General features: G+C 38.9%; 47 protein-coding genes, 1 pseudogene and 1 riboswitch (1 of these 49 running past the window's edge). Of the genes and pseudogenes, 37 read left to right on the top strand and 11 right to left on the bottom strand.

All coding sequences use genetic code 11. From position 1 onward, the window contains the following. Nucleotides 1–78: the final stretch of a hypothetical protein gene (locus ACQKFG_RS25725; RefSeq protein ID WP_192207560.1), read on the top strand. The gene continues 630 nt to the left of window position 1, outside the view; only the last 78 of its 708 coding nucleotides appear in the window; its start codon lies beyond the left edge, outside the window; its stop codon occupies nucleotides 76–78. 2,376 nt (nucleotides 79–2,454) lie between these two features. Here the strand turns inward: ACQKFG_RS25725 and ACQKFG_RS25720 are convergent. Further along, nucleotides 2,455–2,655 (bottom strand): FtsW/RodA/SpoVE family cell cycle protein, encoded by a 201-nt coding sequence (locus ACQKFG_RS25720; RefSeq protein WP_427563913.1) that lies wholly within the window; start codon nucleotides 2,653–2,655, stop codon nucleotides 2,455–2,457. A gap of 89 nt (nucleotides 2,656–2,744) precedes the next feature. Beyond that, a complete protein-coding gene (locus ACQKFG_RS25715) occupies nucleotides 2,745–3,197 on the bottom strand; it encodes an FtsW/RodA/SpoVE family cell cycle protein (protein ID WP_427563928.1) in 453 nt (150 codons plus the stop codon). 454 nt (nucleotides 3,198–3,651) lie between these two features. On the opposite strand from ACQKFG_RS25715, the gene ACQKFG_RS25710 reads away from it, so the two are divergent. Both ACQKFG_RS25710 and ACQKFG_RS25705 read left to right on the top strand, forming a co-directional pair. Beyond that, nucleotides 3,652–3,891: a hypothetical protein gene (locus ACQKFG_RS25710; protein WP_427563911.1), complete on the top strand. Its 240-nt coding sequence runs from the start codon at nucleotides 3,652–3,654 to the stop codon at nucleotides 3,889–3,891. Nucleotides 3,892–3,969: 78 nt separating this feature from the next. Beyond that, nucleotides 3,970–6,258 carry a transglycosylase domain-containing protein gene (locus tag ACQKFG_RS25705; protein ID WP_427563909.1) on the top strand — a complete coding sequence of 763 codons (2,289 nt, stop codon included), beginning with the start codon at nucleotides 3,970–3,972 and terminating at the stop codon, nucleotides 6,256–6,258. A gap of 134 nt (nucleotides 6,259–6,392) precedes the next feature. On the opposite strand, the pseudogene ACQKFG_RS25700 reads toward ACQKFG_RS25705, so the two are convergent. Beyond that, nucleotides 6,393–7,018: pseudogene (locus ACQKFG_RS25700) on the bottom strand (DNA cytosine methyltransferase); the annotation flags it as partial. A 153-nt stretch (nucleotides 7,019–7,171) separates the two neighbouring features. On the opposite strand from ACQKFG_RS25700, the gene ACQKFG_RS25695 reads away from it, so the two are divergent. From ACQKFG_RS25695 to ACQKFG_RS25645, 11 genes are all read left to right on the top strand, one after another. After that, nucleotides 7,172–7,744 carry a TetR/AcrR family transcriptional regulator gene (locus ACQKFG_RS25695; protein ID WP_427563907.1) on the top strand — a complete coding sequence of 191 codons (573 nt, stop codon included), beginning with the start codon at nucleotides 7,172–7,174 and terminating at the stop codon, nucleotides 7,742–7,744. Between the two features lie 132 nt (nucleotides 7,745–7,876). Next, nucleotides 7,877–8,998: an ABC transporter permease gene (locus ACQKFG_RS25690; protein ID WP_349730289.1), complete on the top strand. Its 1,122-nt coding sequence runs from the start codon at nucleotides 7,877–7,879 to the stop codon at nucleotides 8,996–8,998. After that, nucleotides 8,998–9,720, top strand: coding sequence for an ABC transporter ATP-binding protein (locus ACQKFG_RS25685; RefSeq protein WP_427563905.1), 723 nt, complete (start codon nucleotides 8,998–9,000; stop codon nucleotides 9,718–9,720). Before ACQKFG_RS25690 ends, ACQKFG_RS25685 begins: the two co-directional genes overlap by 1 nt. Before the next feature lie 589 nt (nucleotides 9,721–10,309). Continuing rightward, entirely contained in the window at nucleotides 10,310–10,495 is a 186-nt protein-coding gene (locus ACQKFG_RS25680; protein WP_034306238.1) for a hypothetical protein, read from the top strand. After that, nucleotides 10,492–10,992 carry a hypothetical protein gene (locus tag ACQKFG_RS25675; protein WP_427563903.1) on the top strand — a complete coding sequence of 167 codons (501 nt, stop codon included), beginning with the start codon at nucleotides 10,492–10,494 and terminating at the stop codon, nucleotides 10,990–10,992. The genes ACQKFG_RS25680 and ACQKFG_RS25675 overlap by 4 nt, the downstream gene beginning before the upstream one ends. A 952-nt stretch (nucleotides 10,993–11,944) precedes the next feature. Next, nucleotides 11,945–13,678 (top strand): amidohydrolase, encoded by a 1,734-nt coding sequence (locus tag ACQKFG_RS25670; protein ID WP_427563901.1) that lies wholly within the window; start codon nucleotides 11,945–11,947, stop codon nucleotides 13,676–13,678. Nucleotides 13,679–13,896: 218 nt separating this feature from the next. Next, nucleotides 13,897–14,154 (top strand): hypothetical protein, encoded by a 258-nt coding sequence (locus ACQKFG_RS25665; protein WP_427563899.1) that lies wholly within the window; start codon nucleotides 13,897–13,899, stop codon nucleotides 14,152–14,154. A gap of 509 nt (nucleotides 14,155–14,663) precedes the next feature. After that, entirely contained in the window at nucleotides 14,664–15,224 is a 561-nt protein-coding gene (locus ACQKFG_RS25660) for a recombinase family protein (protein ID WP_427563897.1), read from the top strand. Between the two features lie 183 nt (nucleotides 15,225–15,407). Further along, entirely contained in the window at nucleotides 15,408–15,983 is a 576-nt protein-coding gene (locus ACQKFG_RS25655) for a recombinase family protein (RefSeq protein WP_427563895.1), read from the top strand. A gap of 63 nt (nucleotides 15,984–16,046) precedes the next feature. After that, nucleotides 16,047–17,009: a helix-turn-helix transcriptional regulator gene (locus tag ACQKFG_RS25650; RefSeq protein ID WP_427322338.1), complete on the top strand. Its 963-nt coding sequence runs from the start codon at nucleotides 16,047–16,049 to the stop codon at nucleotides 17,007–17,009. A gap of 74 nt (nucleotides 17,010–17,083) precedes the next feature. Continuing rightward, the gene (locus ACQKFG_RS25645) at nucleotides 17,084–17,716 is read left to right on the top strand and encodes a type 1 glutamine amidotransferase family protein (protein ID WP_427563892.1); all 633 of its coding nucleotides are present in this window, start codon (nucleotides 17,084–17,086) and stop codon (nucleotides 17,714–17,716) included. A 553-nt stretch (nucleotides 17,717–18,269) separates the two neighbouring features. On the opposite strand, the gene ACQKFG_RS25640 is transcribed toward ACQKFG_RS25645, so the two are convergent. The 4 genes from ACQKFG_RS25640 to proC form a co-directional block, all read right to left on the bottom strand. After that, nucleotides 18,270–20,675, bottom strand: a complete 2,406-nt coding sequence (locus ACQKFG_RS25640) for a M14 family metallopeptidase (protein WP_427563890.1) — start codon at nucleotides 20,673–20,675, stop codon at nucleotides 18,270–18,272. Between the two features lie 942 nt (nucleotides 20,676–21,617). Beyond that, nucleotides 21,618–21,728, bottom strand: a complete 111-nt coding sequence (locus ACQKFG_RS25635) for an IS3 family transposase (protein ID WP_427563888.1) — start codon at nucleotides 21,726–21,728, stop codon at nucleotides 21,618–21,620. Between the two features lie 194 nt (nucleotides 21,729–21,922). Beyond that, nucleotides 21,923–22,033: riboswitch (SAM riboswitch) on the bottom strand. 476 nt (nucleotides 22,034–22,509) lie between these two features. Beyond that, on the bottom strand, nucleotides 22,510–23,568 hold the full coding sequence (locus ACQKFG_RS25630; protein ID WP_427563886.1) for a YkvI family membrane protein: 1,059 nt from the start codon (nucleotides 23,566–23,568) through the stop codon (nucleotides 22,510–22,512). 134 nt (nucleotides 23,569–23,702) lie between these two features. Then, the gene (gene proC, locus ACQKFG_RS25625) at nucleotides 23,703–24,581 is read right to left on the bottom strand and encodes a pyrroline-5-carboxylate reductase (RefSeq protein WP_427563885.1); all 879 of its coding nucleotides are present in this window, start codon (nucleotides 24,579–24,581) and stop codon (nucleotides 23,703–23,705) included. Nucleotides 24,582–25,663: 1,082 nt separating this feature from the next. Here proC and ACQKFG_RS25620 point away from each other — a divergent pair. The 6 genes from ACQKFG_RS25620 to gnd all read left to right on the top strand — a co-directional run bounded on the left by ACQKFG_RS25620 (nucleotide 25,664) and on the right by gnd (nucleotide 32,039). Then, on the top strand, nucleotides 25,664–26,161 hold the full coding sequence (locus tag ACQKFG_RS25620) for an LURP-one-related/scramblase family protein (RefSeq protein ID WP_427563883.1): 498 nt from the start codon (nucleotides 25,664–25,666) through the stop codon (nucleotides 26,159–26,161). A gap of 279 nt (nucleotides 26,162–26,440) precedes the next feature. After that, nucleotides 26,441–26,671 carry a hypothetical protein gene (locus ACQKFG_RS25615; RefSeq protein ID WP_192207580.1) on the top strand — a complete coding sequence of 77 codons (231 nt, stop codon included), beginning with the start codon at nucleotides 26,441–26,443 and terminating at the stop codon, nucleotides 26,669–26,671. 253 nt (nucleotides 26,672–26,924) lie between these two features. Next, on the top strand, nucleotides 26,925–27,656 hold the full coding sequence (locus tag ACQKFG_RS25610) for a GntR family transcriptional regulator (RefSeq protein ID WP_427563881.1): 732 nt from the start codon (nucleotides 26,925–26,927) through the stop codon (nucleotides 27,654–27,656). After that, nucleotides 27,649–29,193 carry a gluconokinase gene (gene gntK / locus ACQKFG_RS25605; protein ID WP_427563879.1) on the top strand — a complete coding sequence of 515 codons (1,545 nt, stop codon included), beginning with the start codon at nucleotides 27,649–27,651 and terminating at the stop codon, nucleotides 29,191–29,193. Before ACQKFG_RS25610 ends, gntK begins: the two co-directional genes overlap by 8 nt. A gap of 18 nt (nucleotides 29,194–29,211) precedes the next feature. After that, nucleotides 29,212–30,558, top strand: a complete 1,347-nt coding sequence (locus ACQKFG_RS25600) for a GntP family permease (protein ID WP_192207583.1) — start codon at nucleotides 29,212–29,214, stop codon at nucleotides 30,556–30,558. A gap of 77 nt (nucleotides 30,559–30,635) precedes the next feature. Further along, entirely contained in the window at nucleotides 30,636–32,039 is a 1,404-nt protein-coding gene (gene gnd / locus ACQKFG_RS25595; RefSeq protein WP_349730277.1) for a decarboxylating NADP(+)-dependent phosphogluconate dehydrogenase, read from the top strand. Nucleotides 32,040–32,268: 229 nt separating this feature from the next. On the opposite strand, the gene ACQKFG_RS25590 is transcribed toward gnd, so the two are convergent. After that, nucleotides 32,269–32,616 (bottom strand): hypothetical protein, encoded by a 348-nt coding sequence (locus ACQKFG_RS25590; RefSeq protein ID WP_349730276.1) that lies wholly within the window; start codon nucleotides 32,614–32,616, stop codon nucleotides 32,269–32,271. A 321-nt stretch (nucleotides 32,617–32,937) separates the two neighbouring features. Here ACQKFG_RS25590 and ACQKFG_RS25585 point away from each other — a divergent pair, with 321 nt between their 5' ends. Together ACQKFG_RS25585 and pbp4b are read left to right on the top strand one after the other, a co-directional pair. Continuing rightward, nucleotides 32,938–33,132: a hypothetical protein gene (locus tag ACQKFG_RS25585; RefSeq protein ID WP_342614945.1), complete on the top strand. Its 195-nt coding sequence runs from the start codon at nucleotides 32,938–32,940 to the stop codon at nucleotides 33,130–33,132. A 1,324-nt stretch (nucleotides 33,133–34,456) separates the two neighbouring features. Then, nucleotides 34,457–35,830 carry a penicillin binding protein PBP4B gene (gene pbp4b, locus ACQKFG_RS25580; protein ID WP_427563926.1) on the top strand — a complete coding sequence of 458 codons (1,374 nt, stop codon included), beginning with the start codon at nucleotides 34,457–34,459 and terminating at the stop codon, nucleotides 35,828–35,830. Nucleotides 35,831–35,925: 95 nt separating this feature from the next. Here pbp4b and ACQKFG_RS25575 read toward each other — a convergent pair whose 3' ends face one another. Beyond that, nucleotides 35,926–36,123: a hypothetical protein gene (locus tag ACQKFG_RS25575; RefSeq protein ID WP_427563876.1), complete on the bottom strand. Its 198-nt coding sequence runs from the start codon at nucleotides 36,121–36,123 to the stop codon at nucleotides 35,926–35,928. A 17-nt stretch (nucleotides 36,124–36,140) separates the two neighbouring features. Here ACQKFG_RS25575 and ACQKFG_RS25570 point away from each other — a divergent pair, with 17 nt between their 5' ends. From ACQKFG_RS25570 to ACQKFG_RS25555, 4 genes are all read left to right on the top strand, one after another. After that, nucleotides 36,141–36,464, top strand: a complete 324-nt coding sequence (locus tag ACQKFG_RS25570) for a hypothetical protein (RefSeq protein ID WP_427563874.1) — start codon at nucleotides 36,141–36,143, stop codon at nucleotides 36,462–36,464. A 39-nt stretch (nucleotides 36,465–36,503) separates the two neighbouring features. Beyond that, complete coding sequence (gene hutP, locus ACQKFG_RS25565; RefSeq protein WP_192207588.1) at nucleotides 36,504–36,953, top strand: hut operon transcriptional regulator HutP; 450 nt, start codon at nucleotides 36,504–36,506, stop codon at nucleotides 36,951–36,953. 115 nt (nucleotides 36,954–37,068) lie between these two features. After that, the gene (hutH, locus tag ACQKFG_RS25560; RefSeq protein WP_192207589.1) at nucleotides 37,069–38,586 is read left to right on the top strand and encodes a histidine ammonia-lyase; all 1,518 of its coding nucleotides are present in this window, start codon (nucleotides 37,069–37,071) and stop codon (nucleotides 38,584–38,586) included. Nucleotides 38,587–38,910: 324 nt separating this feature from the next. Beyond that, nucleotides 38,911–40,308 carry an amino acid permease gene (locus ACQKFG_RS25555; protein WP_192208125.1) on the top strand — a complete coding sequence of 466 codons (1,398 nt, stop codon included), beginning with the start codon at nucleotides 38,911–38,913 and terminating at the stop codon, nucleotides 40,306–40,308. 597 nt (nucleotides 40,309–40,905) lie between these two features. On the opposite strand, the gene ACQKFG_RS25550 is transcribed toward ACQKFG_RS25555, so the two are convergent. Both ACQKFG_RS25550 and accD read right to left on the bottom strand, forming a co-directional pair. Then, nucleotides 40,906–41,859, bottom strand: a complete 954-nt coding sequence (locus ACQKFG_RS25550) for an acetyl-CoA carboxylase carboxyltransferase subunit alpha (RefSeq protein WP_342614946.1) — start codon at nucleotides 41,857–41,859, stop codon at nucleotides 40,906–40,908. Then, nucleotides 41,856–42,653 carry an acetyl-CoA carboxylase, carboxyltransferase subunit beta gene (gene accD / locus ACQKFG_RS25545; protein ID WP_342615780.1) on the bottom strand — a complete coding sequence of 266 codons (798 nt, stop codon included), beginning with the start codon at nucleotides 42,651–42,653 and terminating at the stop codon, nucleotides 41,856–41,858. Before accD ends, ACQKFG_RS25550 begins: the two co-directional genes overlap by 4 nt. A 1,920-nt stretch (nucleotides 42,654–44,573) precedes the next feature. Between accD and ACQKFG_RS25540 the strand changes: the two genes are divergently transcribed. The 11 genes from ACQKFG_RS25540 to ACQKFG_RS25490 form a co-directional block, all read left to right on the top strand. Beyond that, nucleotides 44,574–45,779: a quaternary amine ABC transporter ATP-binding protein gene (locus ACQKFG_RS25540; RefSeq protein WP_192207592.1), complete on the top strand. Its 1,206-nt coding sequence runs from the start codon at nucleotides 44,574–44,576 to the stop codon at nucleotides 45,777–45,779. Nucleotides 45,780–45,783: 4 nt separating this feature from the next. Then, nucleotides 45,784–47,511, top strand: coding sequence for a glycine betaine ABC transporter substrate-binding protein (locus tag ACQKFG_RS25535; protein ID WP_427563870.1), 1,728 nt, complete (start codon nucleotides 45,784–45,786; stop codon nucleotides 47,509–47,511). Between the two features lie 714 nt (nucleotides 47,512–48,225). Continuing rightward, entirely contained in the window at nucleotides 48,226–48,486 is a 261-nt protein-coding gene (locus ACQKFG_RS25530) for a hypothetical protein (RefSeq protein ID WP_427563868.1), read from the top strand. A 14-nt stretch (nucleotides 48,487–48,500) separates the two neighbouring features. Further along, entirely contained in the window at nucleotides 48,501–48,842 is a 342-nt protein-coding gene (locus ACQKFG_RS25525) for a thioredoxin family protein (protein WP_144553213.1), read from the top strand. Nucleotides 48,843–49,248: 406 nt separating this feature from the next. Then, entirely contained in the window at nucleotides 49,249–50,448 is a 1,200-nt protein-coding gene (locus ACQKFG_RS25520) for an FAD/NAD(P)-binding oxidoreductase (RefSeq protein WP_427563923.1), read from the top strand. A gap of 50 nt (nucleotides 50,449–50,498) precedes the next feature. After that, entirely contained in the window at nucleotides 50,499–51,911 is a 1,413-nt protein-coding gene (locus tag ACQKFG_RS25515) for an MBL fold metallo-hydrolase (protein ID WP_427563866.1), read from the top strand. A gap of 238 nt (nucleotides 51,912–52,149) precedes the next feature. Next, nucleotides 52,150–53,325 carry a MalY/PatB family protein gene (locus ACQKFG_RS25510; RefSeq protein WP_192207597.1) on the top strand — a complete coding sequence of 392 codons (1,176 nt, stop codon included), beginning with the start codon at nucleotides 52,150–52,152 and terminating at the stop codon, nucleotides 53,323–53,325. A 55-nt stretch (nucleotides 53,326–53,380) separates the two neighbouring features. After that, nucleotides 53,381–54,826 (top strand): sigma-54 interaction domain-containing protein, encoded by a 1,446-nt coding sequence (locus tag ACQKFG_RS25505; RefSeq protein ID WP_349730272.1) that lies wholly within the window; start codon nucleotides 53,381–53,383, stop codon nucleotides 54,824–54,826. Between the two features lie 181 nt (nucleotides 54,827–55,007). After that, complete coding sequence (locus ACQKFG_RS25500) at nucleotides 55,008–56,486, top strand: amino acid permease (RefSeq protein WP_192207599.1); 1,479 nt, start codon at nucleotides 55,008–55,010, stop codon at nucleotides 56,484–56,486. Nucleotides 56,487–56,577: 91 nt separating this feature from the next. Then, nucleotides 56,578–56,955 (top strand): RidA family protein, encoded by a 378-nt coding sequence (locus ACQKFG_RS25495; protein WP_427563863.1) that lies wholly within the window; start codon nucleotides 56,578–56,580, stop codon nucleotides 56,953–56,955. A 316-nt stretch (nucleotides 56,956–57,271) separates the two neighbouring features. Beyond that, the coding region (locus tag ACQKFG_RS25490) for a pyridoxal-phosphate dependent enzyme (RefSeq protein ID WP_427563861.1) at nucleotides 57,272–57,671 on the top strand (400 nt) is incomplete at its 3' end.

Raw genomic sequence — 57,671 nt, 5'->3', positions numbered from 1 at the left:
TTTAATAAACGTTTAGAAGAAGCTATACAAAAACGTTCAGAAAAATGGTGGGGGCTTTTCTCCATATTCAGAAAATAAGGTGACTGTCATGTTTTTTTGCCTAACTGATTAATGATTTGTGGAAGCAAATTATTGATGTAGAAACATTTGATAAATCTTTTTTATATATATAAGGATGGATAAAAGCATAGTGACATATATGATTCGCGTAGCTGAAACACAGAATTAAGAAAGAGCATTTCAACTTTACAGGATTTGGTGCCTACTATGTAAGAGCTCGGCGATACCAATGTTTCGCAAGTTCTACCAAAGGCAAACAGAGGCTCAATTGAAATTCATTGGAGATTTGTTTAAGCGATATGCATCTAAAACAAAATACACAATTTGAGGCAAGCAAAAAAGGCATGTTTGATAAAATGGGAGTTGAGGCGGTTGAAAACTTGCATCCAAAAAAAAGAGTCATCCTTAATAGAGTTGCTCCAGACAGTGTTGATCGGTTCTTTTTTTTTGTGTTTCGTATCGCTGGGCGATATAACTTGCAAATAAATTCAAAACCTTTTGGTTTAATAGAAAAGCTACGTTCGATATGCAAAAACATAATATACATCCGAATAAACGAGTATTCTCTTCTAAGGTAGTGGAAGAAGAAATGGGGATGCAACACCCACTGTCAAAAGTATGGTCAAAACTTAGAACGAAACGGATATGGGTTTTTAAGATGGTGATTGCCTATCTTTATTCAATCCGACATCGAAGCGGTCATAGCGTTACGCGATACGGTCAAGCCCCTAGAAGATACGGCTAGGACCTTGTGTACCTACAAAAAGATAGATTAGAAGAAACTAATGAAACAGAGATAACGATACCCGATACATATGATAATTTAACCCATAATCCCAAACAATTAAAAGAGATTTTAATTGTTTTAACCAATGAACTCGTAGCTACGCGTGAAATGAACATCCACTGACAAACGATATGTCACAGCTTAAAACAACGGTTTCCAGCTCCAGAAAGATCCATGTCCTTAATAGTGTCCCTCAAGAAAGGGGCTGATCGGTTCTTTTGTGTGTTTCGTATCGCTGGGCGATATAACATACAAATAAATCCACAGAACCTTCATCTTTAATAGAAAGGGAGGTCCAATATACGATAGGATATACATCCGAATGAATGAGCAGCCTCTTCCAATGAAGTGGCAGAAATATAGAGGCAAAATCCACTGTTCGAAGGTATGTTTAAAACTTAGAGCGAAATGGATAGGAGCTGTTAAGATGGCGATTGGCATACCTTCGTTCAATCCGACATCGAAAAGCTTATAGCGTTACGCGATACGGGCAACCCTCTAAACGATAGAGCTAAAGACTCTTGTATCAAGAAATAGAAAGATTAGAAGGAACCAATGAAACAGCGATAGCGATACCCGATACATATGACAATATATTTAACCCATGTTCTCATTCAATTAAAAGGGATCTTAATGTTTTTAACCAATGAACTCGCAGCTACGCGTGAAATGAACCTCTAACTGACAAACGATATGTCACAGCATAAATCTGAACAACAAAAAAACATTAGGCAACCAAATCAAAAGAAGAAATTCCTTTGTTCCAACTATTCGGAATCACCATTTTCAAGTTTAAACAATTTCCCGAGAAATATCTACAAATTCTGAGTAGATATCGACAAAATTAGGCTTTTAAAAGAGACAGCGATACCCGATATATATGACAATATATTTAACCCATGTTCTCATTCAATTAAAAGAGATCTTATTGTTATTAACCAATGACCTCGTTAGCTACGCGTGAAATGAACCTCTAACTGGCAACCGATATGTCACAGCTTAAAACTGAACAACAAAAAACCCATTACGAAACATTACTGCAATAAGAAAAAGGTTTCATTACCTTTTTTTAATCTCCTTTAAGATCCTCAGTTGTTAATTTTCGTTAATAACTATTTAAACCTTAGGCAACCAAATCAAAAGAAGAAATTCCTTTGTTCCAACTATTCGGGATCACCATTTTCAAATTTCAACAATTTCCCGAGAAATATCTACAAATTCTGAGTAGATATCGACAAAATTAGAAGCTTCTAAAGGGAGAATTGTTTTTGTTGATAAGAAAGTAGAATTACTTTAGAACTCAAACTCTACCGGGTGTTTTTTAATTAAAAGAAATAAACTCTTCTAAGGAAAGAGTTTTTATAATTATGCTAAAGGTGATAAAACACATGTGTAGTCTTCCTTCGCTGGAATAATAACTGAACTTTTATTATTATTACTGATATGGGGCAAAGGGTCCTCACATATTTAAATCAGATGCAAAAAAGTTTATAACCGCATTTTCACCACGAATATATGGAACTATATATTATTATTTTTTCTTTTTCGATACTAAACGTACCGAAAGTTTGCAATCAAAATGGTTTAATGTGATTTTTCTTCTGTTTTCAAATATTTTGAGTTCCTTTATAATCAGAAACTCCACCTGATCCTATGGCAAGCAAGGCTTTGATTAAGTTAAAACCCTCTCCTGATTTATAAGACTCTGGATCAATCCAAGCATAAATCCTTCCTAATTGAAATATTTTTATCCCCATTAAACGGAGAATTTCAGGGTGAAGAAAAACTAAGTACAAAATTCCACTCACAATTCATCCTCCAATAATAAAAATACCACCAATTATTCTCTATGATATTCCTGAAACAAATAATATCCCTATAAAAATACACATTAATACTAAGATGTACCTAAATCTGGTTGTTTCATAATTAAAAGTATTGGAAGAAGTGTTGCAGCCCCCATCTTAATTAATAGAAAAAAATCCGTTTTCAAAGTTTTGTCTTCATATTTATTATGATGTTTTTGTATTAAGTAACTTAAACAAATTATTAAAGATATTTTAGTAAACTCAGCTGGCTGAAGAGACCCAATCCCAGGAATTTGAAACCAACTTTTGGCTCCATTTATTTCTTGTGCTATTGACTCAGGCGACAAAATTAATGCAATTAATAGAAATAAACTAAGCGAGTAAAAAAACCAATTCAAGCGAAATATTTGTTTAGAATCCAAATACATAACTCCTAAAATCATACCGAAACCTATAAAATACCAAGTTACTTGTCTAAATAAAAAATCCCCTTCGTATTGACCAAATTCTTGAGCAGTGTGAATAGCTATACAACTAGTTATAAATAGGAAAGCTTAAACGGGAACAAAAGTCGAAGATCCAGCTACCATAATTGGTGGCTTTTTTATTGGCTAAGGTGCAGATTTGGTCTTTATATAGAGGGGGGAATCGAGGATTAAATATTTTGCCCCCTTAATACTAAGGTTCAATTCGAATTAATATAAATGGACTGAAAAAAATGAAATTTACACGCTTTGATCTTTTTAGGCTGTATCTATGGTATTCATGAAATATATATAGATGGTACACAAAGGTATTTTTCAAAAATAGTAGGAATGCTATCCAGCATTTATCAACATGGGTATTTGCTTCATGTATAACGTCTTTGAAAGACAAAGCTGGTCGATAATTGCATTCTTATTTAGTTCATAAATTTTAAGACTATTCGCTTCAAATAAGTAGACGTGTTTCCCTACTTAAGACAATCAGAAGTTGTTCTCGAAAGGGGGATCTAATTTGAAGAACTTTATTGTTTGTTATACCTTGGATAATGATATTAAACGAGAAAAAATAATAAAAGGGCCAGATGTAAAGAAGGAAGATGTTCTAAAAGATGTATTAGATAAGATAGTACGAAGTAATTACTTTATTGCAAAAACCGACCAAGGAGAGTATAGGATAAATTCTTCCTTAATACGTTATATACAGGTTTTGAATGAAATGCATTGTTTTAAATACCATACTGATCATCAATGACTAGTGAGTAAATAAAAGGTTATTTGCATAGTTTTCTTCAATTTTGTTGAGTAACTTGAAATATGGGAGAGAAGATTAATGTCAGAAACGTATCGTTCTCGTCAGGAACGAAAACAAGTGGAAAAAACAAAACAAGATCGAAAAAAAGGTAAAAACTCCCCTAAAAGAAGGTCCTTCTTGAAAAAAGTTTTACTTTGGTGTTCATTATTAGGTGTTGTTTCAATTGGAATAGGGGCAGTTACGGTTGCAGCAATGATTAAGGATGCACCCAAAATAGATGCTTCAAAACTAGTCGATCCGCTTTCTACCAAATTATACGATAAAAACGGGAATTTCATTTACGAATATGGTAAAGAAAAGCGGACAAAAATTAAGTATTCTCAAGTTCCAAAAATGTTGGAACATGCTTTCATTGCCACGGAGGATGCACATTTTTATGAACACAATGGCATTGATATAAAAGGAACTTCTAGAGCAATCTTCAAGAACCTAAAAGGGGATTTCGGATCTCAAGGCGGAAGTACGATTACACAGCAGGTCATTAAAAACTCCTTTTTGTCACCTCAGAAAACAATAAAGCGAAAGGTACAGGAATGGAGCTTGGCCTATCAGCTTGAGCAAAAGTATTCCAAACATCAAATCTTAATGATGTATTTAAATAAGATCTACCTTGGAGACGGGGCATATGGTGTAGCAGCTGCCGCCAAAAATTACTACGGAATTGATGCCGATCATCTAAATAAATTAACGCTTCCGGAGGCCGCTATGCTGGCGGGGCTCCCACAGAGTCCAAGTTATTACGATCCCACTGAACCCGAGCATGTGAAAGCTGCAACAAATCGTCGTAATATTGTTTTAGAAGCTATGTATAAACAAGGGTATATTACGAAACAGCAATTGGAGGATGCAAAGAAGGTTCCAGTTACAGCAGGACTTGTTCCAAAAACGAAACAACTAGGAATGCCGTACGAGTCGTTTTTGGACGCTGTTGTAAAAGAAGTTGAAAGAAAGCTGAAAAATGTAGATATCAGTTCGGATGGATTATCTATTTATACGACGCTAGATCCAAAAGCTCAGACCTTTGCGGACAAAATAATGAACACCGATACGATTATTTCTTATCCAAATGACAATTTTCAAGGAGCCTTCGTATTTTTAGATACAAAAACAGGAGAAGTTCGAGCTATTGGGAGCGGTCGAAACCAATATAAAGCTTCCTTCCGAGGCAACAACTTTGCGGTTGATATTAAGCGTCAACCAGGTTCTACTTTCAAGCCAGTCTTTGATTATGGTCCGGCTATTGAAAATTCAAAATGGTCTACAGCACACCAAATTAATGATCATGAGATAACCTACTCAAATGGGCAATCTATTTCTAACTGGGATCATCAATATCACGGAATGTTGTCGATTAGAACAGCACTTCAATGGTCATACAATATTCCAGCACTCCTTACCCTTCAAGAAGTAGGGATGGATAAAGCACAAAACTTTGCAGAAAATCTGGGTATTACTTTTAATAATAATAAGGTGTACGAATCATATGCGATTGGAAGTAATACGGTTAATCCATTAGAGTTGGCAGGGGCATATAGTGCTTTTGGAAATAACGGTGAATACAATACACCACATTTTGTTCGTAAAGTTGTCTATCCTGATGGCAGAGTTGATGATTTAACTCCAAAGCCAAAACGTGCTATGCATGATTACACAGCTTATTTGGTGACGGATATGTTACGGACAGTTGTAAAATCTGGTACAGGAAAAACAGCAAATGTCCTTGGACTAGATGTGGCTGGAAAAACTGGCACAACCAATTTTGACAGTAAAACCAGAGCACAATATGGATATCCATCCGGTTCGGTAAATGATAGTTGGTTCGCTGGTTACACACCGCAATACACTATGGCGGTTTGGACTGGATATACTAAAAATGGTCCAGGTAATTATATGGATGGAAATACAACTAAAATCTCGCACCAAATGTTTAAGGCCATGCTGGGAGCGTTTGGAACAGACCAAAGTAGCTTCCAACAGCCTAGTGATGTATACCAGGTGAATAATGAACTGTTCATTAAAGGTGCAAATCCTGAAGAAGCTCCACCAGTTACAAAAAATAATAAAGATAAACCATTTGGTATTGTTGGAAATAAAGAGGATAAAAAACATAAACAACATAAACAAGAGGAAGAGAAACATAAACAACTAGAGGAAAATAAATACAAACAAAAGGAAGAGAAGCATAAACAACAAGAGGAAAAGAAACACAAACAAAAGGAAGAGAAGCATAAACAACAAGAGGAAAAGAAACATAAACAAAAGGAAGAGAAGCATAAACAACAAGAGGAAAAGAAACACACACAATAAAGTTTTTTAGGATGGGATCGCATTGGTTCCATCCTTTTTTATGATACACGTAAGAGAATGTGAAGGTTTCTACTTAAACTATAGGGTGCGTTAGGTGAAGATCAGAGCTGTCTTTAAGGCAGATGTAATTGGATGGGAAACCCTAATTCATGAGGTTGTAACATGCGTAAACCGATATCCGTAATTTTGGCGATGTACCGTAACTAAACCAAACCGATCTTTGGTTGGTATAGTATGAATAACCTCATTAATATCTTGCCCAATCCCTTGTCCATAGTATTTCGTTAAAAATGCTGTGACTAAAGCGAATCTATTTCCACCTGCAGTAATCGTATGCAAAAGACCATCTAAAGAAAGCCCTCTGACCTCATTCTTTGAAGTCTCTGTATAATAACTGGATGGAAACGCTACTTTATATTCCTGACCTGGTACTATAAAAGGTTATGGATTATCCACCACAAACTTTTGGATCCCTTTTTTAATTCTACCAAGTGTATTGTAGGACAAATCCTTTTTACGATTAAAAATGCTAGGTGCTCCAATATCCCAATCAATAATTTCGGAGGAAGATACCCAAGCCTTACGTTTTCCGACCTGTACTTCTTGGATCCCCTTGAGTCGGTTGTGGCCATGTTATCAGTTTACCATCGAAACGAGCAATCATGAAAAATCTCTTTCGAATTGTAGGCGCTCCGTAATCACAAGCACGTGGCTCCTTAAATTCAACTTGATAGCCAAGTGATTGAAGCGCCTTTATGAATTAAAAACCTTAACAACATGAAATATTAATGGATACTGTGGTTTTAGAATACTATGAGTGATAACATAACACTATCTTAGATAATTTGTTTTGAAATCGAGTGATTTTTGCCTATTCTATAAGCGAAAATCTGTCTTAGAATGAGGTGGTTTAATGGCACGTGAGAAAAAATTTTCTACACAAGAAATTTTTAAAGAGACCAATTCGCTTTTATTAAAGCATGGTTACGAGGGATTTTCTTTTAGCCTGTTAGCAGAAGCCTTACATGTTTCTAGAGCGGCAATTTACAAGCATTATATGAATAAAGAAGAACTTATTATTGATTATATGGTAAGTGAAATGGAAAAAATATTAAGTGATCTACAAGAGATCGACAGCACAGCTGATTTCCCGTCACAATTAGATCAACTGCTAACGCTAATTTTTGCCTATTCGGATATTCATCAAATTTTAGGGATGGCACACCAAATTCAAGAAAATAGCTCGGATATTTCAATGAAAAAGAATCAGCTGCAAAAGCTGCATTTAGATATGTATTCACAACTCCAGTCATTAATCAATCTAGGAAAACGGGAAAACCTACTTAGTGAAAAACTTCCTAATGACGTGATATTGGGTTTCATCTTCCAAAGTATTGCAATTCCAAACCATAGAGGGATTCCACAAGAGGAATGGTTGCATTACATAAAAGAAGTTGTTGGTCATGGAATTTATAAAATTAAATAAGTGACACTAGTGTAACTTTAATCTATAATCAAAGTTACACTAGTGTTATTTTGTTTGTACAAACATCTTTTTCTCCAGAATGTGATGATTTCATTTTGGATTTTACTTTTAAAAGAATGAGGGTGTTCGGATATGTTTTTAGCTTTAAAGGAGTTAAAGAAAGGAAAACTTCGCTTCACGATGATTGGCCTGATCATCGTTTTAATAGCTTGGCTTGTGTTTATTCTTTCTGGTTTGGGTAATGGACTATCAACGTTAAGTGCAGCATCTATAAAAAATATGGATGCTGATTATGTAGTGTATGAAAAAGGTTCGGGTTCCACATTCAGCAAGTCTTTACTATCAGAGTCACTAATATCTGATATCGAAAAACAATCTAATGTAGAAGAGGTTTCTCCATTCGGTTCTGCGATGGGAGCCATTTTAAATGAAGATGGATCTGGAAATGAAGACAAAACGGATATAGCGATTTTAGGGATTAATCCAGGAACTTTTTTGGAACCGAAAGTGATCGAAGGTAAACAGTTAGATCAAGGTAACCAATTAGGTGTTCTAGCTAATGATGGATTAAAAGATCAAGGCTACAAAATTGGGGATAGCCTGGCTTTAGATGGCTCAATGGAAAAACTAAAAATCATCGGTTTTGTTGAAAACGAAACATATAATCATTTACCTGCTTTGTTTACAACGATGGATAAATGGCGTTTATATAAATTTTCCGCTCCTGGTTCTAATAATGGAATGGAAGATGCAGTCAATGCATTTGTTCTGCAAGGTCCAGATGTAAATACTGAAACATTAGACAAAGAAATAAAAGGTATCGAAACGGTATCCAAAAATAAAGCTATACAAGGAATGCCAGGGTATACAGCTGAAAATGGGACCATTATGATGATGCTTGTATTCTTGATCGTTATATCGGCTTTTGTGATTGCAGTATTCTTCTACGTATTAACGATACAAAAAACAAACCAATTTGGTGTGATGAAAGCCATTGGCGCAAGTAATAGCTTTATTGCAAACGCCATTGTATCACAAGTATTCTTATTGTCTTTAATCGGTATTTTAGTAGGAATTGCTTTAACCTATGGAACAGCTTTGATTCTTCCGGAAGGCATGCCATTTAATTTAGATGTAAAACTTGTTGTCATTTATGGTGTTCTGCTTTTATTAATCAGTGTGCTTAGTTCGCTCATTTCCGTTCGGAAAATAACAAAAATCGATCCACTTACTGCACTTGGGAGGGTAGAATAATGGCTGGACTTCAATTAGAGAATGTATCAAAAATATATAAAGAAGGAGACAGTCAAGTCATTGCTCTCAATAATGTCTCCATGACTGTCGAACCAGGGCAATTTGTAGCAATTATTGGACCTTCTGGTTCTGGAAAAAGTACCTTTTTATCTATTGCTGGAGCGCTTTTACAAGCTTCAAAAGGGAAAGTCATAATTGACGGTGTTAATATTGCCAACCTATCAGAGAAACAACTTTCCCAAGTTCGTTTAAATGAAATAGGCTTTATTTTGCAAACGTCAAACTTAATTCCTTACTTAACAGCTCTTGATCAACTACTAGTTGTTAAAAAAATGGCTGGAGCTGTACGTGCTGCAGACAAAGCATTTGCAAAAGAGTTACTTATGGAATTAGGCTTAAGTTCTAAGTTAAATAAGTTTCCTAATGAATTATCTGGAGGAGAACGCCAACGTACTGCCATTGCCCGTGCATTTATGAATGATTCTAAAATCATTCTTGCAGATGAGCCAACAGCTAGCCTTGATTCTAATCGAGCACATGAAGTGGTAAAATTGATTTCAAAAGAAGTCAAAGCACGGAAAAAAGCTGCCATTATGGTAACGCATGATGAGCGTATGCTGGAGTACTGTGATCGTGTTTATCTTATAGAAGATGGCGTATTGATCCCTCTAGAAGACCATTCGTTACATGCGGTAAAACATAAAGGGGAAAGTAATCGTTAGTAAAAGAGACTTTTCCAAAGTAATCCGGCTAAATAGCCTTCGATAGTGTCAAATGAATAAGCTTCCTCTAAATTAAATCGTTTAGAGGAAGGATTAAAAGCTGCCTAGGCAGGATCATTGCAAGAAGGAATAGAGCCTCTGTCTTTTCCTTCACTACAAATAGAGGCAGCAGAAATGCTGCCTCTATTTGTAGTGATTATCATCTGTAGTAAGTATCAATTTTCTTTTCTATTTTATGAAAAGAAATGTCTATTCTTATAAAAAGGAATAAGTCTGCTATTCGTGTCTCTTCTTAATGGATTACTCCTTTAATAGCATTACGTAAGGCAGCCTTTCTGGATAAAGGAGCGTAATATGATGATTAAACTCACTCCTTGTATATTATGAGTCAAGAAAAAGGGGAGTACATATTATACATGGCTAATATGTACTCTCCTTTATTTATTATGGTTTTTTATAATTAGGTCTAGATAATTTTGAAAAACTAACAAACATTAAAGGACCGTCAATAGACCTGTTTTTTGTACGAAAGAAGGATGACCACCAAGTTTCGACGAATATATCAATATACTTTTTGGAGGTGTTGGATATGGGGATTTGTTGTGGAGAGTGTCACGTTGAATTAAAGAGTGATGATTATGTCACATTGGATGAATTTAGCACGCTGAGGCACACATATTGCGGTTATGATCTTATTGCCGAGCTGATCAAAGACATTGGGACCTATCGAAATATCAAAACAAAGTATTGGTTTTCCCGTGAGCGTACTAAATGAAAATCGGTAAAATCTTGGAGTTAATTAAAACTGATACACCAGCGAATATTGCCAAAAGGGCTGATGTTCATCTTTCAGAAAAATTACTAAGAAAAGCATTGAATAAAGCTGGTTATGAGTATAGAAATTCAAGCGAAAAAGGCTGGTGTTTCGTTGGTGAAGGTGACGAGGAAACGGTAAAAGAGCAGCTTATTTATGACTTTGCAACAGCAGGAAAGGCAAACGTTTCAACTAATGTAAACAAAGAACCTATTAACGATACCAACCAACGTTTTAACGTTGGCATAAAACGTGGTAAAGAACAGGTCAAACAAGCGAACGAACAATCAGCACCAACCATGGAACGAACCAACGTTATTAGAAAACGTTCTTCATTCGATATGGATGTTGAACTTATGAAGGAACTAAAAATACAAGCAATCATTCATGATAGGACGGTTTATGAACTAGTTGAAAGTGCCGTAAGGCACTATTTAGCTGAATTAAAGGGAAAATGATGTGGCATTGAAATAAAGTCACGATGTTTATAATAAAGTTGCACCGTTTTACCCCTTTGGATACTATTCTCTAAAGGGGTGTTTTTATGTCCAAAAGATAAGGTACATCTGAAATTTAAAAATGGATCAAGGGAATTTTTGAGTGGTAATAGAGTTGTTCCGTTAAAGGGAGCGATTCTTTAATCGTATGTAATAAAAGGGTGAATGAGGGCCAACCTACGATAGTACTGAAAGCAGTAAACCTCGCGAGTAGCAACCTATCACGCTCGGACAGCACAACAAGACTACAAGCAAGCCAAGGAGGACAGGGCTATGGTAGAGACAAAGAGAAAATCCCAAGAAGTAAAAAACACCCCTTTTAAAAGGAGTGCCCTCTTGATACAATTCCAGGGTAATAACTATCTGGAATTTTCTAAACCCAACATAACTAGGAAAGTTATCTAACCTTGTTGAGCCAAAGTAACAGAATCAATCGCCAATTTTGAAGCTTTTTCGGGAAGTTGATAATCAATAACTTGATCGTTTTCTTTGTCCTCTTCTTAATAATATCGCATAGATTTTAGGGAAGCTTCAGACATCGAAAGGTTCAACTTTTTTGCAAGCATAGTTAGTATTTTAGGGATATCGTTGCTACTCTTTTTCTTATGGAGCTAAAGTCAGGTTAGTTCAACAGTGCTGTTTGATCTTTGTTCAACAATTGGGTCATCCTAATCGTTTTTAGATAAAATAACCTATTTTTAATTAATCCCTATATAAAATTCAGAATATTTAGTATAATGCATTTATAATTGGTACGGACATCACGATGTTTATGAATCTTTTTTCAACAGCATTTAGGAGGGGGGCTCTTTCAAGTTGTTTAAATGAAATATATCTTAGAAGATCATCGGTGTATATGGCAAAAACAAGAGGTGTTATGGATAGGATCTTAAATCAGAAAAGGGGTTTTTTCTTGAAAAGGAATTTTTTAAGTAAAAGAAATTTGTTTATCTTCTCCCTAGTTTTTGTGCTTGCATTAGTAGGCTTTTCTTCAGGTACACTTCCAGACCATCTTGATTCTCTTGCACCGGACACTGTTTACTTTAACGGAAAAGTTATCACCATGGACAAAGGTGCTACAATTGTCGAAGCCGTAGCAGTCAAGGACGGAAAAATCATTGCCGTTGGTTCAAATAAGGAAATTGGTAAGTTAAAGGGACGGCACACGAAAGTCGTTGATTTAATGAATAAAGTGTTATTGCCGGGATTCTATGATGCCCACAGTCATTTTCCGAGCTCCGGAATGGACGGGACTGTTCAAGTTAATTTAAATAGTCCTCCGGTAGGTACTATTAAAAATACTGATGATCTGATCATTGCCTTGAAAGATCGAGCTATGGAAACCCACGAAGGTGAATGGATACTCGGGCGAGGGTATGATCAGACACTTTTAGCGGAAGGACGTCACCCGACAGGTGAAAATCTGGATAACGTATCAACGGAGCATCCAATCTATATCGGACATACTTCCGGACATTTAGCAGTAGCTAATAGTGTTGCACTTAAAATGGCAGGAATTACAAAAGATACTCCCGATCCACCTGGTGGAGTAATCGTAAGAGATCCTAAGACAGGAGAACCGACGGGGGTATTAGAGGAATCTGCTATAGGTCTTGTAAGCAAGCATATTCCTGTTGTTACAGAAGAGGAAAATCTTGCAGCGTTTAAAAAGGCTGTCCAGGATTATATCTCAAAAGGTGTAACGACCTCAATTATAGCTGGGGCAAATAAACAGGGTATTATTGATTTACAAAGATATCAGAAGCAAGGTTTGCTGCCGTTAAGGATTACAGCCATGGGTGCCGGGTTTGGTGGCGCTATAACCTCTGGTGAATTAGGTGGTATTGTAACAGGTTTCGGCAGTGATATGCTGAAGCTTGGACCGGTGAAGCTGTCTCATGATGGATCTATTCAAGGGTACACCGGCTATTTAAGTAAACCGTACCACGTGCCTCCGGGAGATGATCCAAATTATCGGGGATATCCGGCGACAAGTCGTGAGGAATTAACGAAGCGAGTAGTGGATTTGCATAAGGCTGGATATCAAATTGCGATTCATGGTAACGGAGACGCAGCGATTGATGATATTCTTTACGCCTTCCGTACTGCCCAGGAGGAGTATCCGCGTAAGGATGCCCGTCATCGTATTGAGCATGCTCAAATGGCTAGATTAGATCAATTGGATGAAATGAAGAAACTGGGTGTTACACCATCATATTTTGTTTCCCATACCTTCTTTTGGGGCGATCAGCACAGAGATATATTCATGGGGCCTGAACGTGCAGCTATGATGAGCCCCCTTAAATCCTCCATTGATCGTGGTATTAAATTTAGCATTCATCTTGATTCTCACATTACTCCAATGGACCCGCTGCAGGCAGTTTGGTCTGCTGTTAACCGGATTTCAAGAAGCGGAAAAGTAATTGGTCCGGAGCAAAAAATTACACCATTAGAGGCACTTCGCGCAGTAACAAGTGATGCAGCATGGCAAAACTTCGAGGAAAATGAAAAAGGCTCAATCGAAAAAGGAAAATTTGCGGACTTTGTTGTTCTGGAAGAAAATCCGTTAACAGTTGACCCTATAAAAATTAAAGAAATCAAAGTACTTAAGACAATTGTGAACGATAAGGTTATCTACGAAAATTAAATTAAGGATAGGATGCACGAGGACGGTTCTACTGCTTCATCCACTTGCTGGTGAAGCGCAAGAACCGTCTCTTTGCTTCCTTCGTGCCCAGAAAGCCGTTAATTGCTAGTTGTCGAAAGTCCAACCCGAGTAAGTGCAATGACGCTCGGCAGGAGGAGAAAAAAGGACCTTTCACCCTTAAAGTAAACGGTTATGTTTACCCTTACCAAGCTAATCAGATGAAGATAATAGATGGAAAACCATACATTCAATCAGATAAATTATTACTTGGTCTAGGTGTTATTTACTCAAGGGATTTAAAGGTATATAAGACAAATAAAAATTCTTATTTATCTGTTATAAAAACGGCAAAGGCATTAGGTTATAAAGTAGATTGGAATGAGAAGGATAAAGTTATACTTTTAGAAAAGGACTTGTCTAATTATGACAATCCAAATGATGATGAAGACGGTGATATTATTACAAACTGGATTTGAGTCAATATTTTGGACACTAAAAAGTTAAATCTTAAGCTGTATTCCTAATTCGATTTTCAATGGCTTGTGGGGTTTGATAGCAAAAAAATTATCAATGCCTGAGGTAGTCCAGAACTTTAACAAATTAAGTGACAAACTGGAAGAAAAAAATATTAAGTGAAAAAAGTGCCCCGTCCTTTTCTAAAGAACGGGGTAATGCATGCGGAGTTTTGCAATCTGCCAGTTGGTTAAACAAAAAAAATAATGCATATCACAAAATTTTCGAACTGTATTTTAAATCCACATTTACTAATGTTTTTTCATTTGTACATTTTTAGATATTCATTTCTCTTTTTTATGTTTCAAAACTCGTCCTTTTCTGAACACGATCGTTCCGGTTCAAAAAGGACGAGTTTATATTGTCTTTTCTGTAACAAAACTCTGTTCATTATTCTATGTTCAATAACTTGATGATTTCTATCTTATGTTACAATGAATGAAAGAGAAAAAAGTGGAAAGAGTGATAATAGATGTTAATTGGATATGCACGTGTGTCAACAGGATTACAAACTTTAGATTTACAAACAGATGCGTTAACGCAACATGGTTGTACGAAAATTTCCCACGACAAAATGAGTGGTACAAAAAAACAACGTCCCGGTTTAGAGGAAGCACTTCAGTATGCACGTGAAGGCGATACAATAGTCGTTTGGCGATTGGACCGATTAGGACGTAACATGCAAGATTTGATTCAAATTGTGAACAGCTTAAATGAACGAGGTATTGGCTTTCATAGTCTGCAAGAAAACCTAACAATGGACAAGAGCAATGCAACGGGGCAATTAATGTTTCACTTGTTCGCAGCTTTTGCGGAATTTGAACGTAACTTAATAGAAGAACGTTCAGCTGCTGGTCGTGCAGCAGCAAGAGCGCGTGGTCGACTTGGTGGTCGCCCAGAGAAGTTTGGGGAAAAAGATATTGAAATGATGAAATCACTTATCGAAAGTGGTACATCGATTAAAGATGTTGCAGAAAAATGGGGCGTGTCTCGCACGACGATTTATCGCTATTTGGAAAAACCTCTAAAATAAAACGTAAAGCACTTGTTACCAGCTCACAGCTTGGATAAGTGCTTTTATTGTTTAGAATAGGCGTATTTTTAAGTGCAAAATAGCACTTAAAACAGGTGCAATTTACCGATTAAAGTGACAGAGACTGATAAAATCAAAGTTAAGAGCGTCTCATAAGACTTGTCTCAAAAATGAGGTGATATTTTGCGGAAAATTGGTTATATACGTGTCAGTTCAACTAGCCAGAATCCTTCAAGGCAATTTCAGCAACTGAACGAAATCGGAATGGATATTATTTTTGAAGAAAAAGTTTCCGGAGCAACAAAAGATCGTGAGCAACTTCAAAAAATGTTAGAGGATATACAAGAAGGTGACATCATTTATGTTACAGACTTAACTAGGATTACTCGTAGTACACAAGATTTATTTGAACTAATCGATAACATACGGAGTAAAAATGCAAATTTAAAATCCTTAAAAGATACATGGCTAGATTTATCAGAAGATAATCCCAACAGCCAATTCTTAATTACAGTTATGGCGGGTGTAAACCAATTAGAACGTGATCTTATCCGTATGCGGCAGCGTGGAGGGATTGAACTGGCTAAGAAAGAAGGAAAGTTTAAAGGTCGGTTAAAGAAGTACCATAAAAATCATGCAGGAATGAATTATGCAGTAAAGCTTTATAAAGAGGGAGATATGACTGTAAATCAAATTTGTGAAATCACAAATGTGTCTAGGGCCTCATTGTATAGAGAGCTATCGGAAAGGAACAGTTGATGAGTTATACCAAAAATCGGAAATGTTTAATAGAAAATAAATTTCATATAGAGGTGGAATTATATGCCTAAAATTGACAATATGTTAGCAATTCTATGGATGCTTCGTTCAGGTGAAAAAATTACTGCAAAACAAATTTCAGAAAAGTTAGAAATTAATATAAGGACTGTGTATCGTTATATTGATACAATTTCAACAAGTGGCGTACCTATAATTTCAGAACCAGGACATAACGGTGGATACACTTTATTGAACAATTTTATTGAGGCTCCTCTTTTTTTTGATTTTGAGGAGCAAACTTCACTATTTCACGCTGCTGTTTTTGCAGAAGAAGCCGGATATTATGGAGGTGAAGCACTAAATAGGGCCATTTCAAAACTAAGTAAATACTCAAATCAAGAGCAGGAAACAAAGATAAACCAACATTTAACTAGTCTTGAAGTAATAAGTCGATTAAGTTCTCTCTCTATGGAATCTTTTTTGAAGGAGTTGGAGCAGGCCTTAGCTGACGGGTACTCAGTAAAAATTCTTTACCATAAAAGTGGCGAAAAGCAATTAAATTATAGATTGGTCGATCCGTACAGAATTATCTATTGGAATAATAAGTGGTATGTGATTGGATTTTGTCATCTTAGGAATGATATCCGTAGTTTTAGAGTAGATCGAATTGAAAGTCTAATGCTAACCGAAAATAAGTTTAACCGGCCAGAAAATTTTTCAGCACGTGACTTTTTTATAAAAAATCTTCTTCCAACTATAGAAGATAAGGAAGGGATTATTTCTTTGGTTATTAATGGGGATAAAAGTGTATTGGCTGATATTTGCCAACATTGGTTTTTAGGACATTATTTACAAGAACGGACTTCAAATCAAGCAGTTTTTCTTCTTGAAAAAGATATGATACATACATATGTACCTTATTTACTTTTACCGTACAATAAATCTATTAAAGTTATTGAGCCAATAAGTCTTAAGAAAAGACTTATTGAAGTTCTGTCGGAATTAATAAAATTTCATCAAGTATGATAACTTCCCTGACGTTAACTGTCAGGGAAGTTATATTATAATAGCTATATTAATTGTGATTGGAGTGTTATTGGATGCAAACAAAAAAAGTTTTTCTATATGTATTTAATACAATGTCGGACTGGGAATATGGATATTTAATTGCTGAACTAAACTCAGGAAGATATTTCAAAAAAGATTTAGTACCTTTAAAAGTAATTACAGTAGGAGCTAATAAAGAAATGATTACTACTATGGGAGGACTGAGCATAAAACCAGATATTTCCCTTGATGAATGTACTCTTGAGAGTAAAGATCTTTTAATTTTACCAGGAGGGACAACTTGGAATGAAGAAATTCATCAACCTATCTTGGAAAGAATTGGCCAAGCTTTAAAGCTTGGCACTATTGTTGCTGCAATTTGTGGTGCAACTGAGGCCCTTGCGAATATGGGATACTTAGATACTAGAAAGCATACAAGTAATAATTTAGAATACACTAAAATGGTATCTCCTAACTATAAAGGAGAAAAGTTCTATGAGGTGGGATCTGCGGTATCTGATGCGAATTTAGTTACTGCATCAGGAATAGCTCCTCTGGAATTTGCGATGGCAGTACTGAAAAAATTAGATGTATTTGCACCAGATACATTACATTCATGGTATAACCTAAATAAGACTCATAAACCTGAATACTTCTTCCAGTTAATGAATTCAATAAATAGCTGAGTGAAAAATCAACTTAGCAGTTTTATATTAGTTCAAATAAAAATAATGAAGTAACTGAAAAGCTCACTTTCTCTATTTTGTTTTGCAGAGAAGTTGGGCTTTTTAATTTGGAATTTCCTTATCGTTGTAAATCCGCATTTTCCTGACGCTACCCCGGTATTTAGAAAAACAGGAACAATGAATAAACCCAGCTAATCTTTTATAAAGGTAGCTGGGTTTTAAATTTGCATGTGCAAAATAGCACTTAAAATACGTGCAAATTATCGCCTAAAGTGACAACAATTATTTGTTTATTTATTCTTGTTTTATGTCTAAACGTTAGTTTGTAATTTATAGTATAAAAGATTTAAGACTTATGGACAGAGGATGATATATATTGTTAATTAGTTAGGCGAGGGCTTCAACTACTGGCCAAGATTTAGTGACGCAAAAGGAAATATTAACGATAACACGATTCTGGTTATTTTGTATCCAAAAATAATAGAAAGTCTATCAGTTCAAAGGTACCAATGAAAAAAGAGTTGGCCCCGTAAGGCCAACCCCTTGCAAACCGTCATTTTATTGTAAGCGTTACAGAATTATAGTTTTTCCCATTACCAAGTGGATTGTAGTTTTTCTCAATGTTTCCTGCGGCGTCCACAGTGAAATAATTGATGGTTGTAGTCTTTTCAATTTTTAATGTTTCTGCAAATTCACGGGTGCCGCTTAATTTAATTTTAGCTGATTGGAAGGTAGGGCGGCTGCCGTCAAGCGTATAATAAATGGTGGCCGGCTCACTTGTTTCAATCTTAACATCAACCGGACCTGTGTATTTACCGTTTCCAGGTGTAGCTTTTGAGGAAGGCGGCTGATGGTCTTTTGCACTGTTGTAGGCTACTTTAATTAAGCCAATCAACCCATTGGCAAATTCCATTGCTTCTTCATGGCCTTCTACAAAGGCTGGCTGGAATCCAACTGCCTGCCATCTTTTTGTATCCTTATTCCATAAATCTGCCCCTACTTCGAAGTTCCAGGCATAAATCCCCTTTTCATACCAAAGGTAGTCCGCAGAGTTACCTGCAGCAGAGTATAGTACGTCAGGAATTGGACCTGTACGGCTAGGTAGAATGACCGTTCCGCGGTGGTCTTGAATATCATTTAAGATGTTGTCAGAAGCTGCCCAGTAAAACGCTTCTTCACCAGCTGATGGGCGTGGCAGTGTTGTACGTTTTGAATCGTAAGCACCAGGGGACCACATGAAGTAGCCGCCATAACTATGAATATTCATTGCAAACTTAATATTTGGGTTTTTGTCAGCAAGCCAGACAAGGTTTCTTCCTTCAGGCTCAGAGTTTTCAGCTGGTCCAGCGTAAGTGTCTCCCGTACAACTTGTACCTCCGCCAATATAGCCATCAAAAACGGAACCAACAGAATGGTTGCGGTTAAGGTCAACTCCCCAATTATTACGGTACCCAGGATCAGAGGCAGTGGGACCACAGTGATTGGTCATATTCTTACGCTGCATATTGTAATCATTTAAGCTGTAATTGGCACCATCAGGGTTTACTGAAGGTACAAGGAATATATCAAGATTATCGACAAGCTTTCTTGTCTCACTATCTTGACTATAGTTTCGCAGTAGTCTTTCCGCCGTTTCGATTGTTACGAGCGGAGTCACCCATTCACGGGCATGCTCCTGAGCATATCCAAGAACACCTGGTTTAGAACCGTCACGATGCTTGCCGATTCGGATCGCTTTTACTGTAAAAGGATCACGGGAAACGTCTGCCCCAGCTTTCAAGCCGTCAGTTAATATCGCAGCATTTGTAGTTGGTGCGACAACACCGGCACCAGTATTACCGCGGTATGTAGTCGCAGTGACAAGTTGGCTTGCATTCTCATTCAGTGCTTTAACAACTTGTGCGGCAGTACTTGTTGCCTTTCCTGACGAATCAGTAGCTAAATTTACTAAAATCTTTGTACCATCCACAGTCACTTTTAGTGGTGAATTATTGGTTCCCGGATTCTTGAATTCTACCGATACATCATTCCCGCCCTCATGCCCCCATGCTTTTGAGGAAACAACAACTGCGAGATTGGTCGTGCCGCCGATTGTAGCTTGGGCAAGACGTCTATAACCATTTGTTTTATTTGGCATATCAATGATTTCTACCAAGTTCGGGAATTCTTTTGCAAGTTTTTCGGCACGTTCATATAATTCATTTGGTGCCATATAGTGATCAACAAAATCGGTAACATAATCTGTTTTTGGATGTTTCGGCTCTTTCCCTAACCATTCAGTAATTGTGCTCGTAGCTGTTCCTCCAAGATTACTTTCAATTTTAACAGATGAAGGAATGGCGCTAACTGGTAAAAGCAAATAGTGATATAAATATTCACCGTAATCTACCAATCTGGAAAGTGTAGCAGATTTTTCCTCACCGTTCTCGGTCCAAGTTGCTTTAAGTGCTGTGCTAGCAGTCGCACCGGCGCTTGATTTCACTTCGAGATATAGGAAGGTGCCTGATTGATTGGTAAAATGGTTTGCCCTAAGGACTTTAAGTGTATCCTCGGAAGCTGCCAGACTGGCTTGCAGCTGGACAGTAGATTGCCGCTCTGCCACGCGTGTGTCCCATTGGTTTTCGGTGATCAGGGTCTCTTTTACATTGATGCCAAAGGTCTTTAACATGGCAATTTCTGTTGGTGTGACAACGGCATCCACTTCATAGACTCCGTCGTGTGCTTCGATTCTGTGGGTAAGGTCAATTCCAAGCTCAAGAAGCTTCTCCTTTGCCTTATCATTTGGTACTACAAGTTGAACAATTGAGACCGATTCTTCCTTAGGAATCGGCTGGTCAGGCTGTTCGACCGCTGCAACCGGAATACTTAGGCCTGGATAAAATATAGAGAACACTAGTCCGGTTATGGCAGTCATCACCACTAAATTCCTTTTCCATTTCTGCTTTTTCTGTTTTGTCAAAAACTGCACCCCCAAAATGCTAGAAATTTTTAATACAAGCTTATTGTAAATTGAATGTACTTAATATCTTGTCGTAAAATCAGGGGCAGTTAAAAATCCACTCTACAAAAATTTTATTAATACTTTATTTTAGAAGAACAAATTTTAGGTAGTTTTTCCTGTTTAAAAAGTACTGTGCTCCTCAAAAGATTTAGTAATTAAGGAGTGCAAAATTACTGGATTTTATTCCACTATAATTCCTATAAACTGTATATTGATAATCAACTGTTTTCATTGTTTAATATTGTTGCCTTTTGTTTAATTTTGTAGAAGGAAAGTTGTAATATACTTCATGTGAATTACGACTCTATTGTTAAAAACCATTAAATGCCTATCAACCTTTGTGCCAGTCCAACCTTTAATAAAGAAACAAGAATTATTATGAATAGGAATGATGGGGAATGGCAAAAACAAATACTCAACTGAAACAAAACAGGGTATTAAGAAAGTGCAAGAGCAAATAAATGAAATAGTAACAAATGTGGAAGAGAAGATACATTTGGAGAGGCTCTTTTTTAAAGTATGCCTAGAATGCTTGCAATGACTATTTCTCCATATGGTCAAAACTCTTTAAAAATCAATGAATGCTTACTGAAATATTTGAAAAACGGTGGTATGAGTGAAAACGTAGTATGGCTTGGGGAATTGATATTCATTTGAACGGGGAAGTCGAGTAGAAGAGGAAAGCACGGACTTAGACGATATGATTGCACTTTATAATCAAGCAGATCCAGCGAAATATCCATTGATTATGATGCTAAAATCAGATATGTTCGCAGGCGGATGCATCGAACGTTTTGAATGGGGTATTGAGGTTATTTTACAAGGCATGCTAGCAATGTCGAAATAAAAAAAGCGATGGTAATCTGAACTATGCCCCATTTTTCGGACAGTAAAAAGTTCCTAAACGGCTAATAGGTGGTCCCGGTATTGTACCGGGGCCATTTTCTTTAGTCCCCATTGGTAACGACTCATATTGTATTCTTCTATAACTCTATAAACTAAGGTGAACACTTAAATAATAAGTTTTTATAATCTTTGTTGTTGAATAAAATGATACATTGCCCCAATCACTCCTGCGTCATTTCGATGTTTACATAGTTCAACAGGAATCTTAATATCATTCCACCAAGGGAGATCGTCTTTTTCTCAAAAAAAACCTTTCTACTCATTAGTAGAAAGGTTGGTTAAACAATCCTCAATCCTTTCTCTCATCTTCCAAAGCACATTGCTTTGCAGGAATTGGCACCATTTCAGTTAATTAACTGACGGTTGCCGGGCTTCACTGGGCACAGTCCCTCCACCTCTCTTGATAAGAGTCAAACATTATATTCAAGTAAACACATTATTTTAAATTCAGCGTGAATATAGTACGAGAGTGATCTTATCATGACCAAACCCTATGGTGAAATATTCCAGGTGGTGAGGCAAAGTTCAGTAGTTTATTTTTCGAAAGGAATGTATATATTGGATAGTTTTATATTGACATTAATAAAAGCTATCAATGAGGAAGTATCCCCGCATCTTACTGCAATCCTTTTTCTTGGATGCTTCATTAGCAATAATCGTTATTCACTTAATAAATGGCAAAGGCTTGATGCTCGTGGAAATAAAAGGGGATAGATGCCCAGTTTTCAATTAATGAAGCAAGCTAGTTTATACAACTCAAGAGAAATATGACGAAAAGGATTATCCTATTATTTATAGGAGGCCACATCCAAAAATAATAGCTGTGTAAGAAGAACATACAGATAAATTAGAATATCATTTACTAGAGAGCTTATAGTTATTCCATTTAATTTTCTTTCGTTAATCGACTCATTCGGAATGGAGTAATGATGAGAACGATAATAAGAACAATTCCCATATAGCCAAAGATTGGATAGAGAGAGGAAACAAGTTTAGTGAAGCCAAAGAAGCTTGCTATAAATCCTATCAACAGTGATGAAATGATGATTACTTTAAATTTTGTGGTATGCGGATTTGAAAAGCGTGTTCCAAATGAGTAGAACATGCTGACTGCCGAGTTGAAAATCATAGCGAACAGAACGAGAGAGTACAGAATACCTAAGAGAGGTGAAACACTGTTGGCGATTCCCAGCATTGGCATATCTAAGTGCGATACAGTATGAATATGTGAGAAAATAGTAAGGTGACTAATCATAACAAGTAGACCTAAAGCAGCCCCTCCGATAAGTCCTCCAATGGATGATATCCTTTCATCAGGTTCATTTCCACCCATAACAAGTGTCATGGAAGCCCCCATTGCTATGGTTATTGAAATATAGTTTATTGCAGATATTAGCCAATGTCCCGCAGCTGAATTTTGTTCCAGTGCATGTGGTTCAAGTGACGTAAACGATGAATTCATTGTTAACATACTATAAATAAATAAGAAAAGTACGACAATAATCAGAAATGGTGTGACGGATGCAATTACCTTAATCACACGGTCAACTTTCAGCATAACTGTTGTCATAACAAGAACAGTCATAAGAATGGTGCCTATAAAAGAAGGTAATCCGAATTGCTGATTAAAGATTGAGCCTGACCCCGCAATCATGACAATTCCGATACCTAGTAGGATGGCGTTCAGAACATAATCAATGATACCGCCGAGAAAGCGACCACAAATCTTATAAATTGCTTCCTGATGCGAATCTGTTTGTGTACGACTGCCAAGCTTCATCAGAATCATTCCAAGGTATGCAAAAATAACGACTGAAATGATAGCTCCAATTGTGCCCAATTTCCCGAAGCTTACAAAATAAAGCATGGTCTCTTGTCCTGAGGCGAACCCTGCTCCGATAAGGATTCCGATAAAAGCACTAGCGATCTTAAGGATTCTCTTCATGTTGTCCTCCGTTTTTCTTACGTTTTAATTTATTCTAACTATTTGATAGGATTATCATTTTATAACCATATCTTTTGATACATATATTTTACTAAGGAGGATCCATGGTAATAGTTAACTTGGACACCTTCCTCTTATGGTACTGAAGTGCCACAATACTCTCGGGGAATAGCCGATTTCCTGTACGCTACTGACATCTCTTCATTCAGCTCTTTCGAACGTTTCGCTGCATGATGAATCGCCTGTGAAATGGCTTTGCCGCCATTATTTTTCCGTAAAGCCTCAAGTCCGGATGCTGTCGTTCCATTTGGTGAAGTGACTTTCTCTCTTAGACTTGCCGGTGCCTCGTCGTTCACCATAATCATCTTGGCTGCCCCTAAAATCGTTTGGGCGACAATCTCACGGACCATCGCTTCATCCATACCCTTTTTAACGCCGGCATATTCCATATGTTCCATTAAATAATAGAAGTAAGCAGGTCCGCTTCCTGCAATTCCTGTAAAAATATCCATTTGCTCTTCTTCAATTAAGAACACTTTTCCCAAACAGCCAAACAATTCCTTCACTGCTATCACATTGTCCATCGCTGTATGTCTTCCCGGACATAACGCAGTTGCCGACTCCCGGATCATGCTTGACGTATTTGGCATCAACCGCACAACCTGCTGTCCAAGCTGTAGATGACTTTCCATGAATTCAGTTGAAATGCCCGCTAAAACAGAAATCACAACTTGATCCACTTTTATTTTATCTTTCAATGCATCGAGAGCATCTGCTGCTCCCTGGGGCTTCATTGCCAAAATAAAGAAATCGATTTCTTCATATGGCAATGCATCCTGATGGACCGCCTGAACTCCATACACGTGATTCATTTCCTTGAGCCGTAATTGATTCCGGCGATTTGTCACATAAATTCTCTCTGCTGGTATGCTCCCCATCTGCACAATTCCTGAAATCATCGACTCTGCCATCGAACCGGCTCCTAAAAATGCCACAGTTTTATCTTTCAACATTATGCCCTCCTAAAAGTTCATCGTTCGTATTTCCGTTCGTATTTTTCAGCCATTTTATCGTAACATGCTGAGATTCAGATTCAAGGGAAGAGAGGACATTCACAAGGAAAAGGCCGAGATAGTGAAGGGAAGCGTTATCATTTGGTGCTTACATTATAATCAAGCCATTTAATCATGGATAATCGGCTGTAATCGGAGTATTTGCGGATATTTTAGGAAGAAAAACGAAATAAAGCAATTCATGTCGTTACAGGTTTTGTCCGTATTTTTTGTCTGTAAAATACCCTCTTAATAATCGCTCTCCCATTGTATCTAAGACTTGACCTTAATTTATTGAGGGGAGAAGCACATGAAGATGAATATACAACTTTATTAGTGCAAGGTGTTGATGAGGACGGGGTATCTTCAGAGTCAACTTCAAAGGTCATTACAGATATTAATGAAATACAAGCTTTTATAGAAAAAGTGAACAAATTGGAAGTTTTGCAACTTCCTAATAAGGAGTTATTGGAGAAGAGTAAAGAATTAAATAAAAAAGGGAATTACTTTTTTATAGGCTGATTTCGCATACTTTGTTGCTATTTACCAAGTAAAGCGGTGTGATGAATTTCCCCCTCCGGATGCTCGCTTTCCGCGGGGCGGGCGGTGAGCCTCCTCGGCGTAAACGCCTGTGGGGTCTCACTTGTCCCGCTGCTCCCGCAGGAGTCTCGCACTTGCGCTCCAATCAACCTTAAATCGTTTCATTTTAAAAACAACAATCTTTTTAGTGATGGAAGGGTTATGTTTCAAGAACGGATCCGGGGTAGCTGAAGGAGCTGTCGTTAAGGCAGCTTTTTCTTATGGAATTAAAGGGTCAGGATAGTTCAAGAGCACATAAAGAGTTGTTCAACAATTGGACCAGATTGCGAGGGAAGAATTGCTGACTTTACAAAAGGTAAATTAGTTAAGGATAAATAGTGGTGGACCGAAAAGAAGGCGCTTTTGAGTGGAACTATTATTTGGAATTTAATGCATAAGATTGGAACCAAGGTCCATTTCAAACGTAAGTAATGTAAAAGGACTTAAGGTTGGGAGGCATAAGTATGAGGCAGCTTTATATAAAGCAGAAGGTGTTCAGTCTTAGCGGGAAATTTACAGTAAAGGATCAGCAGGAGAAGGATATATATTACGTGGAGGGAAGTTTTATGCAAGTTCCAAAGACTTTCTCCATTATGAATGCAGCAAGGGATGAAGTAGCACTCATTACGAAAAAGGTGTTCAGCTTTTTACCAAAGTTTTTGGTTGAGGTGAATGGTCGAGAGGTATTAACAATAAAGAAGGAATTTTCCTTCTTTAAAGCACGATATACAATTGATGCGGCAGGCATTGAAGTACATGGTAATTGGTGGGATATGGATTTTCGAGTTTTACAGCATGGTAAAATCGTAGGTGAAGTGGGCAAGGAGTGGTTCACTTGGGGTGATAGCTACAAGGTTGAAATAATAGATGAAGAGATGGAAACCATTATTATTGCACTCGTTGTTGCAATTGATTGTGTGAAGGCTGATCAAGCAGCTGCTTCCTCCGCAGCGTCGATTTAAAGTAAAAGTGTAAAATTAAAAGGCTGACAGTTTTAAAAAAGTCACTGCTTGAATAGGTGCGGTGAACCGTATCATTAATAAATGATAAGGCCATTTGGTACCAAGTTTTTATATTCGTTCTTCAGTAATCGAGCGCGATTCTTGAATAAGGCTTGCTTTCCTTATAGAACTGACAGGCTGAAGATCGGAGCTGTCTTTAAGGCAGCTTTTTCTTTATGCAACTATAGGGGCGGGTTAGTTTAATTATAAATCTTATAAAAGCTCACAGGTGGTGGGAAGATGACTTTAAAAGAGTTTATTGAGTTCCAAGAAGGTATAGCAATCGGGGAAGAATACTCATTTATATATCAAAATGAAGAATATTGGATAAGCCAAAATCCAGGTGCATATTATCTTACACGAGTCAGAGGTGCCTATACTCAAGAGTTTGAAACTTCTGAGGCTCTTTTTAAATATGGAACAATCGAAGAAAGACTTCTTTCAGAAATTTATATGGATTTTGAGTGGTAAAATAAATCGTTGATAGATTCTTGTTGAACTAACAGGTGCATTAGCTGAAGATTGGAGCTGTCTTTAAGACAGCTTTTTCTTGTGGAACTAACGGAGCAGGTTAGTCCGTTTCATTATTTTCACCAGAACCTTATAACATTTTGACTTATAGTAATGAGAATCCGGTTACATTCAAAATGCTTGCATTATTCATTATTATTATTATAAAATACTTGTATACAAGTGTACTTGAACTCTGTTGGAAGGTGAATTTATGGCTGAATCAAAGGAGTTTCTATATCCTGTAAAATGGCTTTCAAAAGCTTCAGCAGGTGATCGTGTAACATCCGAGCTTAGAATGCGCATTATTTCGGGGATGATTGAAAGCGGTGCCATCCTATCTGAAAATAAAATAGCTGCCGATTTCGGTGTAAGCCGCTCACCAGTTCGTGAAGCGTTAAAAATATTGGCCTCTGAAAATATCATCCGATTGGAAAGAATGGGTGCGGTTGTCATTGGTTTAACAGAAAAAAAATATGCAGAAATTTATGATGTGCGTATACTCATCGAAACGTTTGTATTCGAACGGCTAGTAAGGATGGAAACGAATGAATTAGTGATGGAACTTAGTAAAATACTGGAAATTATGAAAATTTCCATAAAATACCGAGATGCTGATGAGTTTTCCTATCAGGATGTCCTATTCCACGAAACGATCATTCGGTCCATCGATCATTCCTACATCCTGATGATTTGGGATAATTTAAAACCTGTGATGGAAAGTTTGATTCTTCTATCCATGCGCAGTCGTTTTAAAGAAAAGTATGAAGACTTTACACGGATCATAAATAACCATCAACTTTATATTGATGCAATCAGGACAAAAGATCGGGACCTCATGATTAAGTCGCTACATGAAAACTTTGATGATGTTCAAGAGAAAGTTGAAGACTTATGGACGGCCCAACAGATGCTTTCAAAAGGAGTCGAACAAGAAAATGACTAGCTATATGTTAGGTGTAGACATCGGTACAACAAGTACAAAAGCGGTATTATTCACGAAAAAAGGCGATGTCATCGAGCAGGAGAATATTGGTTATCCTCTTTACACACCGGATATGACAACAGCGGAACAGGACCCTGAAGAGATTTTCCAGGCCGTTTTGAAAGCCTTTACAAATATAACGAAGCAGCATCCAGATAAACAGATATCATTTATTTCATTTAGCAGTGCGATGCATAGTGTTATAGCCATGGATGAAAATGACCAGCCGCTGACACGTTGTATCACTTGGGCAGATAATCGCAGTGAAGCTTGGGCCCATAAAATAAAAGATGAATTAGATGGGCATGAAGTTTACAAACGGACCGGAACGCCGATACACCCGATGTCTCCATTATCCAAAATCGCCTGGATCGTGAATGACCGCCCAGATATCGCAACCCAGGTTAAAAAGTATATCGGGATTAAAGAATATATCTTTAAAAAGTTCTTTGATCAATATGTTGTCGATTATTCTCTTGCTTCATCGATGGGCATGATGAATCTCAAAAACTTGGATTGGGATGAGGAAGCCTTAAGAATTGCCGGAATAACGCGTGGGCAATTATCTGAACTCGTACCAACAACAAAGGTCTTTAACAACTGTGACCCGGATTTAGCCAAACAGATCGGGATTGATCCACAAACCCCCTTTGTCATTGGGGCAAGTGATGGTGTCCTTTCAAATCTAGGTGTGAACGCTATCCGGAAAGGTGAAATCGCTGTCACGATTGGGACAAGCGGTGCGATTCGGACGATTATAGACGAGCCGAAAACCGACGAAAAAGGAAGAATCTTTTGCTATGCATTAACGGAAAAGCATTGGGTGATTGGCGGGCCGGTAAACAATGGCGGGATGGTCCTTCGCTGGATTCGCGATGAATTTGCTTCCTCCGAGGTAGAAACGGCTAAAAGGCTTGGCATCGATGCTTATGAAGTCTTGACCAAGATTGCCGAACGTGTAAGACCAGGCGCAGATGGATTGTTATTCCATCCATATCTCGCAGGTGAACGTGCACCATTATGGAATCCGGATGTACGGGGATCATTTTTCGGATTAACACTCTCGCATAAGAAAGAACATATGATTCGAGCGGCTCTAGAAGGGGTCATTTACAATTTATATACAGTATTTTTAGCCTTAACCGAATGTATGGACGGTCCCGTTACCCGAATTCAAGCTACGGGTGGCTTCGCAAGGTCGGCTGTTTGGCGGCAAACGATGTCCGATATTTTCGAATCGGAAGTCGTGGTTCCAGAAAGCTACGAAAGTTCGTGCCTGGGTGCTTGTATATTGGGGTTATATGCCACCGGGGAAATTGATTCCTTCGAAGTAGTTTCTGAAATGATAGGCAATACCCACAAGCACACACCGAAAGATGATTCTGTAAAAGAATATAGGCAACTACTGCCGATTTTCATTAACCTATCAAGGGTATTGGAAAACGAATATACACAGATTGCGAATTATCAAAGAAACTTAATAAATGCTACAAAGTAAAGACATGGAGGAATTACAATGCCATTAGTTATTGTCGCTTTAGGAATTGTCGCTTTATTAATTTTAATAATGGGTTTAAAATTAAACACCTTTATTTCCTTGATCATTGTATCGTTTGGAGTGGCTTTAGCGCTTGGGATGCCACTTGATGGAATTGTCAAAACCATTGAAGCTGGGTTAGGCGGAACACTCGGTCACTTAGCGTTAATCTTTGGACTTGGAGCGATGTTAGGTAAGCTGATTGCGGATTCAGGCGGCGCGCAGCGCATTGCCATGACCCTTGTTAAAAAGTTCGGTGAAAAGAATATTCAATGGGCAGTCGTTGCAGCATCATTTATTATCGGTGTCGCATTGTTTTTTGAAGTGGGATTAGTATTATTAATTCCAATCGTATTTGCAATTTCAAGGGAATTGAAAGTTTCGATATTGTATCTTGGTATTCCAATGGTAGCGGCATTATCCGTAACACACGGTTTCTTACCGCCGCATCCAGGGCCAACCGTCATCGCTGGTGAATATGGTGCAGACATTGGCCAGGTTTTACTTTACGGCTTCATTATTGCGGTTCCAACCGTTATTTTAGCTGGACCGGTATTTACGAAGATAGCTAAAAGATTAGTACCTGAATCATTTACGAAAACAGGCAGCATTGCCTCTTTAGGAGAACAAAAATCATTTAAACTTGAAGAAACACCTGGATTTGGGATCAGTGTATTTACTGCATTACTTCCGGTTATATTAATGTCAATTGCTACGATTATCACTTTGATGCAAAAAACAATGGGATTTGAAGATAATGGTCTACTAGCAGTTATCCGTTTTATTGGTGAGGCCGGTACTTCCATGCTGCTTTCCTTATTATTTGCGGTCTATTCAATGGGATTGGCAAGAAAGATTCCAATGAAAGATATTATGGAATCCTGTACATCAGCAATCCTGCATATCGGAATGATGCTTTTAATCATAGGGGGCGGAGGAGCCTTCAAGCAAGTATTGATCGACGGCGGTGTAGGTGACTATGTAGCTGAATTGTTCAAAGGAACATCATTATCTCCGATCTTGCTTGCCTGGATCATCGCGGCAATCCTGCGTATTTCCTTAGGGTCTGCTACCGTTGCTGCCTTAACGACAGCTGGTTTAGTAATTCCGATGTTAGGTCAGACGGACGTTAACCTTGCTCTAGTTGTGCTTGCTACAGGAGCGGGAAGTTTAGTCGCTTCACACGTTAACGATGCTGGTTTCTGGATGTTTAAAGAGTATTTTGGTTTAAGCATGAAAGAAACATTCGCAACGTGGACCTTGCTTGAGACGATCATTTCAGTAGCTGGATTAGGATTCATTCTATTACTAAGCTTATTTGTATAAGCCTTTCCCGGCAGTAAATCCCCCACTATGGCAGGGATTTACTGCCTATTATTCTTACATAGAAGGAGCAGAAATAAATGTACAATACAATTGGTGTCATTGGTTTAGGGGTAATGGGCAGTAATATCGCATTAAATATGGCTAGTAAAGGGGAACGAGTAGCTGTCTATAACTACACAAGAGATTTAACGGATCAGCTTGTAGCTGAATTGGATAGTCAGTCCCTCCATCCGTATTACGAAATCCAAGACTTTGTTCAGTCACTGGAAACTCCAAGAAAGGTTTTTCTAATGGTGACTGCGGGTAAGCCGATCGACTCGGTGATAAATTCATTGCTTCCTCATCTTGAATCAGGCGATATTATCATGGACGGCGGTAACTCCCATTACGAAGATACTGAACGCAGATATGATGAATTGAAATCTAAAGGAATCAGTTATTTGGGAATTGGTATTTCTGGTGGAGAAGTCGGGGCATTAAAGGGACCTTCAATCATGCCGGGTGGAGATAAAGGCGCCTATGAAAAAGTAGCTCCGATTCTGACAAAAATCGCAGCACAGGTAAATGCTGACCCTTGCTGTACCTATATCGGTCCAAAAGGAGCAGGTCATTTTGTAAAAATGGTTCATAACGGGATTGAGTATGCAGATATGCAATTAATCGCCGAAGCCTATACATTTTTAAGAGAAAAGTTGCATTTGGAAGTCCATGAAATTGCTGACATCTTTGAAACATGGAATCAAGGCGAACTGAAAAGTTATTTAATCGAAATCACTGCTGAAATTTTAAGGAAAAAAGATGATGTAACGGGCTTACCCTTGATCGATGTGATTCTTGATAAAGCAGGACAAAAAGGTACAGGCAAATGGACCAGCATGCAAGCTATTGATAACGGAATACCAGTTTCGATTATTACAGAGTCTTTGTTTGCTCGTTACATTTCCGCTTTAAAAGAAGAACGGGTTAATGCAGAAAATATTTTAACAGGCCCTGAAAACGATCAGCAAAAATTGGATAAAAATGAGTGGATTGATTATATTAGACAAGCGTTATATATGGGAAAAGTTTGTGCATACGCGCAAGGTTTTACTCAATATAAAATGACTTCTGAACTTTACGGCTGGGATTTGCCTTTAAAGGATATTGCGCTGATTTTCCGCGGTGGTTGCATCATTCGTGCCGAATTTTTAAACGTCATTAGCGAAGCCTATCAAGAGCAGCCGAATCTGGCTAATTTATTAATCTCACCGTATTTTACCGAAAAGGTTACGGACTACCAGGTAGGATTGCGAAAGGTTGTCTGTGAGGGAATAAATTCCGGTATCTCGTTTCCATGTTTAAGCGCTTCACTCACTTATTACGATAGTTATCGAAAAGGCATCTCTAATGCTAACCTTTTGCAAGCACAACGTGATTACTTTGGTGCACATACCTATGAACGACGTGATCTGGCAGGAGTCTTTCACACAAACTGGCAGTAATAGAAAGTGACAAAGACACAGTCATTCTTCAATAACCGTTCGTACTTTACTTCAATAAGGGAGCTGCTTTGGCAGCTCTTTTTCTTACGTAACAAAAAGGGGGTGTGAGGGGGACTCCGGGCGGGAAAGGCTTGTCCAGGGGAGACCTCAAATGCTGTAGACAAACTCGATTTTCATCGAGTTTGTCTACAGTCTGGAAGCCTCTAATTAAAGAGGGTGGAAATATTAGTTATGGCATTTTAATTGGTGTATTTAATTGATGATAATCCCTATATGATCGATAAGATACAATTTTTTTATCCTGATAATGTCCATCCAACTGCAAAATTTTAGATCTATTGGTTTCTAAATAATAATTATAACCGTTTGTTTCTAAGTTATGGAAGGTATAGGGAATTCCAAGCATTTGTTTCTTGGCGACTTTTACATCAGGGTGATGTTGTATATAATAGGCCAATTGTTGTACAGATGTTGATGGATTGTCTGTGATATTAAATAATGTTTCCTTAATATTAGTTTTTAAATTATTCAAAGTAGTTTTTGCTTTATGTTTGGTTTTGTTGGAACGCCTTGTCATAAATATCACTCCCTACTCTGATTTATAGTTAAAAGATGTATTATGTTATTACCAATCAGCAAACGGAGTAAACACAAATTTGAAACCTGGGGGAAAGATAAAGTCTTGGTAGAAAAGATAATGTTTTTTGGTAGGTTTAATGCCTATTTTAAGTGGTATATAAAGGATATAGTTTTATAGCAGTTTATTCCCCTTGCTCCCTTGATTATGTTAGGGATTTTTTACGAAAGTGTATCGTTTCAAGAATAATGTCGACAAGTAGCACGTATTCTTCTTTTGATTATTACTAATTATTTCTGCATATTAAAGGAGTGATATATCATGAGACAAATGTGTATTTACTGTTTTAAATGGGCTGACATAGATACGATGACACCAATTTTTGAACAAGGTAGGGAGTTCGTCAATTATTATTGCGAAGATTGTGTTACTGCTGTTATGGATAATTTGTTTAAGCTCCCATACAAACATGGTCGTTCCTATTCCGATGTATGCGAACAATCAAGAATACACTAGCATTAAGCAAAGCCTTTTAAAAGTTAAGCGATTGCTCATAGGCCATCTCAATAGAGAAGGGCTTTTTTTGTTCTTTTCTTAATAATATTGCATTTGCTTACTTTATTTAATATTAATGGGGGATATGATACAAACGTCGCTCAAATCACTAAATATAGGGGGCGAGATTCAGAAATGAGTGCTCACCCAACATATGAATATCATTAGAGTTGAAGGCCTCCCACAGTTTATATGGGAGCCCTTTTCATACTCATCGTTATTGTATTTTCATGGTTGCCGTTTAATCGCTCGTTTTCACTTACAACATGTAATGCAAGAAGCCCATATGTGTTCATCCTGAGGGTCATATTCACTGAAGTACATTTTGCAACGGAAAACTAGATTTTGATTTGATCTTACTTTCTATTTTAATAAGCGGCATAGGAGCGAAATTCTCGTTGTTCGATAGGCACTTTCCACAATGCCAACCAGACGAAACGCTGGAATTTCGCCTGCTGTCTTTGTTTCCAGTGTGTTGCTTGCTTTTCCTTTACTGATGTGATGAGCGCAAGATCAAGTAATTGTTTCAAGCCATACGATTTTGCAAGACTGTCACTGATAACAATCACTTTCATATGGTGAGCGGTTAAGGGCTATTCAATTTTCATCAATGATAATTCACGAGTCATTTGAAGGGGGGAATCTCCCGTTTGAGAAACATTAACATAAGCTTTTTTTGTGGTCCGGCTTGTTTCGTTGTTGAACTTGCTACTTGTTCTTATGCAATGAAGGTAAAGGCCATTAGCCGCTTTACATCAACTTAAACTTAGATTGAGCTATGTAGTAAAAGTGTTTGAATATGTGTGGGAGAGAAGGGGGAGAAATCGATTCTGGGACTTATCCGAATGATTATAGTGGGATTTAATGAACATGTATCGTGAACAATTGATTGAGATGTTTTTAGAAAGAAAAAAAGGGGGTGGTTTTTATCGGTGCTTTTACTGGGTATTTTAATTAATGATTTTAATAATCGATTTTTCCTCTTTGAATGTAATTTTAAAAATATAAATATCAAATTGAAATGATGCTCGAAATCATATATACTGAAAATTGAGAATTATTGGTAAATATTAGCTGGGTTTAGGAAATATCCGCATTTATCAGCTTTAGAATAAGATAACCAATCGCTACCCGGAACGGAAAAGGATACACGATGATCGCATTATGGGATTGTGATGCCTGGTGAAAAAAGAACGGAATGAATGAGAAATTATCTTTCGATAGGAGTCAAAAGACAAAGTTGTTCCTTAGTTACTAAAGTGCGATTTTAAAGGGGTGGAAAATGATGAATATATGGACAAGCTGCACACTTAGTTCAATTCTGGCTCTTTCCTTACTAGCGCCATCCGTGTCTTTCGCTAATGAAAATCCAAATCAAGAAGACGCTGTGAGTAAGGAAACCGCCAGCCAGTATCCCATGTTAAAGAAAGCCAAAAAACCTGAAGAAGCGGGCTTTTCGTCTGAAAAGCTGGAAAAGGTGGATCAGCTTATTGAAATGGAAGTGGCTGCGGGTTTCCCTGGTGCTGCCCTGATTGTCATAAAGGACGGAAAAATCGTTAAAAATGAAAGTTATGGGTACAAACAGAAATATAATGAACATACACCTCTTAAGAAGTTTAAGAAAATGGAAAATGAAACGTTATTTGACCTTGCTTCAAACACGAAGATGTATGCAACCAATTTTGCCATTCAGAAATTGGTCAGCGAAGGAAAGTTAAATATCCAGGCAAGAGTCCAGCAATACATTCCTGAATTCAAAGACACAAAGGAGGATGTGATCAAAGGAAAGGACAATCTGAGGATTATTGATGTTCTCCATCATACAGCAGGCTTTAGACCTGATCCGCAATATCATAATCCAAAGGTTTCGAAAGAACTCTACTCCCAGGAACGGGATAAAACCATCCAGTTCATTTCTAAAACACCGCTCACATATGTACCCGGAACACAGAATGTATACAGTGATGTCGATTATATGCTGCTTGGCGCCATTGTTGAAGAAATAACAGGTAAGCGGCTTGACACCTATGTTGAAAATGAATTGTACAAGCCGCTTGGTTTGAAAAATACAAAGTTCAATCCTCTTCAAAAGGGCTTTAAGCCAATGGATTTTGCTGCAACTGAATTGCTTGGTAACACCCGGGACGGCGTGATAGATTTCCCTAACATCCGCACATACACACTTCAAGGGGAAGTACATGATGAAAAAGCCTTTTATTCGATGGGGGGAGTTTCAGGGCATGCTGGTCTTTTCTCCAATACGCAAGATATGGCCGTTCTCCTGCAGGTGATGCTGAATGGCGGGGGATACGGTAAACATATGTTGTTTGATCAAGAAACCATCGATGAATTCGTCGCACCTTCCGCAATGAATCCTACATATGGACTTGGGTGGAGACGAAATGGCGATGCTAGCATGGAGTGGATGTTCAGCCCTTATGCGAGCGACAGTGCCTACGGTCATACTGGATGGACTGGGACGGTCACGATCATTGATCCGGAGAAGGATTTAGGGATTGTGCTACTAACTAATAAAAAGCACTCTCCGCTCGTTGACCCTGTAGCCAATTCCAATCAGTTTTTTGGCGACCTCTTCAAAACAGGAAGCTATGGAAGTGTTGTGACTGCGATTTATGAAGCATTGGAAACGAATGAATGAATATCTCCATAAAGTAAAGGCCTCCGATTAAAGTCGGGAGGCCTTTATTCTTGTTATATGAATGTGTGGATTTCTTTTAGACAAACTTTAATTTTTTACACAGTTTGGGCAAGGATTAGATTTTTGTATGCTCCGTCTTGATGGAGCAAATTATCATGGGCCCCTTGTTCGATGATTGCCCCATTTTGTACAACGATTATGCGGTCGGGGTGTTTAATTTCAGGAGCGATCAGGCAGGGGATGACTATAAATCCATTGGCATCACCTAATGGGTGTAACGGTGCGGTCTTCATTTTTAATTGAGGTTCTCGTGGATATACCAGGTGTAAATTACCTAGGTTTAATGATGTTCTCTTTTGTAGGGGCAGGTTTAGGTGCTGCATTGGTTTTCGGGTTTACGTCGTTTTCGAGAGGTGGCATTATATCTGTAAAGCTCGCGTTGGCGGGCTCGGCACTTAGTCCTTGCTTAGCTCACTTTCTACCGCTTTTTTGCATTCACTGGTTTTCAAAGAATATTGATGAGAGCTGTATAGGTAGAAAGCTGCATTGGGAAGTGATGAATCATCCCCTGAAAGATTTATTTTCAAAAAATATATTGACTGAATGGCTTGTATCCGCTTACAATAATATTTAGTTATTAGTGTATTTAGAAAATTGTAAAAGAGGTACTTGCATGACAAATGAATTCGACAGAAGAATCGGGCGCCATGCAATCATGTACGCGTTTGCGGACGAAGAGGAAGAAGCCATATTGACGAATGATCTAAAGCGGATGGATTGGCTTTATGGAAAAGGTAAAGTCGGTTCAATGGAGCTGCAGAAAATAGTTGCGGCCATTGAGACATCAGCGAAAAGACTTGGATTAGTCAATCCCGATATGTATCGTGAAATGCATGCGCTGTATCATGCGATCATCGAAGCACTCCAAGGAGTGACACGCGGCCAAGTCGAGCTTGGCGGCCTTTTGAGGACTGCGGGCCTTCGGTTTGCAATCGTTCGGGGCAGGCCGTTTGAAAACGGGGACGAAGGTGAATGGATTGCTGTCGCCGTGTATGGAACGATTGGAGCACCGGTTCGGGGATTTGAACATGAAGCCGTTGGCTTGGGAATTAACCACATTTAAATAATTAAAAGCCTATAGTTATTTTAGTGAAATAGGGGGCTGTATTGAAAGACTGGATAAGTCTGTCGATATGGCCTCCTTTTGTGTGTTTAAAAAAAGAATAGGGGTGCAGGAAATGATAATGTTAACGGGTCAAACTTTAACGATTGAAGAAGCGAAAAAAGTATTGTATGGAGAGGCATTTGTCTCGGCTTCTGCCGAAAGTGTTAAGAAAGTGGAAAAAAGCCGGGAAGCGGTTGAAAATATCGTGAAACAAAAGAAAGTCGTCTATGGCATCACAACAGGTTTTGGAAAGTTCAGCGATGTTTTGATTGAGTCTGAGGACGCAGAGCAGCTACAGTGGAATTTGATTCATTCCCATGCTTGCGGAGTCGGGGAACCGTTTCCAGAGGTGGTTTCGAGAGCTATGGTCCTTCTCCGTGCCAATGCGCTATTAAAAGGGTTTTCAGGCGTCCGTCCTGTCGTCATAGAACGTTTGATCGATCTTTTGAATGCTCATATCCACCCGGTCATCCCTCAGCAAGGTTCTCTTGGAGCAAGTGGGGACTTGGCGCCGCTTTCCCATTTAGCGCTAGTATTGATGGGAGAAGGGGAAGTGTTTTATAAAGGAGAGCGAATGGAGGCCATCGTAGCTTTATCGAAGGAAGGCATTCTTCCAGTGACACTTAAAGCAAAAGAAGGTCTTGCATTAATTAACGGAACACAGGCCATGACGGGGATGGGCCTAGTAAATTACATTGAAGCTGAACAGCTGGCCCATCAAACTGAAGCGATTGCTTCACTGACTTTAGAAGGATTACGCGGCATTGAAGATGCCTTTGATCCGGATGTTCATCTAGCACGCGGTTACCGCCAGCAAACAGAGGTCGCGGAACGGATCCTTCGCATGATCAGCGGCAGCCAGCTCATCACCAAGCAAGGAGAACTGCGGGTACAGGATGCTTATTCGCTCCGCTGCATCCCGCAAGTGCATGGTGCATCATGGCAAACTCTTGATTATGTAAAAGAGAAATTGGAGATCGAAATGAATGCGGCGACGGATAATCCGCTTATTTTTGACGATGGGGAAAAGGTTATTTCAGGGGGTAACTTCCATGGCCAGCCGATTGCATTTGCGATGGACTTCATGAAAATCGCTGTTGCCGAGCTTGCGAACATTTCAGAGCGCCGCATTGAGCGACTCGTCAATCCTCAGCTGAATGATTTACCGCCATTCTTAAGTCCGTCGCCTGGCTTGCAGTCGGGAGCGATGATCATGCAATATTGTGCAGCTTCACTCGTCTCTGAGAATAAAACACTCGCACATCCTGCAAGCGTGGATTCCATTCCATCTTCAGCGAACCAGGAAGATCATGTAAGCATGGGAACGATTGGATCCCGACACGCACATCAAATCATTCAAAACGTCCGCCGCGTTTTGGCGATTGAACTCATTTGTGCCCTGCAAGCGGTGGAATACCGTGGAATAGAAAAGATGGCTCCGTTTACAAAAGAGTTTTATACGGAAGCAAGAAAGCTCATTCCAAGCATTACACAAGATCGTATCTTTTCAAAAGATATCGAAGCAACGGCAAGTTGGTTACATCAAATCGATTGGAATTCATTTATTAATAGGAGTTTGCCTACAACTTAATATAAAGTGCGGAATATCCGAATAAACGTTAGGCTTATAGCCCTTTGACTTGGGTTTTAGGCCTAACATCGTTATGTAAATGCAACATAGATCCCAGAAATCCAAAAAGGTCCCGGCATTAGAGAAAATGACCTTGAAATAGTAATAAATGCAGGAAATGACCATTGATGGAATAATCGGCTTTACCTATTCGTGCTCGATTAAATATGCACTTTTGGAGGGTAATCTAATTTGGAAAATCGGCAATTGCAACCACCTGTCATAAATGAACAAAACCAGCCGTCAAATACTTTACAAAGGAAGCTAAAAGCGCGCCACCTTACGATGATTTCGCTGGGCGGTGCAATCGGAACAGGACTGTTTCTCGGAAGCGGGCCGGCCATTCACTCTGCCGGGCCTGGTGGTGCTCTGGTCGCCTACGCCGTAATAGGTATAATGGTGTATTTTATTATGACAAGCCTCGGGGAACTGGCATCATTTATGCCAGTCAGCGGAGCTTTCAGTACCTATGCTATACGTTTCATTGATCCGGCATTAGGGTTTGCGCTTGGTTGGAACTATTGGTTCACTTGGGCGATGACTCTTGCCGCAGAACTATCTGCGGCAACGATGGTAATGAAGTTTTGGTTTCCTGACAGCTCGTCTTTTTTATGGAGTTCTTTGTTTCTAGTTTTGATATTCTTATTGAATTACGTATCCGTTAAAGGGTATGGCGAAGGGGAATATTGGTTTTCCCTCATTAAAGTCGCAACCATCATCATTTTTATCGTTGTCGGAATATTAATGATATTCGGGATTATGAATGGAGAAGCGATTGGTTTTAAAAACTTCACAGTTGGTGACGCTCCGTTTGCCGGTGGTTTTTTGGCAACATTGGGTATTTTCATTGCTGCTGGATTTTCTTTTCAAGGTACAGAAATAGTCGGTGTTGCAGCCGGTGAAAGTGAAGATCCGGCAAAAAATGTACCTCGTGCAGTTCGCAGCATATTTTGGAGAATCTTCCTCTTTTACATCCTGGCCATAGTTGTTATTGGATTGATCGTTCCCTATACGAATGGCAATCTGCAGGGACACACAATCATGGTTAGCCCGTTTACGATGGTGTTTGAAAAAGTGGGACTGGCATTTGCTGCTTCCGTGATGAATGCCATCATTTTGACAGCCGTATTATCCGCTGGTAATTCAAGCCTTTATGTGACAAGCCGAATGTTGTACTCAATGGCAAAAGAAGGCCTGGCACCGCAGATTTTCGGGAAGCTTAACAAGCGTGGCGTTCCCATTTGGGGACTGATTGTCACTTCACTTGTAGGGATGTTGGCCTTTTTTGCTTCCGTTTTCGGTGATGGAGTTATTTATATTTGGCTTATGAATGCGGTTGGAGTCACTGGATTTATATTTTGGCTGGGTATAGCGGCAAGCCATTATCGGTTTAGAAAGGCTTACATTGCCCAAGGGTATTCGCTGGACGATCTTCCCTATAAATCAAAATGGTTTCCTTTCGGACCGATATTTGCCTTTACTCTTTGCTTTTTCGTTTTATTGGCGCAAAACTATCAAGCCTTTCTTGGCGATGGCATAAACTGGGCAAGTGTGATTGCTGCCTATCTTGGCATCCCATTCTTTTTGATAATGTGGCTTGGTTATAAGTTCATTAAGAAAACAAAAGTAATTCCGCTGGAGGAATGCCAAATCGATTTTGATGAACATAGGAATGCAAAATAGACATAAGACTTCTTTAATAATTTGTTTGGGTTAATTATTGAAAAATACAACTTTCTTTGTTAAGAAAGTTAGCAGCCCTGAAATGACAAGGTTCCTTACCGCCAAAGAAACAAAATAAACAATAATTTGAAGTTGATGCCAATTGATTGAGCCGAAGTAACTGTTGGAGATGATTGAATCAATAAGCATAATCTCAATTTCATTTAAGGGATATGCCTTTTTTATCCCCTCCTAGGTAGATTAAATAATCTACCTAGGAGGGGATTTTTTTATTGATGAAAAGGGACAAACATTTAAAACGTGAAGTAGTTCGATTAAAGTTGGAGGAGGTTCATTGAATTTATGCTTTGTTAAAAAGGCAAGAGATTTCCTTGATATAGCCTAGTTAACGGTTTTGGAAAACAGAGATAAACCCTGTTAAAAGGGTTTGGGGGGTTATTTGGCGTGGCCATGAATAATGTAACAAAAGGATATAAAATAATTCAGGTGTAATTGGGGAGGAAAGAATGGACACTATAATTTGCATCACAAAATGTTTGAGTCTAACGTCTATATCAAATGGTCTATGAACATGTTCGGAAATAATGGTTCATCTACTTATTTAAATGTCCTTTCTTCTATATACTCACCGATTTTTCGGAACTTATCAAAACGTTGTTGGCGTAGAATGCCTTTATCTAATTGACCAAGTTCTTTTAATGCTTTTCGTAAGGTTTCTTTTATAAAGTGCGATTGAAGTGGGATGTCAATATGTGCTCCTCCTACAGGTTCTTTGATGATCTCATCAATCACCCCTAGTTCCATCAAGTCCTTAGCCGTAATTTTCAATGCTTCAGCCGCTCGTTTTGCTTGTGTGGCATCCTTCCATAATAATGCTGCTGCTCCTTCAGGTGAAATAACCGAATAAAATGTGTTTTCTAGCATGTAGATTCGATTGCCGATACCAAGAGCCAATGCACCACCACTCCCACCTTCACCAACTACAAAACAGATGATAGGCACTCCAAAACTTGCCATTTCACGAAGATTGAGGGCGATGGCTTGAGATTGTCCGCGTTCTTCGGCTTCACGACCTGGGTAGGCTCCTGCCGTGTTGATAAATGTTACGATGGGGCGATTGAACTTATTGGCTTGTTGCATAATTCTTAGGGATTTCCTGTAGCCTTCAGGTTGCGACATGCCAAAACGACGATAGATATTGTCTTTAGTATTTTTACCTTTTTGATTTCCTAAGACAGTTATAGGTATTCCTTCGAAGGTAGCTATTCCTGAAACCAATGCAGGATCTTCCCCATAAAGTCTGTCCCCATGAAGTTCAATAAAGTCTTCAAAAATATGGTGGATATAATCTAAAGTAGTAGGGCGTTGTTGAATTCTGGAAAGTTGAATTTTATCCCAAACTTCCATATTCTCGTTAAGATGAATTTTGATTTCATTGACTTTTTGTTCAAGATTATTTATTACTTCGTTAAAGTCAAGATTGTGCTTTGTGGACACCTCTTTCAATTCAGCAATTTGATTTTCCAGTTGTTTTAATACTTGCAAGTTCATCGTTTAAAACACTCCCTGAAGTCGAGATGATGGATTTTTAAAATGGTTGTTAATGATTGTTTTAATTCACACCTATTTACAACCATATCCAGTTGCCCATGCTCCAATAAAAATTCGGAGGTTTGGAAATTTTCCGGAAGTTCTTCTCTTATCGTCTGTTCAATTATGCGTCTTCCTGCAAAGCCAATTAAAGCTTGTGGTTCGGCAATATTGATATCACCTAATGAAGCGAAGCTAGCAGAAACTCCACCTGTTGTAGGATTCGTTAAAACGGATACGAAAAGGATTTTTTCGTAGTTTAGTTGTTCTAAAGCAACACTCGTTTTTGCCATCTGCATGAGGCTAAGAATTCCTTCTTGCATACGAGCTCCGCCGCTTGCCGAAAACAATATAAATGGTTTTCGTGTTTTTAATGATTCCTCAATGGCTCTTGTGATTTTTTCACCGACTGCTGAGCCCATACTTCCCATACGGAAACGAGAATCCATGACACCAATCACAATCGGATAGCCACCTATGGAAGCTTCCCCGGTAATAACCGCATCATTTAATGCAGTCTTATTCATATCAGATATTAATTTATCTTTATATTCAGGGAAGTTCAACGGGTCAACGGAAATTAAACTTTTATTGAATTCCGAAAAAGAACCACTATCTGTAAGCATTGAAATGCGGTCATAAGCTGAAACCGGGTAGTGATATTGGCATTTCGGACATACATTCAATTCTATTTTCATAAGAGATTCATCAAAGGTTTCCCCACATGATTTACAAGTAAAAGGGAGTGGAGTCATGCTTTTGTCTATTTCAAAAAAAGAATTCGATTCTATTTTTTCTCTCTTTAATGGATAAATCTCCATCAATCCTCCTTTGGTAAGAACGCTTTTTACAAGTTACGCTCACCGTTGTGTTTTTTAGCTTTTCATTAAAAAGTTTTATACAATCAGCAATCATCCTAGAGAATGAAGATTTTATTTGGTGGGTCTTCATTATGAAATTATCTATTCCTGTATGAGTGCATTTTTACATGGAAAATCAGAAACGATTTTATCAGGTAAAAACATAGGCTTGTATACAAATCGAGTATACAAACATTAAAAAACGCTTATTATCTTCTATGGAGAATAAAGGTTATCGATGGCTTCACTATTGCTCCAGTTTTTGGAAAGAGCGATTTACCAAATAGCAAGGCGTCATTTAATAAAGCGAATACTCCCATTAGTTGGTGTAAGCTCATAATATGCAATTACTAATATAATTGAATGGGGCATTCTTCCATGGATAGTATTTTATTGACACATAATATTCAAGAGCACAATCTTAGAATGTAATTGAAACTTTAAGAGCTATATTTTTGTATAAATTGATAGAGATTTAATTGAAAGTGGAATTATCAGGCTAATGGAAATTAAAGGAGAAATGAACCAAATGTTTAAGAGGTTTATGGCTAAGTTAGGGAAAGGTGCAGCAACTTTGATTTACGCAACGAAAACCGTGCTTATTATGCTGGTTCATCCATGCTCCTGAGAATCGTTTCTTAGTGATCCAGGATGTCAGCCAGGGGCTGCAGGTATGGTATTTCATGTGCATGGTTTTTCCCTGCTGTTAGATTAGTGATGATATACAAAAAAAGCGACTGATTATGTCAAATTGTAGCCGGTTTCACCAAACGAGCCAACGATTCTGTCGTACCGCGCGCTTCACGCTCTTTTTCGTACTTCGCAAACGTTGTTTTTGTCCTTTTTTTCGTTAATTTTTAAATTTTTTCTTTGCAACCTGGAAAGCTTGTACAGCCAAAGAAGCTATGAATGGGTTAATAGAAAGAAGGCAATCCACTAACTAAAGTAGCCATATTTTTTGCACTTCTGGTTTTGTTCGTATTCAATTGTGAGATAATTTCACATTTATAAAAAAATGATAAATCGTGTGTCTAGAAATATATTTTCAATGTCGCGTTTTTTGCTTTAACCGTTGATAAATCAATGTTTATAGAAGGATGGTGCCACTTTCATATGAGGCACCATCAAAACATATGTACTCAACAATTCCGCCGCACATCATTTGAATTTATATTCATTGTTTGTTAAGGTAATGAAGTGCTTTAGAGAGAACGGTTTATTCCATGTGATGGGGATGGCCAAAACTCTAAAAAATAAAAACCATTATATTTCAGTTGATATATGCTGTGCCTGTTAGTTTCCTCAGTTGTATTGCACCCTCTTTCCCTACTTGAAATGCTCAAATTAGACACATTGGGAACCCATAATCATATTTCTATGCGTTTTGGTGTTATACTGCACTGCAAGTATCATTCTACCTGGTTAAGGAAATGAAGTACTTTAGAGGGTAGTCGTATGTCCATCATCCGGACAAAACTCTAAGTGGAAATCGTTTATATTACAGTTGGTATAGGTTGTGCCTGCTAGTTTCCTCAGTTGTGATTGCACCTCTTTTTCCCTACTTGAAATGCTCAATTAATCACACATATATAATCCAAGTAAAGAACTGCTTCTTGGGAATAATAAATATAGATTATTTTTTCTATGCACGTTATGCCCTGTGCCACTGAGTAAGTGTCACTTCCGCTTTTAAAAAGATAGGGGTGGAATTTCGTTTTTTCAAGGTACTTGTGCATGAATAATCCACTCGCATAAAACGGGGGAATTCAGCAAAACTGAATATCATATGGGCAACTATTAGAATGAGGTGAATTGATGAAGCCGTATGTAGAAGTCAGAAATGTCTCGAAAATTTTTGGCAAATCTCCAAAAGCAGCAACAGACTTATTGAAGCAAGGCAAAACGAAAAAAGAAATCTTGAAAGAAACAGGACAAACGGTCGGAGTGAATAATGTTAATTTCGAGATTTATCCCGGCGAGATTTTTGTCATCATGGGCTTGTCAGGAAGCGGAAAATCCACTTTGATCCGCATGTTCAATCGTTTGATCGATCCGACATTGGGTGAAATCTTAATTGATGATGAAGATATCGTGAAGATGAACGCGGCCCGCTTAAGGGAAGTCAGACAAAAGAAAATAAGCATGGTCTTTCAGAACTTTGCTTTATTTCCGCATAAAACGATATTGGAAAACGCCGAATTCGGGCTCGAAATTCAAAAAGTGGATCCAGCGAAACGTCATGAAAATGCGATGAAGGCTCTTGAGGCCGTTGGATTGAAAGGCTACGAAAATCAACTGCCATCACAGCTTAGCGGCGGTATGCAGCAAAGGGTTGGGTTAGCCCGGGCACTCGCAAGTGATACGGACATATTATTAATGGATGAGGCCTTCAGTGCCCTTGATCCATTGATTCGCAAGGATATGCAGGATGAACTGATTCAAATCCAAGATCAGTATAAAAAAACGATCATTTTCATTACACATGATCTTGATGAAGCATTAAGAATAGGGGATCGAATTGCCCTCATGAAAGATGGAAGTGTAATTCAATTGGGAACCCCTGAACAAATCATGATGAATCCAGCCAATGAATTCGTCGAGAAGTTTGTGGAAGATGTTGATCTATCAAAAGTATTGACAGCATCTCATGTGATGATACGCCCAGAGAAGATCGCGGTGGACAGAGGTCCGAGGGTTGCCTTGGAAATCATGCGTAAACAAGGGTATTCCAGCATTTTTGTTGTCGATAGAAAGCAGAAGTTATTGGGGGCCGTGACTGCTGAACAGGCTCGTCAGGCAATGAGCAATAACCAATCGATCTCAGAAGTGATGTCAACTGATATCCCAACTGTAAAAGAGGATGAATTACTTGGAAACCTCATGGATGTGATGGCGACTTCAAGCTTGCCAATCTCAGTCATCGATGATCAAAACAGAATTAAAGGAATCCTTCTTCGCGGTGCCGTTATTGGTGCTTTGGCCGGGAATAAAGATTCCTTGAATGAAATGGAGAGTGAATAATTCAATGAATATGCCGAAAATCCCACTAGGAGCTTGGGTCGATTCTTTAGTGGATTGGATAACTATTGTATTTGCTGGATTATTTACATTTATTACGGATGTAATCGAGGGTCTTTTGAATATCTTGGTCGATGTAATGAGTGCAGGACCTTCGATTGTTTTAATCATCGTCCTGACCCTTTTAGTTACTTATACAAGCAAATGGCCATTAGGAGTATTTGCATTCATCAGCTTGCTATTGATTGATAATCTGGGTTATTGGGAATCAAGCATCCAAACTCTGGCAATCGTTATATTGTCAGGAGCTTTAACGATAGTGATCGGGATACCGATCGGAATATGGTGTGCCCAAAATAAAACCGTGCGCAATATCGTAACCCCAATCTTGGATTTCATGCAAACGATGCCTGCATTCGTTTATTTGATCCCTTCGATATTATTTTTTGGAATAGGGGTAGTGCCTGGGATCATTGCGTCATTCATTTTCGCTATCGCACCGACGATCCGAATGACCAATCTTGGGATTCAGGAAGTGCCTAATGATTTGATCGAGGCATCGGATGCTTTTGGTTCCACCAGCAGCCAAAAGTTATTCAAGGTACAAATACCATTGGCTACGCCAACGATCATGGCAGGAGTTAACCAAAGCATCATGCTCGCACTGTCAATGGTTGTTACAGCCTCATTGGTTGGGGCACCCGGACTTGGTGCTGATGTCTACAGGGCTGTCAGCCAAATTAATGTTGGGCAAGGATTTGAAGCAGGATTATCCATCGTAATCATTGCAATCATTTTAGATCGTATCACGCAAAACCTTCGTAAACCAGCTTACGAACATATCGTTAGCAGGAAAATCATTTTTACAATATTGGCTTTACTCGTTGTGGGTACGGCACTATTCGGTGTTTTTACAAAAGAAAAAGCTGTGAACGGGGATGAAAACAGTCTTGCTGCCAAGGTAAATTATGAAATCATCGGAATTGAACCTGGAGCAGGGATAATGAAGTTGACTAAAACGGCAATGGATGATTATAAGCTGGATGATTGGAAAGTGGTTGAAGGGTCATCGGCAGCAATGGTTGCAGAATTGAAAAAAGCAATTGATAAAAAAGAACCAATCGTCGTTACAGGATGGTCACCGCATTGGATGTTCTCGAAGTATGACTTGAAATATCTCAAAGATCCGAAGGAAACCTTCGGCAAGTCTGAAAATATTAATTCGATTGCCAGAAAAGGCCTCGAACAAGATGCCCCTGGCGCTTATAAAATTCTTGATCAATTCTTCTGGGATACTAAAGATATGGAAGATGTAATGGTCAAGGTTACTGAAGGTATGACTCCTTCAGAAGCAGCAGAAAAATGGATAAAGGAAAATCAGGACAAAGTATCCGAATGGATCAAGGGTGCTGAATCAGGAAATGGTGAAAAAATCAAACTGGTTTATGTTGCTTGGGATACTGAAATCGCTAGTACGAATGTGATTGGCAAGGTACTGGAGCAGAATGGCTATGATGTAACATTGAGTCAGGTCGAAGTGGGGCCAATGTTTGCTGGCGTTGCAAACGGAAGTGCGGACGCAATGGTAGCTGCATGGCTCCCGGGAACACATCTTGAATACTATAATAAGTATAAAGATGAAATGGTTGACCTTGGGCCTAACTTAAAAGGAACAAAGCTTGGTCTGGTCGTACCGGATTACGTCGATATTGATTCGATTGAAGACTTGAAATAAGAAAACGCGGGAAATTTGTATGATCCCCTACAGGTAGACTGTTCTTAACAGTTTACCTGTAGGGGATTTTTCTATGGAAAAAAGCGGAAAAGAATTTATGCGAGATGTCAAACGTTTTAAGTTGGATGAAGGGTTAGTCATATAGTCAGCTTCGTGAGCGATAAAGAGTGATACCAAAAGGAAGATGTCCAATAAAGCTTTTTGAAGATGAAGGTGATGTATGTAAGCACGTCAGAAGTTAGCCGCAAATTTTGTTCATGTAAGACCTATCCAGCTCCATTTTGGCCTGGCTTAGGATGGAACTGAAGGACGACAGTATACATCCAGCTTTAAAATCTATAATACCAGTAACGTTGAATCGCCTGAATAAATTGAGGGCGATTTTTTCTTTCATCAGAAGTAACACAATAACATTTTATATGTATCCTATTTCAGTTAAACGATAACCGATATGTTAATGAACCATTTTATACAAGTTGATTTTATTACAGGTGCAAAAGTAGTTCCCATTCTTAAGAAGGCATCAAGCTTGATGAGAAAGTCTTTTTAAGGGGAATGGTGGCAAAATTGAGAATTAATAAAGTGCGGGGTGTGTAAAACAAGCGGTTTTACAGGAGAAATTAGTTGGCATGGTTTTTGCTTATATAAATAAGAGTAAATCAAAAAAGGAGGAAGAGCTGAATAGCCAACTATTTGGTAAGAGTCTCGGAGAGAATGACGGCTATTAAAGTACTCCTCTCCATTGTTTCAGGAACCATTGTCAGATTCGTACTAGGTTTGCTCGGCGGATATGGATCAATTTACGGACGATATGGAATATATCATCGTGAATCCTGGTACAAGATCATAAATACGGCCATGCAATTACTGCTGCAGGAAATGGTTGTATGGCTGCTCCGGATTGTGAATGATATCTTGATGCAAGAGCGATCAAGTAATGGAGACAATCTGTATAACATTGAGAACAAAATATAGGGGGGATTGTATTTATGAAAGAGATCAAAACTGAGCAAGAGTTTGATGAGGCGATTTTATCAACAAAACCAGTTGTTGCCAAATTTTATGTTGAATGGTGCCCGGACTGTCAGAATACCAATTTATTCATGCCAATTGTAGAAGAAGCGTATAAAGAAAAAATAGATATGATTGCAGTAAATCGAGACCATTTTCCAGAACTATTAGAGAAGCTAGATGTGTATGGAATCCCAAGCTTCATTGCTTTTCAAGAAGGGAAGGAACTTAATCGCTTTGTAAGTAAAATCGGAAAAAGCCAGGAAGAGGTTGAACAGTTTCTCAATCAAATCGTAGAAAGTGGGAAATTAAAAAGATAATTGTTTATTAGAGTATTTAATTGGAGGCGCCTATCCAAAAAGATTTCCGTGCCGCCTCCATGCAAATCCAATACTGAAACTCAATAAGAGCTGCTCTACTTTGTAACGTTAATCAGAGACCCACGTTAATCTGAAGCCAATAAATATTGAGTAGTTACACAATATTTATTGGCAATATATTCAAAACCACCGGTTTTATCACCTTATTTTTTTTATAGGAACTTTACAGTGTTCAGGGCTAGAAGAGAAGAATAGATAACTTTTAATATAACTTTCTTGCTTTAGGGGATTATGCTCGCATTTGTTGGAGGGGAGCTGTCGGCGAAACAAGCTAATCATTAATGCTGAAGCGTTAGATTGGTGAGCTACTTTATAAAATTGAGATGAGGTGCTTAGAATGGCAAAGATGAAGGATGAAAACCATTACAAAATTTTGATTGTAGGGGGTGGCAGTGCCGGGATTACGGTCGCAGCTCGTCTCTTGCGTGAATCACGTACTCTGAGCGGAAACATTGCTATCATTGATCCTGCGACGAAACATTATTATCAGCCATTATGGACACTTGTGGGAGCTGGCGAAGCTGACAAAACCGTAACACAAAGGGAGGAAGCATCCGTTATTCCGAGCGGAGCAGTGTGGGTACAGGATGCGATAACCACTTTTGAGCCCGATGAAAATGCTGTTGTAACAGCATCCGGAAAGAAACTGCACTACGAATATCTAGTTGTCGCAGCCGGGATTCAAATTGACTGGCATAAAATCAAAGGTTTAAAAGAGAGTATTGGAAAGAATGGTGTATGTAGTAATTACTCTTATGATTATGTTGATGGCACCTGGGAGGCAATCAGAAACTTCAAGGGGGGGACTTCCATTTTCACCAACCCGAACACGCCGGTAAAATGCGGTGGGGCTCCTCAAAAAATTATGTATATGGCAGAAGACTATTTCAGAAAATTAGGAGTTCGCGAGCAATCTTCAGTTATTTTTGTTTCAGGGAACCCATCCATATTCAATGTAAAAAAATATGAACAGGCACTAAATAAAATAATTGAACGAAAAGAAATAGAGACATATTTTATGCATCATCTTATTGAAATTGATGGTGAGAAGAAGCGAGCGACATTTGAAAACCTGAACACGGAAGAGCGCGTGATTATGCATTATGACATGATACATGTGGTACCACCGATGAGCGCTCCTGATTTTATCAAGAATAGTTCGCTCGCGGCAAGTAGTGGGTGGCTGGATGTGGACAAATATACTCTTCAGCATCAACACTATGACAATGTATTTGGCATAGGGGATTGCACAAACCTGCCTACATCGAAAACGGGGGCTGCGATTCGCAAACAAGCGCCCGTGCTTGTGAAAAATTTGCTTCATCGGATGCGTGCCAAACTTATGGTTCATAAATATGACGGCTATACATCATGTCCGCTTGTTACCGGATATGGGCGGCTTATACTGGCTGAGTTCAATTATGATTTACAGCCGCAAGAAACCTTTCCAATCGATCAATCCCGTGAGAGGTTCAGTATGTATTTATTGAAGAAAAACTTGCTTCCCCTTATGTATTGGAACGGAATGCTTAAAGGAAGGATGTAAAAGCCATAACAAAACATCAGTATCCGAGGTGCTTGAAAGGAGAAAGGTTTATGCTATTAAAGTATTTTTATGATGAGAAACTGGCTCAAGCTTCCTACCTTGTGGGATGTCAGGCTACCGGGGAAGCGATCATTGTCGATCCGTCACGTAATATAGAACCTTACATAAAAACGGCAAGAGCACATGGTGTGAGAATCGTGGGCGTAACGGAAACACACATCCATGCCGATTTTTTGTCTGGTTCGCTGGAGCTGGCTTCCAGGCTTGAAACGACATTGTATTTGTCTGATGAGGGGAGGCCGGACTGGAAATATGAGTACGCAACTGGGTATGACCACCGCTTTCTGAGAAATGGAGATGTATTTGCCATTGGAAATATCCATTTTGAGGTGGTACATACGCCAGGACACACACCTGAGCATATATCGCTGCTCGTAACAGATGGGGGTGCATCTACCAAGGATCCGCTCGGCATATTTACCGGGGATTTTGTATTTGTGGGTGATGTGGGGCGTCCCGACTTAATAGAAAAAGCCGTAGGGGTACATGGTTCTTCAGAAAAAATGGCACGCATGATGTATCGGTCATTGCAACAATTTAAAAACTTTCCAGATTATTTGCAAGTATGGCCAGGGCATGGGGCGGGCAGTGCCTGTGGTAAAGCGCTAGGTGCGATCCCGTCGTCAACCATCGGATATGAAAAACGGACAAATTGGGCACTGCAATATAATGATGAAAATCTCTTTGTTGAAGCGCTGTTGGCTGGGCAACCTGAGGCACCCCCTTATTTTTCAATGATGAAGCGGTTGAATAAAGATGGAGCGCAACAAATCCGAAGGATAGCAGCGCCACTTCCTATGGTGGGGTCAATAGATATTGTGCAGGAGTGGTCGGAACAGGGAATAGTCTTGGATACACGCCCGGCCAGTGCATTTGCCTCCAAGCATATACGGGGCTCAATTAATATCCCATTTAACAAATCATTTGTAACGTGGGCGGGGTGGCTGTTGGATTATGACTTGCCTATATATCTTCTGGCAAGCAATGATGATGTCGCAGATATTGTAAAAGATCTCCAGTCTATTGGCTTGGATCGCGTCATTGCAACATTGGATCCATATATCATTGAGCAGGCTGGCGAATCTGATTCACGTGTTATGAAATATGAAGAAGTGACAATGGACATGATAGATGACGCCATTCAAACAGAAAGCATCTATGTGCTAGATGTCCGAAGCATGGCCGAATGGCAGGAAGGCCATTTTCCACAAGCTAATCATGTCATGCTTGGCCATTTACAAGAACAGGCACCTAACCTTCCGCATGATAAGCCAATTTTAGTTTATTGCAAATCCGGAGGAAGATCAGCCATCGCTGCAAGCCTTCTGCAAGTTCATGGTTTTAAAGAAGTACAAAGCCTTGTAGGTGGGTATGAGGAATGGCGGAAACGGAAGAAGTTGTGACCTACCAGAAATCTTGTGAAATGTTTTGATTTTCTCATCTATAAGAAAATATTTCCTAAGATTGTAAAAGTGCTAATGTTTAGGCTAAAAGGGTTTAAAAAAAAGACCGCGGTATTAGGGAATTCCATTAAGATATTATATGAAAATAAGAAGATTTTATAAGAGAAATGAGTTGGCATGACAATTGCTTATATAAAAGGCAGGATACACAAGCAAACATGAGAAGGAGAGATACTCGATGAAATATAACTTTGACCAAGAAATCCGTCGACTGAACACTGACTGCGAAAAGTGGGATGATCTTGAAAATCATTTCGGCGTAAAGGATGTTATACCGATGTGGGTGGCCGATATGGATTTTCAGTCTCCACAACCTATCATCGAAGCATTAAAACAACGTGTGGAGCACGGTGTTTATGGCTACACGCTTAGACCGGAATCATATATAGAATCCATTGTTGGTTGGCTGAAAAGAAGGCATCGATGGTCCATTGAGAAAGAATGGATTACCCACAGCCCAGGAGTGATTCCAGCCCTATCGTTGGCGATTCAGTCCTTCACGCAGACAGGGGACAAGATTATTATCCAACCGCCTGTTTACCATCATTTTGCCCGTGTGATCCAAGCGAACGGCCGTGAAATTGTAAACAACCCGCTTAAGCTTGAAAATGGGCGTTATTTAATAGATTTTGAAGACCTAGAGGCAAAGATGGATTCAAAAGTGAAAATGTTGATTCTATGTAGTCCCCATAACCCAATCGGAAGGGTATGGAGCAGAGAAGAATTGACGAGACTGGGGCAGCTTTGTATGAAGCACAATATTCTCGTTGTCGCAGATGAAATTCATTTTGATTTTGTTTATAAAACACATACCCATATTCCTTTTGCCTCTATTTCAGAAGAGTTTGCGAATCATTCTCTTACCTGCATTGCTCCAAGCAAAACTTTTAACCTAATGGGTGTGCAGACGTCAAGCATCATTATTCCAAACCAGCAACTGCGTGAAAGGTATGACCGGGAACTTAATACATTATCCATTGGTTCACCGAACATATTTGGTGTTGTTGCGTTAGAGGCTGCATACCGCCATGGAGAGGAATGGCTGGATCAGCTCCTCGAATATTTGCAGGGGAATCTGGAGTTCACTCTGGGTTATTTCAGCGAAAACATCCCGCAAATCAAAGTCATTCAGCCTGAAGGCTCATACCTTGTATGGCTTGATTGCCGAGAATTGGGAGTTGAAGAAATGGATCAATTTATGTTGCGCCGAGCAAGGGTTGCCATGAATGAAGGGCAGATCTTCGGTATGGAAGGAGAAGGGTTTATGCGGCTTAATATCGCTTGCCCGCGTTCGATGTTGAAAAATGCGTTGGGTGGCATAGAAAAAGCTGTTTCCTCTTTGTGTAAAGCGTAGAAATTTATTTTATTATAGAATTATTTCATACAGCCCTATAGCAGAGGAGGATAATATGGCAGGCTTTACCGGCATACAAAAATTTATTCAAGATTACGCTGAGAACACGGCAGGTATCCTTGGTCTGGATTTAACGGTGCTTGATGAAAAGGGCGTTCGCGTTAGCGGAACCGGCTACTATAAAGACCTCATTGGCAAAACGGCTCCGGAAGGCTCCTTTTTCAGAATGATATTGGAAACAGGGGAGCCTGGAGTGGTTTACGATGTGAAAAAAAATGAGTCGCAATGTAGGAGTTGTAAATTCGTGAATCAATGCAAAGAGCTCGCGACCATTGGGTTTCCTATTGTAAAGCAAGATAAACCGGTTGGCGTCATCGGCATGATTGGTTTTTCCCTTGAACAAAAGGAAAAAATGATTATAGAATCAGAGAACCTCATACAGTTTTTACGCAATGTTAGTACAATGTTGGTCAATAAATTAGCAATGCTGGACCTTGGTAAAGAACAGGGTTGCAAAATTCAAGAAGATATACCGGCATCCCCGAAATCCATTACTTTTGAAAACATTCTTGGTAAAGATTCCGGGCTTCAAGATGTTATTAAAAAAGCAAAAAGGATTGTCAACAGCCCATCCACTGTGTTGATTAGGGGAGATAGTGGTACGGGGAAGGAATTATTGGCTAAGGCGATTCATTTTGAAAGCAAGCGTCGAATGCATTCATTTGTAGCAGTTAATTGCGCTGCCATACCTGAAAGCTTGTTAGAAAGTGAATTGTTTGGATATGAGGGCGGATCATTTACTGGCTCAAGGCGGAATGGGAAAATGGGGAAATTCGAATTAGCGCACAACGGAACCATTTTTCTTGATGAAATTGGAGATATGCCGCTTTTCTTGCAGCCAAAGTTATTACGGGTTTTACAGGAAAAAGAGATTGAAAGAATCGGTGGTAATAAAGCGATCGAGATTAATGTACGGGTGATTGCGGCCACTCACCGTAACCTGGAGGAAATGGTAAAAAGCGGAACCTTTCGCGAGGATTTATATTATCGTCTCAATGTCCTCCCTCTCCATACCAAACCATTGAAAAAGCGGCGTGATGATATTGTTTTGTATCTCGAACATTTCATTCATAAACATTGTATGATCATGCAAAGGAATCCACTGAGACTTGACCCCGTGCTGGAGAGGTGGCTCATTCGTTATGATTGGCCCGGGAATATACGGCAATTGGAAAACGCAGTAGAATATATGGTGAATATGGCCGAATCGGATATTGTGGGCTTTCAAGATTTACCTGACTATCTCTTTCAACGGGATCCTCTCTCTGTTGAGTGTGGTGGTTTAAGCTTAGAACAAATGATTTCAGAATATGAAAAAGACGTAATCCAGAGCTATTTCCTGGCTGAAAAATATCGAGATGATAAAGAACAGATTGCCAGGGAACTACAGATTAGCCTCTCTACTCTATATCGCAAGTTGGAAAAGTATAAATTATGTTAACTTCATCTTTACTCAAATAATATTAATGCGGGGAAGTGCTTATAGCATTTTCTCGGCTGAATTATAAGTGGAAGGCAGAGGTACTTTATTAGTTAACAGAAAATTATAAAAAATAAAAAGAACAACAAGGTGAGCCTGCATACCAATTGTATTTGAACTATGAGTAAACAGGGGGTGCAATATGGGGAAATTAGAAGCGGAGATAAGCAACACCCTAGAAGGGCGAAATCAAAAGTCATCATTACAAAGGAAGTTGAAATCCAGACATTTAACGATGATGGCCATTGGTGGCGCTATTGGAACTGGATTGTTTGTATCCAGCGGATCGACGATTAGCACTGCGGGGCCGGGAGGAGCGCTTGCTGCATATATTCTGGTAGGAATCATGGTCTATTTTGTCATGAATAGTTTAGGGGAGCTATCGGCCTTCTTACCGGTCCCGGGGGCCTTTGATATCTATGCATCAAAGTATATCGATCCTGCGTTAGGCTTTGCGTTAGGTTGGAACTATTGGTATACAACCGCGATAACGGTTCCTGCAGATTTGGTGGCCTCTACCCTTATTATGAAATATTGGTTTCCAGACTCACCTTCCATACTGTGGAGCGCACTATTTCTGGGGTTGTTGCTAATCTTAAATGTTTTATCAGTCAAGGCATATGGGGAAAGCGAATATTGGTTTGCCGGTATTAAGGTCATCTCGATCATCGTGTTTCTCGTTATTGGGGTTGCCATGATTTTTGGAATTATGGGAGGGCATGCGGCCGGGTTCAGTAACTTTACCCAAGGGGATGCTCCTTTCCATGGAGGGCTTATATCTATCTTTAGTGTAGTGCTCATCGCTGGCTTTTCGTTTCAGGGAACTGAAGTGATTGCGACGGCCGCAGGTGAAACCGAAAATCCATCGAAAAACGTGCCGAAAGCGATCCGGTCAATCTTCTGGCGCATCCTTATTTTCTACGTGCTGACGATTTTTGTTATCGGTTTGATTATCCCTTATACGGATCCAAACCTGCTTAAATCCGGCGTTGAAAATGTATCTATCAGCCCTTTCACGCTCGTTCTTCAGAGAGCTGGGTTGGCATTTGCCGCTTCCGTAATGAATGCAGTGCTTCTTACCTCTGTATTATCAGCTGCAAATTCAGCAATGTATGCTTCTTCACGCATGCTTTGGGCTTTAGCAAAAGAAGGGAAGGCACCAAGAATCTTTGCTAGTCTTAATCGGAAGGGAATTCCCATGTTGGCGCTCTGTGCAACGGCAATTATAGGACTAGTCTCTTTTTTGGCTTCCCTTTTTGGAAATGGTTCCGTTTTTATATGGCTGATAAATGCTTCAGCCCTTACTGGATTTATCAAATGGTTCGGGATTGCCGCTAGTCATTACCGCTTCCGTAAAGCATATGTAGCACAAGGTCGAGATCTAAATGAATTGCCATTTAAAGCCAAATGGTACCCTCTGGGCCCGGTTATCACACTGTTATTTTTTGTGGTTTTCATTCTTGGACAGACTCTTTTTTTCGGACATCAGATTGGCTGGGCGGAAATACTGGCTACCTACATTGGTCTACCTATTTTCTTACTTCTCTGGTTGGGTTATAAAATCATTAAGAAAACAAAAATGGTGCCGCTCATGGAGTGTGATTTTGAGCGAAAAGAATAAGTGGGAAGGCTGTTTCATGTAAGCGTTGCATTTAGAGGGATATTACATTCAAGTCCGTTTTAACGGAATTACAAAAAAAGAGGTGGTTTATATGATAAAAGAAGCAGTCATAACAAAAGAAGCCCCCATGGCCATCGGTCCTTATTCACAAGGTATTAAGGCAGGAAATATAGTGTACACTTCAGGGCAGCTCCCAATTGATCCTGAGTCTGGAGAAATGCCTAATGATATTGAAGAGCAAACAAGGGTGTCATTGAGGAATCTTGAAAAGGTTTTAGAAGCGGCGGGATCAAGCTTACAGCAGGTAATAAAAACAACGGTTTTTTTAAGCGATATGAATCACTTTGCCGTGATGAATCAAGTATACGGAGAGTTTTTCCCTGATAATTATCCGGCAAGAAGTGCGGTTGAAGTTGCTCGTTTACCTAAAGATGCTTTTATTGAAATAGAAGCGGTGGCTATTATTTAATGATATATAATTGAAAAGGGAAGGCAGATTGATATTTAATGTAAATATGGCCAGTCTTAAACAAAGGCTCTTTTCGCAAAGATTGTTGTTTTTAAAAACTAAACGATTTAAGGTTGATTGGAGCGCAAATGCGAGACTCCTGCTGGAGCAGCGGGACAGGTGAGGCCCCACAGGCGTTTACGCCGAGGAGACTCACCGCCCGCCCCGCACAAAGCGAGCATCTGGAGGGGAAATTAACCATACCGCTTTACTTGGTAAATAGCAACAAAGTATGCGAAAGCAGCCTAAACAAAAAACATCAGGAGGAGTTTGAAAAATGAATTTAGCACAATTCCCCAGGCAGCGATATACACCAACAAATACACCAATTGAAAGATTAGATCACTTTTCTGAAGTTCTTGGGGGCCCATCCATTTATGTTAAACGAGATGATATGCTTGGTTTGACGGCGGGGGGAAATAAAACAAGAAAACTGGAATTCCTTGTTGCCGATGCATTGGATAAAGGTGCGGATACGTTGATTACATGTGGAGGCATTCAATCCAATCATTGCCGTTTAACATTAGCGGCAGCGGTTAAAGAGAAAATGAAGTGCATTCTTGTGTTGGAAGAAGGTCTTGAAAATTCTGAACCAGATTTTAACGGTAACTATTTTCTCTATCATTTATTGGGCGCTGAACAAATCAAAGTAGTGCCTAATGGAGCGGACTTAATGC

This window comes from Peribacillus sp. NPDC076916 (genome assembly GCF_050269675.1).
Taxonomy (GTDB): domain Bacteria; phylum Bacillota; class Bacilli; order Bacillales; family DSM-1321; genus Peribacillus; species Peribacillus aracenensis.
This window is presented reverse-complemented; position numbering and strand designations above follow the sequence as displayed.

Excerpts from the sequence above, each read along its gene's own strand:
- ACQKFG_RS25705 (WP_427563909.1), top strand. The coding sequence starts at position 3,970 with ATGTCAGAAACGTATCGTTCTCGTCAGGAACGAAAACAAGTGGAAAAA.
- ACQKFG_RS25695 (WP_427563907.1), top strand. The coding sequence starts at position 7,172 with ATGGCACGTGAGAAAAAATTTTCTACACAAGAAATTTTTAAAGAGACC.
- ACQKFG_RS25690 (WP_349730289.1), top strand. The coding sequence starts at position 7,877 with ATGTTTTTAGCTTTAAAGGAGTTAAAGAAAGGAAAACTTCGCTTCACG.
- ACQKFG_RS25685 (WP_427563905.1), top strand. The coding sequence starts at position 8,998 with ATGGCTGGACTTCAATTAGAGAATGTATCAAAAATATATAAAGAAGGA.
- ACQKFG_RS25680 (WP_034306238.1), top strand. The coding sequence starts at position 10,310 with ATGGGGATTTGTTGTGGAGAGTGTCACGTTGAATTAAAGAGTGATGAT.
- ACQKFG_RS25675 (WP_427563903.1), top strand. The coding sequence starts at position 10,492 with ATGAAAATCGGTAAAATCTTGGAGTTAATTAAAACTGATACACCAGCG.
- ACQKFG_RS25665 (WP_427563899.1), top strand. The coding sequence starts at position 13,897 with ATGAAGATAATAGATGGAAAACCATACATTCAATCAGATAAATTATTA.
- ACQKFG_RS25660 (WP_427563897.1), top strand. The coding sequence starts at position 14,664 with ATGTTAATTGGATATGCACGTGTGTCAACAGGATTACAAACTTTAGAT.
- ACQKFG_RS25650 (WP_427322338.1), top strand. The coding sequence starts at position 16,047 with ATGCCTAAAATTGACAATATGTTAGCAATTCTATGGATGCTTCGTTCA.
- ACQKFG_RS25645 (WP_427563892.1), top strand. The coding sequence starts at position 17,084 with ATGCAAACAAAAAAAGTTTTTCTATATGTATTTAATACAATGTCGGAC.
- ACQKFG_RS25630 (WP_427563886.1), bottom strand. The coding sequence starts at position 23,568 with ATGAAGAGAATCCTTAAGATCGCTAGTGCTTTTATCGGAATCCTTATC.
- proC (WP_427563885.1), bottom strand. The coding sequence starts at position 24,581 with ATGTTGAAAGATAAAACTGTGGCATTTTTAGGAGCCGGTTCGATGGCA.
- ACQKFG_RS25620 (WP_427563883.1), top strand. The coding sequence starts at position 25,664 with ATGAGGCAGCTTTATATAAAGCAGAAGGTGTTCAGTCTTAGCGGGAAA.
- ACQKFG_RS25615 (WP_192207580.1), top strand. The coding sequence starts at position 26,441 with ATGACTTTAAAAGAGTTTATTGAGTTCCAAGAAGGTATAGCAATCGGG.
- ACQKFG_RS25610 (WP_427563881.1), top strand. The coding sequence starts at position 26,925 with ATGGCTGAATCAAAGGAGTTTCTATATCCTGTAAAATGGCTTTCAAAA.
- gntK (WP_427563879.1), top strand. The coding sequence starts at position 27,649 with ATGACTAGCTATATGTTAGGTGTAGACATCGGTACAACAAGTACAAAA.
- ACQKFG_RS25600 (WP_192207583.1), top strand. The coding sequence starts at position 29,212 with ATGCCATTAGTTATTGTCGCTTTAGGAATTGTCGCTTTATTAATTTTA.
- gnd (WP_349730277.1), top strand. The coding sequence starts at position 30,636 with ATGTACAATACAATTGGTGTCATTGGTTTAGGGGTAATGGGCAGTAAT.
- ACQKFG_RS25590 (WP_349730276.1), bottom strand. The coding sequence starts at position 32,616 with ATGACAAGGCGTTCCAACAAAACCAAACATAAAGCAAAAACTACTTTG.
- ACQKFG_RS25585 (WP_342614945.1), top strand. The coding sequence starts at position 32,938 with ATGAGACAAATGTGTATTTACTGTTTTAAATGGGCTGACATAGATACG.
- pbp4b (WP_427563926.1), top strand. The coding sequence starts at position 34,457 with ATGAATATATGGACAAGCTGCACACTTAGTTCAATTCTGGCTCTTTCC.
- ACQKFG_RS25575 (WP_427563876.1), bottom strand. The coding sequence starts at position 36,123 with ATGAAGACCGCACCGTTACACCCATTAGGTGATGCCAATGGATTTATA.
- hutP (WP_192207588.1), top strand. The coding sequence starts at position 36,504 with ATGACAAATGAATTCGACAGAAGAATCGGGCGCCATGCAATCATGTAC.
- hutH (WP_192207589.1), top strand. The coding sequence starts at position 37,069 with ATGATAATGTTAACGGGTCAAACTTTAACGATTGAAGAAGCGAAAAAA.
- ACQKFG_RS25555 (WP_192208125.1), top strand. The coding sequence starts at position 38,911 with ATGATTTCGCTGGGCGGTGCAATCGGAACAGGACTGTTTCTCGGAAGC.
- ACQKFG_RS25550 (WP_342614946.1), bottom strand. The coding sequence starts at position 41,859 with ATGAACTTGCAAGTATTAAAACAACTGGAAAATCAAATTGCTGAATTG.
- accD (WP_342615780.1), bottom strand. The coding sequence starts at position 42,653 with ATGACTCCACTCCCTTTTACTTGTAAATCATGTGGGGAAACCTTTGAT.
- ACQKFG_RS25540 (WP_192207592.1), top strand. The coding sequence starts at position 44,574 with ATGAAGCCGTATGTAGAAGTCAGAAATGTCTCGAAAATTTTTGGCAAA.
- ACQKFG_RS25535 (WP_427563870.1), top strand. The coding sequence starts at position 45,784 with ATGAATATGCCGAAAATCCCACTAGGAGCTTGGGTCGATTCTTTAGTG.
- ACQKFG_RS25530 (WP_427563868.1), top strand. The coding sequence starts at position 48,226 with ATGACGGCTATTAAAGTACTCCTCTCCATTGTTTCAGGAACCATTGTC.
- ACQKFG_RS25525 (WP_144553213.1), top strand. The coding sequence starts at position 48,501 with ATGAAAGAGATCAAAACTGAGCAAGAGTTTGATGAGGCGATTTTATCA.
- ACQKFG_RS25520 (WP_427563923.1), top strand. The coding sequence starts at position 49,249 with ATGAAGGATGAAAACCATTACAAAATTTTGATTGTAGGGGGTGGCAGT.
- ACQKFG_RS25515 (WP_427563866.1), top strand. The coding sequence starts at position 50,499 with ATGCTATTAAAGTATTTTTATGATGAGAAACTGGCTCAAGCTTCCTAC.
- ACQKFG_RS25510 (WP_192207597.1), top strand. The coding sequence starts at position 52,150 with ATGAAATATAACTTTGACCAAGAAATCCGTCGACTGAACACTGACTGC.
- ACQKFG_RS25505 (WP_349730272.1), top strand. The coding sequence starts at position 53,381 with ATGGCAGGCTTTACCGGCATACAAAAATTTATTCAAGATTACGCTGAG.
- ACQKFG_RS25500 (WP_192207599.1), top strand. The coding sequence starts at position 55,008 with ATGGGGAAATTAGAAGCGGAGATAAGCAACACCCTAGAAGGGCGAAAT.
- ACQKFG_RS25495 (WP_427563863.1), top strand. The coding sequence starts at position 56,578 with ATGATAAAAGAAGCAGTCATAACAAAAGAAGCCCCCATGGCCATCGGT.